The sequence below is a fragment of the Pseudovibrio sp. W74 genome (assembly GCF_001623085.1).
Taxonomy (GTDB): domain Bacteria; phylum Pseudomonadota; class Alphaproteobacteria; order Rhizobiales; family Stappiaceae; genus Pseudovibrio.
In genome coordinates this window covers 1,187-41,706 of record NZ_LMCJ01000055.1, presented here as the reverse complement: position 1 = coordinate 41,706, position 40,520 = coordinate 1,187, and the positions used below count along the sequence as shown (strand labels likewise).

Annotated in this window: 39 protein-coding genes; 11 read left to right on the top strand and 28 right to left on the bottom strand. The window is 51.9% G+C overall.

Annotated features, from left to right (window positions below; translation table 11 throughout):
* Window positions 1-132 precede the first annotated feature (132 nt).
* The 3 genes from PsW74_RS22860 to PsW74_RS22850 all read left to right on the top strand — a co-directional run bounded on the left by PsW74_RS22860 (window position 133) and on the right by PsW74_RS22850 (window position 4,007).
* Entirely contained in the window at window positions 133-1,512 is a 1,380-nt protein-coding gene (locus PsW74_RS22860; RefSeq protein WP_063290362.1) for an MATE family efflux transporter, read from the top strand.
* A gap of 201 nt (window positions 1,513-1,713) precedes the next feature.
* Window positions 1,714-2,193 carry a CesT family type III secretion system chaperone gene (locus tag PsW74_RS22855; protein WP_063290363.1) on the top strand — a complete coding sequence of 160 codons (480 nt, stop codon included), beginning with the start codon at window positions 1,714-1,716 and terminating at the stop codon, window positions 2,191-2,193.
* Window positions 2,190-4,007 (top strand): hypothetical protein, encoded by a 1,818-nt coding sequence (locus tag PsW74_RS22850; protein ID WP_063290364.1) that lies wholly within the window; start codon window positions 2,190-2,192, stop codon window positions 4,005-4,007. The genes PsW74_RS22855 and PsW74_RS22850 overlap by 4 nt, the downstream gene beginning before the upstream one ends.
* 47 nt (window positions 4,008-4,054) lie before the next feature.
* On the opposite strand, the gene PsW74_RS22845 is transcribed toward PsW74_RS22850, so the two are convergent.
* Window positions 4,055-4,945, bottom strand: coding sequence for a DMT family transporter (locus PsW74_RS22845; protein ID WP_063290365.1), 891 nt, complete (start codon window positions 4,943-4,945; stop codon window positions 4,055-4,057).
* Between the two features lie 82 nt (window positions 4,946-5,027).
* Here PsW74_RS22845 and PsW74_RS22840 point away from each other — a divergent pair, with 82 nt between their 5' ends.
* From PsW74_RS22840 to PsW74_RS22825, 4 genes are all read left to right on the top strand, one after another.
* Window positions 5,028-5,369 carry a helix-turn-helix domain-containing protein gene (locus PsW74_RS22840; RefSeq protein WP_063290366.1) on the top strand — a complete coding sequence of 114 codons (342 nt, stop codon included), beginning with the start codon at window positions 5,028-5,030 and terminating at the stop codon, window positions 5,367-5,369.
* A complete protein-coding gene (locus tag PsW74_RS22835; RefSeq protein WP_063290367.1) occupies window positions 5,366-5,701 on the top strand; it encodes a hypothetical protein in 336 nt (111 codons plus the stop codon). The genes PsW74_RS22840 and PsW74_RS22835 overlap by 4 nt, the downstream gene beginning before the upstream one ends.
* Before the next feature lie 119 nt (window positions 5,702-5,820).
* Entirely contained in the window at window positions 5,821-7,251 is a 1,431-nt protein-coding gene (locus PsW74_RS22830; protein WP_063290368.1) for an amino acid permease, read from the top strand.
* Complete coding sequence (locus tag PsW74_RS22825; RefSeq protein WP_063290369.1) at window positions 7,251-8,690, top strand: APC family permease; 1,440 nt, start codon at window positions 7,251-7,253, stop codon at window positions 8,688-8,690. Before PsW74_RS22830 ends, PsW74_RS22825 begins: the two co-directional genes overlap by 1 nt.
* A gap of 63 nt (window positions 8,691-8,753) precedes the next feature.
* Here PsW74_RS22825 and PsW74_RS22820 read toward each other — a convergent pair whose 3' ends face one another.
* From PsW74_RS22820 to PsW74_RS22810, 3 genes are all read right to left on the bottom strand, one after another.
* Complete coding sequence (locus PsW74_RS22820) at window positions 8,754-9,431, bottom strand: carbonic anhydrase (RefSeq protein ID WP_063290370.1); 678 nt, start codon at window positions 9,429-9,431, stop codon at window positions 8,754-8,756.
* A 149-nt stretch (window positions 9,432-9,580) separates the two neighbouring features.
* Complete coding sequence (locus tag PsW74_RS22815) at window positions 9,581-9,964, bottom strand: RidA family protein (RefSeq protein WP_063290371.1); 384 nt, start codon at window positions 9,962-9,964, stop codon at window positions 9,581-9,583.
* Between the two features lie 109 nt (window positions 9,965-10,073).
* Window positions 10,074-10,265: a hypothetical protein gene (locus PsW74_RS22810; RefSeq protein ID WP_063290372.1), complete on the bottom strand. Its 192-nt coding sequence runs from the start codon at window positions 10,263-10,265 to the stop codon at window positions 10,074-10,076.
* 532 nt (window positions 10,266-10,797) lie between these two features.
* Between PsW74_RS22810 and PsW74_RS22805 the strand changes: the two genes are divergently transcribed.
* A complete protein-coding gene (locus PsW74_RS22805; RefSeq protein ID WP_063290373.1) occupies window positions 10,798-11,880 on the top strand; it encodes a MaoC family dehydratase in 1,083 nt (360 codons plus the stop codon).
* Window positions 11,881-12,003: 123 nt separating this feature from the next.
* On the opposite strand, the gene PsW74_RS22800 is transcribed toward PsW74_RS22805, so the two are convergent.
* The 16 genes from PsW74_RS22800 to PsW74_RS22725 all read right to left on the bottom strand — a co-directional run bounded on the left by PsW74_RS22800 (window position 12,004) and on the right by PsW74_RS22725 (window position 30,703).
* The gene (locus tag PsW74_RS22800) at window positions 12,004-12,444 is read right to left on the bottom strand and encodes a hypothetical protein (RefSeq protein ID WP_063290374.1); all 441 of its coding nucleotides are present in this window, start codon (window positions 12,442-12,444) and stop codon (window positions 12,004-12,006) included.
* A gap of 1 nt (window position 12,445) precedes the next feature.
* Window positions 12,446-12,994 carry a hypothetical protein gene (locus tag PsW74_RS22795; protein WP_153040965.1) on the bottom strand — a complete coding sequence of 183 codons (549 nt, stop codon included), beginning with the start codon at window positions 12,992-12,994 and terminating at the stop codon, window positions 12,446-12,448.
* A gap of 484 nt (window positions 12,995-13,478) precedes the next feature.
* The gene (locus PsW74_RS22790) at window positions 13,479-14,858 is read right to left on the bottom strand and encodes a methyl-accepting chemotaxis protein (RefSeq protein WP_063290376.1); all 1,380 of its coding nucleotides are present in this window, start codon (window positions 14,856-14,858) and stop codon (window positions 13,479-13,481) included.
* 348 nt (window positions 14,859-15,206) lie between these two features.
* On the bottom strand, window positions 15,207-16,853 hold the full coding sequence (locus PsW74_RS22785; protein WP_057460812.1) for a U32 family peptidase C-terminal domain-containing protein: 1,647 nt from the start codon (window positions 16,851-16,853) through the stop codon (window positions 15,207-15,209).
* A gap of 331 nt (window positions 16,854-17,184) precedes the next feature.
* Window positions 17,185-18,117, bottom strand: coding sequence for a LysR substrate-binding domain-containing protein (locus PsW74_RS22780; protein ID WP_063290377.1), 933 nt, complete (start codon window positions 18,115-18,117; stop codon window positions 17,185-17,187).
* 346 nt (window positions 18,118-18,463) lie between these two features.
* The gene (locus PsW74_RS22775; protein WP_063290378.1) at window positions 18,464-19,648 is read right to left on the bottom strand and encodes a citrate synthase family protein; all 1,185 of its coding nucleotides are present in this window, start codon (window positions 19,646-19,648) and stop codon (window positions 18,464-18,466) included.
* Window positions 19,649-19,730: 82 nt separating this feature from the next.
* Window positions 19,731-20,744: a DctP family TRAP transporter solute-binding subunit gene (locus PsW74_RS22770; protein ID WP_063290379.1), complete on the bottom strand. Its 1,014-nt coding sequence runs from the start codon at window positions 20,742-20,744 to the stop codon at window positions 19,731-19,733.
* A 152-nt stretch (window positions 20,745-20,896) separates the two neighbouring features.
* A complete protein-coding gene (locus PsW74_RS22765) occupies window positions 20,897-22,297 on the bottom strand; it encodes a TRAP transporter large permease subunit (protein WP_057460816.1) in 1,401 nt (466 codons plus the stop codon).
* A 5-nt stretch (window positions 22,298-22,302) separates the two neighbouring features.
* Window positions 22,303-22,935, bottom strand: a complete 633-nt coding sequence (locus tag PsW74_RS22760; RefSeq protein ID WP_063290431.1) for a TRAP transporter small permease — start codon at window positions 22,933-22,935, stop codon at window positions 22,303-22,305.
* A gap of 121 nt (window positions 22,936-23,056) precedes the next feature.
* A complete protein-coding gene (locus tag PsW74_RS22755; protein ID WP_063290380.1) occupies window positions 23,057-24,058 on the bottom strand; it encodes a DctP family TRAP transporter solute-binding subunit in 1,002 nt (333 codons plus the stop codon).
* Window positions 24,059-24,237: 179 nt separating this feature from the next.
* Window positions 24,238-25,605, bottom strand: a complete 1,368-nt coding sequence (locus PsW74_RS22750; RefSeq protein WP_063290381.1) for a sigma-54 dependent transcriptional regulator — start codon at window positions 25,603-25,605, stop codon at window positions 24,238-24,240.
* Between the two features lies 1 nt (window position 25,606).
* Window positions 25,607-27,436: an ATP-binding protein gene (locus tag PsW74_RS22745; RefSeq protein ID WP_063290382.1), complete on the bottom strand. Its 1,830-nt coding sequence runs from the start codon at window positions 27,434-27,436 to the stop codon at window positions 25,607-25,609.
* 88 nt (window positions 27,437-27,524) lie between these two features.
* Window positions 27,525-28,592, bottom strand: a complete 1,068-nt coding sequence (gene modC, locus PsW74_RS22740; protein WP_063290383.1) for a molybdenum ABC transporter ATP-binding protein — start codon at window positions 28,590-28,592, stop codon at window positions 27,525-27,527.
* Window positions 28,585-29,289: a molybdate ABC transporter permease subunit gene (modB, locus tag PsW74_RS22735; RefSeq protein WP_063290384.1), complete on the bottom strand. Its 705-nt coding sequence runs from the start codon at window positions 29,287-29,289 to the stop codon at window positions 28,585-28,587. The genes modC and modB overlap by 8 nt, the downstream gene beginning before the upstream one ends.
* Window positions 29,286-30,071, bottom strand: coding sequence for a molybdate ABC transporter substrate-binding protein (gene modA, locus PsW74_RS22730; RefSeq protein WP_063290385.1), 786 nt, complete (start codon window positions 30,069-30,071; stop codon window positions 29,286-29,288). The genes modB and modA overlap by 4 nt, the downstream gene beginning before the upstream one ends.
* A gap of 167 nt (window positions 30,072-30,238) precedes the next feature.
* Window positions 30,239-30,703, bottom strand: coding sequence for an SRPBCC family protein (locus PsW74_RS22725; RefSeq protein WP_208988111.1), 465 nt, complete (start codon window positions 30,701-30,703; stop codon window positions 30,239-30,241).
* Window positions 30,704-30,807: 104 nt separating this feature from the next.
* On the opposite strand from PsW74_RS22725, the gene PsW74_RS22720 reads away from it, so the two are divergent.
* Entirely contained in the window at window positions 30,808-31,494 is a 687-nt protein-coding gene (locus tag PsW74_RS22720) for a YafY family protein (RefSeq protein ID WP_057460823.1), read from the top strand.
* Window positions 31,495-31,501: 7 nt separating this feature from the next.
* Here PsW74_RS22720 and PsW74_RS22715 read toward each other — a convergent pair whose 3' ends face one another.
* Window positions 31,502-32,398, bottom strand: a complete 897-nt coding sequence (locus tag PsW74_RS22715) for an NAD(P)/FAD-dependent oxidoreductase (RefSeq protein WP_063290387.1) — start codon at window positions 32,396-32,398, stop codon at window positions 31,502-31,504.
* 168 nt (window positions 32,399-32,566) lie between these two features.
* Window positions 32,567-33,055, bottom strand: coding sequence for a RidA family protein (locus tag PsW74_RS22710; RefSeq protein ID WP_063290432.1), 489 nt, complete (start codon window positions 33,053-33,055; stop codon window positions 32,567-32,569).
* Window positions 33,056-33,199: 144 nt separating this feature from the next.
* Between PsW74_RS22710 and PsW74_RS22705 the strand changes: the two genes are divergently transcribed.
* Window positions 33,200-33,886, top strand: a complete 687-nt coding sequence (locus PsW74_RS22705) for a YafY family protein (RefSeq protein WP_082830686.1) — start codon at window positions 33,200-33,202, stop codon at window positions 33,884-33,886.
* Window positions 33,887-34,014: 128 nt separating this feature from the next.
* Here the strand turns inward: PsW74_RS22705 and PsW74_RS22700 are convergent, their stop codons facing one another.
* The 5 genes from PsW74_RS22700 to PsW74_RS22680 all read right to left on the bottom strand — a co-directional run bounded on the left by PsW74_RS22700 (window position 34,015) and on the right by PsW74_RS22680 (window position 38,308).
* Window positions 34,015-34,653 carry a VOC family protein gene (locus PsW74_RS22700; protein ID WP_063290389.1) on the bottom strand — a complete coding sequence of 213 codons (639 nt, stop codon included), beginning with the start codon at window positions 34,651-34,653 and terminating at the stop codon, window positions 34,015-34,017.
* A gap of 29 nt (window positions 34,654-34,682) precedes the next feature.
* Entirely contained in the window at window positions 34,683-36,293 is a 1,611-nt protein-coding gene (locus tag PsW74_RS22695; protein ID WP_063290390.1) for a GMC family oxidoreductase N-terminal domain-containing protein, read from the bottom strand.
* A gap of 83 nt (window positions 36,294-36,376) precedes the next feature.
* A complete protein-coding gene (locus tag PsW74_RS22690) occupies window positions 36,377-36,844 on the bottom strand; it encodes a DUF1203 domain-containing protein (protein ID WP_063290391.1) in 468 nt (155 codons plus the stop codon).
* Between the two features lie 85 nt (window positions 36,845-36,929).
* A complete protein-coding gene (locus PsW74_RS22685; protein WP_063290392.1) occupies window positions 36,930-37,706 on the bottom strand; it encodes a tellurite resistance TerB family protein in 777 nt (258 codons plus the stop codon).
* Between the two features lie 134 nt (window positions 37,707-37,840).
* Entirely contained in the window at window positions 37,841-38,308 is a 468-nt protein-coding gene (locus PsW74_RS22680) for an Lrp/AsnC family transcriptional regulator (protein ID WP_008551672.1), read from the bottom strand.
* Between the two features lie 135 nt (window positions 38,309-38,443).
* On the opposite strand from PsW74_RS22680, the gene hppD reads away from it, so the two are divergent.
* Window positions 38,444-39,556 carry a 4-hydroxyphenylpyruvate dioxygenase gene (gene hppD, locus PsW74_RS22675; protein WP_063290393.1) on the top strand — a complete coding sequence of 371 codons (1,113 nt, stop codon included), beginning with the start codon at window positions 38,444-38,446 and terminating at the stop codon, window positions 39,554-39,556.
* Window positions 39,557-39,880: 324 nt separating this feature from the next.
* Here hppD and PsW74_RS22670 read toward each other — a convergent pair.
* Window positions 39,881-40,520, bottom strand: a 640-nt coding sequence (locus PsW74_RS22670; RefSeq protein WP_153042458.1) for an HlyD family type I secretion periplasmic adaptor subunit, incomplete at its 5' end; no start/stop codon positions are given.

Sequence of the window (40,520 nt, the reverse complement as noted above, 5' to 3'; positions counted from 1 at the left end):
GGACACCCGCCGCTCGCAAGCATACCGCTCTGGTGAAGCTCCATATTTTCTGCATCAAACCGCATAATTTCAGCGGTTTACTGGCAACGCGAGCTCCAGCATTTTCCCGCTTCTGAACTGAAAGCAGTTTTGATGTCTGACGTTTCTTCTTCCAAACCGGACAATATTTTTCTGTCCGGCTCCATACCTATTCTCTTTGCAAAAACCGCAATCCCCCTCAGCCTTGTCATGATGGTCAACGGCTTGCACACGGTCGTCGACGCCTATTTTCTGGGAACCTATGTGGGTACACAGGCCCTGACTGGCGTCACACTCATGTTCCCTCTCTTCATGATTCTGGTTTCCCTGTTCACGCTCGTGTCCAACGGTTTCGCCAGCATCTATGCAAGGGCCTTTGGCGCCAATAACCACCGCATCGCAAAGAAGATCATCGACAGCGCGATCGCCCTCGCACTGATCGTCTGCGGCAGCCTTATCGTGAGTTTTCTGGTCGCAGGATTTCAGCTCGCTCTGTTCCTGACCAACGGCTCCGACGAACTAGCCCGTATTGGCTATCAATACATGGCGATCCTCATTCTGGGTTCACCGCTGGGGTTCGTCCTATCCATCAACATCGACCGGCTCCGTTGTGAGGGACTACTGCCCCTCATGACAGTCATCACCCTGAGTTCTGCATTCCTGAACATCTTCTTTGATTGGCTCTATGTGGTTCAATTCGGCTGGGGCGTGGCCGGCTCTGCTTATGGAACATTGACTGCACAGTTGATTTCCCTAGTTGCGCTGGTCGTCTACTACACATCCAAACGCGGGAAACTTTCCTTCCTGAACTGGCGACCAGTGAGCTTCCAATGGAAGTCCCTCATCGCTCTTGGTGTCCCCCAAAGCCTTGGCTATACGGGTGTTTCTCTGGCTGCAGCCGTCACGCTGTTTGCAATTCAGCTTTGGGCCGGAAGCAACTATGAAGTCACCGCTGGAGCCTATGGCATCATCACCAGAATGATGACCTTCACGTTCCTCCCTCTGCTGGGTCTCAGCATGGCGCTGCAATCCATCTCAGGAAACAACTACGGCGCCCAAAAGCACGACAGAACCGCGCAAACCCTAAAGATCGCAATCATAATCTCGCTCATCTATTGCGGTGGAGTTCAGGCAATCTACTTCCTGTTCAGCTCCCAACTGGGCGCGATCTTTGTCGATGATGCAGCCACAATTGCAGACGTCGAACGCATCATACCGATCGTGTCTATGATGTTCTTCCTCTCTGGTCCGTTGATGATGGTGGGCACGTTCTTTCAGGCGATCGGCGATGCCGCCCGCGCAGGCATTCTGATGCTGGCCAAAACCTACCTGTTCGCAGTCCCGCTTACCCTCATCCTGCCCTATGCAATGGGAGAAGCCGGTATTTGGTACGCCAGTGTGTTCTCAGAAGTTCTGCTGCTGGGCCTCACCTTTGTCGTCGTGCTGGCTCATAAACGAGCTGCGACTCCAGCCACAGTTCTCGCGAACACATAACCACCACCCCCTCGCACACTCTTCACGGTATGCGAGGGGCACAAGTTTGTTTGCAACCTGTACCAAACAAGACAGCAGCCTCTCCTCACCCACGCTAAATCTAGTCTCATGGATGCATCCACTTGCAACAGACCAACCGTCTTTATTGCAAGAAACAGCATCAACGGCATACACGTTCTATGGTGAGGCGCGCGAGACTGCATGACTGATTTGGTAAACGCACTGCTGATCGAACTCGGCAACAGAATTGGCTTTGACAACTTCTCCCTGAACGAAGACCTCCAGATTTTCCTCGGTCTTGATCAGGACCTCGCCATGAGCATCGTCTGGCGAGATGAAAGCCAGACCCTCCTTTTCAATGCAGTTGTCAGCAAGCGCGACACCAACAACCCGCAAGTCCTTCAGGCTTTGATGCAGGCCAATTGCGTGTTTGCAGACAGTCATGCCATGGCGTTTAACATCAGCCCAAAAGCAAGCTGCATAAATCTCTCCATGGTGGTGACGATCTCCGACAGATCCTCCTTTGCCCTCCACAACAAGCTGGACATGTTCATCCGCACAGCTGCCTCCTGGCACGAGCGCCTCAAGAACCCGGAAGGCCTCAGCCCAAATTGGGATAACCCAAACCACACCAACCCTTGTCAGGCCGATAATTTCGCAGATTTTGGAGCAAGAGTATGAGCACCATTGAACTCTCCAGTTTTGTAGCTGCAGCCCAATTCGACAACGGTCTGGACAAACTGCACACCACGCAAGAGACCGTTACACAACGCACTTCTCATACATCGGTTGGCGGAAAAGTACTCTCCTGGGCCAAGCTCCATATCACTGGAGATGGCCAGAAATCTGCAGATCAGACCCGTTTTCAGGAAGCATTAAAAACAGAATTCGGCAAAGACGTCGGTGAAGCCGCTTACAAGGCTTTCGCGCCAGGTGATGGGAAAGCCCACAGCTTGACCAAAGCACAGGTACTGGACACAGTTGAGTTAGCACTCACAACTCAGGAAAATAAAGCCGAAGAGCTCAATGTAACTACACAAGCGGCTATCCTCACAAGCATCACCAATACGCATGGAGCAGAGGTCGCAGCCAATGTCACCAAATTGCTGGAAGGCTCAAGCGAGTTTGCAAATGTCGGAACCGATCCTGAGCAAATAAAAGCAATTGTCTCACAGATTGCAGAGGATGTTGCGAAGAATCTGGAAGTAATAGACGCCAGCATCACTCAGCACATCGAGAAACTGGGCGACCGTGAACACCTGGCAGCAGCCGCTTCAGAGGCTGGCATCCAGATCGACTGGGACAATGTCTCCCCTGAGCAGATCACAAAACTGCAGGAAAACGTTCAAGGCAAACTAGAAAATCAATCCAGACCAGACAAATCAAACTCTTCTATTCGCAGCAGCTTGAAGGATGAACACATTCAACAGGCCGTAAACAACCAGCTGCGCGCCATCGAAGCGCTTCAATCAGCAAGCGCAGGCGGCACTTTGCTTGTAAGCGTCTTCTCAGAGTTGGGCCTGCCTGCAGAGAAGGTGAGCGCAGCGGCATTTGGTGAAATCGCAACCGTATTGAATGGCGTCTTCAACACGGTTTCCGGTCCTGAAGGCACGAACGACATTACAGATCAAATCGATGATATTCTTCAGAAAAGCATCATCAACAGCGCTGTTCAGGACGTGTTGAAATCGACACTGAGAGAAGCAGCCCAAACAGATGAGTTCAGCTCCCAGATTGCCCCGTTTATTCCTGAAGGAACCCCAAAAGAAATAAAAGCCGCGCAGAAATGGTTGCCTGATCTGGCTGCCAAAGAAATTGTACGCTCAATAAAAGACGACAATGACTTTCAGGAGCAAGGCGGAATCGTCAATGCAGCAAAGGCTGAGCTCGGCAAGCAGATAGAGACAGCTCAAAGCACCAATGAAATCATCAAGGGCTTTGTAGAACACCTGACGGCTGATGAAATCAATGCAGAGCTGCTGACCGAGTTCATAGCAAAGCACTCCAACAACGCGGATGGTTTGGGCGGTGACGACAACAAGTTCGCCGCAGAGCGCCACTTCACGAAGATTTTTAAGGAGCATCCGGAGATCCAGCAACAGCTGAACGACGCTTTCCACTCCGAGAAACTTAAGGAAAATTCGCAAATTGTGAGTGAGGCTATCGAGCTCATCACGAAAAAGGTCGAGGATCAACTGGTCAACCGTCTTCAGCAGGCAGGCAAACACCCGACAGAAGCTTATGCAACCGCTTCAGTGATCTCATCCACACTGAAAGGCCCATTCGTTCAGTTGTTTGCACCTTTACTGGACTCGCTAGATTCCCCTGATGAAAACACAGTCTCCGAAGGCGAATTCCTTGAGCAAAAGCAGGCCGTAACAGATGCCTTTTTCTTCCCGAGTGATCCGTCGGAAGACGCAGCTGAAATTGCAAACGGTCTTGTAAAGAGCTTCCATAATCTCTTTGAGAAGCACAATCTTCAGCTCGACTTCTGATCTAGCAAAGCGTGCCAGCAAATATCCAACTGCTGGCACCAGTCCTGTTACAGCAAAATCACTGCTGTTCCGCCAAGCGAAAGCAGAGCACCACCCCAGGCCAGAGGTCTTGGCATGTTTCCTGTTCGCATCCAGAGCAATGGCAGAATAAAGACAGGCGACAGAGAGCCAAGAATGCTGGCAACTGCTGCATCATAATGAGCGTAGGCATAAAGCAGCAGCGAAACAGATATGCCATATCCAATAAACCCGGGCAGCACGACGCGAAACAACAACATCCAGCTCATCTCAGTTGAAGCCTGAACAGCAGAAACAGGCATCAATCCAACCAGCGCCACAATAAACGCAGCGCCGGTAACCCGCACAGCTGAAGCTGCCAGAGGCTCGGTCCCAGCAACAAGCAATGGTTTCAGGACAAGCATTCCAATCCCTTGCGAAGCAGCTGCAACAAGCGCCAGCAACACAATCACAACCAACCCGCCACTGCGGCGAGTAGCTTCTGTTTCCTGATCAGAACTTCCAAACAAAATCGCCAGGCAAATGCCGAACAGAGCGATTGCGATGCCAACAATTTCGGTAAAGCTCAGCTCCTCACCAAGAAACGCGAAGGCAAGCACAGCAACGATCGGCGTTTTGAGAGAGAGCAACAACTCTGTTTGCCGCGGCCCAGCTCGGCGCAAACACGCCATCAAAGCCAGGTTTCCAATAATCACGCTGACAACAACGCTCACCACGAAGGAAGGCCATTGGCTCCAATCAACTGTTTGCCAGTACCCCAACACAGAGCAAAGCACACACAGGATAGCGCCGGATGTTAGCAGTTGAATGCGCGTAAATTCAAAAACGCCAACACGTTGTAGCGGTCGGTGGGCCAACATTGATCCACATGCCCACCCTAATGATGCCGCCAGAGCAGACGACACCGCGAAAACAACCATAGCAAAACTCTCCAAACATGCTACAATATCTGTAGCAATACATCGCTATAACAAACCTAGCAAAAAGGAAAGCCCTATATCTGTGAAAATACCTAAGGCAGGAACCCCGGTTCGTGGCTCAAAATCCGGTAAGCCAATCATGGTTCTCTTTGATTTGCTTGGCAGACGATGGGCTCTTGGCATCATCTGGAACCTTTCAACCGGCCCGCAAACCTTCCGCGCCCTCCAGTCCAACTGCGACTCTGTTTCACCGACTGTGCTCAATACGCGCTTGAAAGAACTACGAGAATGCGGGATCGTCATAAATGGAGAAAGCGGCTACGAACTGACAGCAGAAGGCGAAGACCTGTTCACCTACCTGCAACCCTTAGGCCACTGGTCTCAAACATGGTCCCATGCAGCTATACTGAAAGATGACCAATGAAATTCAACCATATCGGCATTCCAACCAAGGGATACTTCGAGGAAGAGATTCCGCTGCCTCACCTGCACATGACCGTCAGCGATCACAAAAACAATCCCTTCGGCATCCAGTGGCAGCGCTATGACGAAGGTGCGCCCTATCCTGAGATCGTGAAGACAGTGGCACATGTGGCCTTTGAAGTTGACGATTTGGAAGAGGCGCTGAAAGACCAGAAGGTTATCATAGAACCCAACTCCCCCATCCTCGGACTAACCGTGGCCTTTATCGAGGTAAATGGAGCACCTGTTGAGCTGATGGAAATTGATCGCACCATCTGCAAGGAAGACATCTAGCCCAGCGCTCACACCTAACAGCAACTTAATGCCACCAAAGCGCTTCCCACCTGCACTCTCAGTCTTTTTTCAGGCCCTCAATTTAAAGTTTAGAGCATCAAAGACTATGCCGGTGGCCCATGCAGCAGGAAAAACCGCCCAGCGCTGAACACAAAATCGCATTCATCCCTTTGGTGCTGATCACCACAGCACTGTTTATGACCCTGCGAAACATGCCAATGATGGCAGAGACCGGTATGCAAATGGTCCTGCTCAACGCCATCACCGTGTTTGCTTTCCTCATTCCAACAGCATTGATCTCAGCAGAACTTGCAACAGGTTGGCCGCAAAATGGTGTGTTCCATTGGGTCGAAGCTGCTTTCGGCACGCCCGTCGGCTTCGTGGCAGTGTTTCTGCAATGGATACAGTCCATCTTCGGCGTCACATCAATCGTCGCCTATGCCACAGCCACACTCACATATGCCTTTGATCCGGAGTTGGGCTCAAATCGCTACTACATCACCTTCTCGGTGCTCGCCCTCTATTGGGCTGCAACACTAATCAATTTCAGAGGAACAGAAACTTCAGAGAAGATCTCAGGTTACGCTGTCTCCATCGGCGTCTTCTTTCCCTCAGCCCTGCTGATCCTTTTTGGCATCTACTATCTGTTTGTTGGCAAAACCATTGCACTCGACACCTCAGCAACACTCTCAAACTGGGTTCCATCACTCTCCGACACCACCAGCCTCGTCTTCTTCATGAGCTTCGTGTTCGGCTTTGTCGGCATAGAAGTTTCTGCATGCCATGCAAACGAAGTAGAAAACCCGCAAAAGAACTATCCGCGTGCAATTTTCACAGCAGCGATCGCAGGCTTTGTCATCACCCTTGCGGGTGGGCTTGCCGTCTCACTTATCCTCGAAAAAGGCAATATCTCCAACATCAACGGCGCCCTTCAGGCTTTCTCCGCTTATCTGAATGCCTACGGCCTTTCCATTCTAACACCCTTTATCGCACTGCTGGTCGCAGTCGGGGCAGCCGGTCAGGTCAGCACCTGGATTGTTGGTCCGGTAAAAGGCATGTGGGCAGCCAGCAGAAAGGGACTGCTGCCAGCACATTTCGCTAAAGCCAACAAAAACAACGTCCCCACAGCACTTCTGATCCTGCAGGCATCTCTCATTTCATTCATTGCTCTAAGCTTCATTCTCTTCGAGAACGTCAATCTGGTGTTCCTCGTCCTCACCTCAACAGCTGTACTGCTTTACTCATTGATGTACCTGCTGATGTTCGTAGCAGCCATTCGCCTGCGTTACACTCATCCGCATATCCCGCGCCCTTACAGAGTGCCCGGCGGCAATTGGGGCATCTGGCTGCTCGGTATCATCGGCATGTTGACTGCCATAAGCTGCTTTGCGATCGGCTTCATTCCCCCACCATCCCTGCCATTCTCAATAAAGAGCTTTGAAGGCCTCATGGTTGTGGCTGTTATTCTCGCCCTGCTGGTTCCACTCAGCATATGGTTCCTGCGCCGCAAGAAAATCTCGCACGCCTCGAAAAGTAGAGGACAAGAGTGATGGCCAAAACACCACGCAATCAGCCAAAGCACCACATAACCCTTTGGCACTTGGTGTTTATGACCACAGCGCTCTTCATGACCATGCTGAATATGCCGCTCATGGCACAAACCGGCATGAAGATCCTGTTCTTCAACACAGCAGTGATCCTCTGCTACATCCTGCCAGTCGCCCTCATTTCAGCAGAATTGGCAACAGGTTGGCCCAAGCATGGTGTCTACACCTGGGTGCAGGAAGCCTTCGGCGCCCCATTCGGGTTCATGGCAATCTTCCTGCAGTGGTTTCAGGCCATTTTCGCCATGGTCGCAACCGTTGCCTACACCACCGCAGCCCTCGCATTTGTGTTTGACCGTCCACTTGATGAAAACCCATGGCTCATGTTCACGGGTGTCATCATCATCTACTGGGGCGCAACCTTCGCAAACTTCAAAGGTACTCGCATCACAAAACGTATTGCTGGCATTTGCCTGCTGGCGGGAACCATCTTTCCATCCCTCACCATGATCACACTGGGCCTGCTCTTCGTGACTGGACCAGCACAACCCGCCATTGATATCAGCCTCACCACAGCCAATATCATCCCATCCCTCTCTCAAACCTCAACCTTGTTCCTCTTCCTCAGTTTCCTCTTTGGTTTTATTGGAATGGAAGTTTCAGCAGGCCACGCGACAGAAGTTCAGAACGTTCGGCGCACCTACCCAATCGCAATCCTCATCGCAGCATTCATCGGCTTTTCCATTTCTCTTCTGGGTGGTTTGACCATTGCTATGATCATCCCGGTAACAGAGATCTCGAACACCCTTGGCGTCCTGCAAACCTTCACAATACTGCTGGATCACTATGGTGTGCCAAACATCTTACCCATTGCGGCCATGTTCATCGCTGTTGGCGCAGCCGGACAAGTCAGCACTTGGATTGCAGGACCCGTGAAAAGTCTCGCAGTCGCCGGACGCGATGGCATGCTTCCCAAATTCCTACATAGCTCAAACACCCACGATATGCCTGTACCACTCATGTTGGTGCAGGCTACCATCGCCACACTCATAGCAACCGCTTTCCTACTTCACGTGAAGACCAACGAAGTGTTTTTGTACCTCACCTCAACAGCCGTCCTGCTTTACTCCGTCATGTATTTGCTGCTCTACAGCACTGCAATCCGGCTCCGATACAAATACCCCAATGTTCCGCGGACCTATAAGGTCCCGTTCGGCAACTGGGGCATCTGGGTGTTGGGCAGTATCGGCTTCAGCATCTCACTCATTGCCTTCATGATCGGCTTCCGACCTCCCGACGAACCCGACTTTCCGGCAACAACTTACCTGGCAATCATCATCCCCGGCGTGTTCCTCACACTCAGTATTCCGTTCATTCTCTGGAAGGTACGCCGCCCTAACTGGAAAGCCAGTAAACAAACAAAAAAGCCGCGCCCTACACCATAGAACGCGACCCTCCAAAACTCTATCAAACCAACACTCAGATTGGCTCTCTTACCCTACAAAGGCTTAGTCCTCTGTTTCCTGCTCTTTCAAACGCGCGCGCAGATCCTGTGCGTCTTCAAAGATTTCGGTTTCCTTATTCATAACCCGCAAAGAACCCGAGCCAATATCAAACCACGCACCGTGAATGTCCAGGTTCCCCTGTGTGACAAGCTTTTCAATAAACGGGAACGTCATCAGATTCTTCAGGCTCTGACGAATACCAGCATATTCCAGCGCAAGTTGCGGATCTTCATGTTTATCGACAGGAGTACAAGCCAGCGTGATCGCAGCTGGTTCCAACATCTTGATCCACGGTCCAACAAACTGACCAGTCTTACTGAGTTTGCCATTACTTTCGCGGAAAGCCTGAACACCACCACACTTGCAATGGCCCAGCACAACAAGATGCTTCACCTTCAGGCCAGTCACTGCATACTCAAGCGCTGCACTGGTACCGTGCGTGCCACCGCCTTGGATAAATGGAGGCACCAGGTTTGCCACGTTACGAACTACAAAAAGTTCACCCGGCTGCGCATGGAAGATACCTTCAGGTGTAACCCGGCTATCACAGCAGGAAATCACCATCACTTCAGGTTCTTGGCCATAGATGGCGAGGTTTTGATATTCCTCTTCAAACTGGCGATAAATCCGCTCTTTATAAAGGCCGTATCCAGTCAGCAGTTCTTTCGGAAAATCAGTCATGCGTCGCCATCTCGTTAGTGTCGGTATTGTCTGCCTATATAGCTAAGGCAAACGATCTTTCAACTGGCGAAAAGACCAGAAACTTAAAAGTCTCTCAGCATATACGCCCACAATGTACCTTGCCAGTTTCTCGAAAGCCAAAAGCCAGATTAGCTCCTTCGAGCCATAACTTCTATTTCGACCTTCATCTCCTCCTTGATGAGAGCGCAAATAACCATGGTTGCAGCAGGACGGATTTCACCAAAATACTCACCAAGTACAGCAAAAACCGCCTCAACGTTACTCCGGTCAGTCACATAATAACGTGCACGAACCACATCCTCGAGTGAACATCCGGCTTCACTAAGCGCACTTTTGATTGTTTCCAACGCATTAACGGCCTGTGCGCCCACATCCTCTGGCATTTTCATCGTCGAATAATCATATCCGGTTGTGCCAGAAACATGGACTAAGTCGCCATCTACAACTGCGCGAGAATATCCAGCGGCCTTTTCAAAGGGTGATCCTGAAGAAATTAGGCTTCTCTCCGACATAACAACCTCCCTCGACTACAACTCAACACGCTGTGGCAGAACCACCAACAGCATTTATTGTTTGTAGGATACAACCGGGACAGCTCAGATCAATTGAGAAGTTGGCGCCTTATTCCTGACGACTTGATGAGAAAAAGCAGCTCAGCCCAAGTGCGGTCCATAAAGCGATACCAATCCAGTACATCAGCGGGTCTTCTGTCCGGTAGATGACATCATAAAGAAGCGTGTATCCCGCATAGAGATCCCACGCGACCCACGACAGCAAAACAACACCTACAATCCGCCAGAAAAAGCTCACCATGGGCGAAAACCTCCTACCACCCATAGTAACGGTTTGATCTTGAAGAAAAACCTACGGTTTTAGGGGGCCAAACAGTGAACAACTCAGCACACTCATTCAAAGTGAATCAGTCGAGATTTGCTAACATTTTTACTGATTCGCTTGCACAATCCTACAATTTCAACGTCAGGATGTAGCTTTAGCTAAAAACAGGACACAATTACCTAATCATAATCTACATTTAATTTGCTCATTCCTACTGATTCTGAGATATAAAGGGTCTCAAACGGACAGAAAGCTTGCTTGTTTCTCTCGAGTATTTTTGTCGATCATCTGGAGCACGGATTGCGGAAACCACCACATTATCCGTCAACCTATTGAATTTGTTCAATTAAACAAGTCAATTGGACAACCAAGGAAAATACAAAGGCACGAGAAAAAAGATCAAAAGCGACACATACTATGCGAAGTGTCAACCTTCTAAGGTGTTGCTTGATAACTAAAAATACTTCTTATTCAATGCCTGCCGTGTTGTTGTTGGGGGACTACATACATGACGTTAACTGCGGTTAAGACAAAAACGTCTTGCGGTAACTTTTTTGAAGATTTTCACGTGGGCCAGGTCATAAGACATGGAACACCAAAGACAATAAACGAAGGAGATACAGCTCTTTATACTGCATTATACGGATCTCGATTTGCGGTACAGTCGGGAACTGCTTTTGCAGAAAACATTGGATACCCATATTACCCGTTGGACGACCTGCTAGTCTTCCACGTGGTCTTCGGTAAAACAGTGGGAGATATCTCACTGAACGCCGTCGCAAACCTGGGGTATTCCGACTGCCGTTTCCTGATGCCTGTCTATGCCGGAGATACAGTCTCCGCCACGTCAGAAGTCATCGGGCTGAAAGAAAATTCAAACGGCAAAACCGGTGTTGTTTACGTGCGCTCTACTGGCTATCGCCACAAAGAGCCAGAGAACCCTGAAAAGGTTCTGGAATACACCCGCTGGGTCATGGTGAAAAAGCGCGATGAAGATGCGTCTGCACCAGAAACCACCCTGCCGGATCTGCCAGACGGAATTTCCGAGGACTGCCTGGGGCAAGCCGTTCCAGAGCTTTCAATCGATAATTGGGACTTTGACCTGTCCGGTTCACCATTCCGCTTCGATGACTACGAAGTGGGTGAAAAGATCGACCATGTCGACGGTATGACCGTGGAAGAAGCTGAACACCAGCTCGCAACACGTCTTTACCAGAACACAGCGAAAGTCCACTTCAATCATCATAGCGAGAAAAACAGCCGCTTTGGCAAACGCCTGATCTACGGTGGCCATGTCATCTCGCTTGCGCGTGCTTTGTCTTTCAACGGACTAGGCAATGCTTTTCATATCACAGGCATCAATGCAGGACGACACGTTGCACCGCTCTTCGCGGGTGACACCGTTTATGCATGGTCTGAGGTTCTGGATAAAAAACGGATTGAAGGAAGAAGCGATATCGCAGCACTACGCCTGCGCCTCGTTGCAACAAAAGATCTTATTTGCGGAGATTTCCCATACAAGAATGAAGACGGGAAATACCAAGACGGCGTGATCCTTGATCTGGATTACTGGGTCGTCATTCCGGTTTGATCTTCATCGTATCCTTGAGAAGCCAAAACCTCTCAATAACGGATAGGGCCAAACGACAAAAATAAAACAACACAAAAAGAAAGCCCGGCGCATCACCTGCCCGGGCTTTTCTGACTAATCCTACTATCCCAGTTCCTGAGCAGGAAGCTTCAACTCTTGCTCTAGAACTTTAAAGTAATCAGTATAAGCAGCCTCTGAATCTACCGGTTCATTATTGTAGGATGCGTTCGCACGCACCAACATCTCACCATCCATCCTCGGAATGACACTCACCGTCATTCGCAATTGGTATCCATCCAATTTCATCCCACTTACAGTCCCCAGTTCCTTATCGGCGTTGCCAATAACAAACCCCATGTCCTGCATAGTTATCATAACCGATTGGATTGTATTCTCTTTATCCTTGGTTTTGAAAGTTCTGGACTGAACCTGTCGCAGTCCGCTCTGTTCTTCGACTGCAATGTCAAACACGTTGTCTTTTGAAGACGTTTGGCAGCCAGTAACACCAAATGTCAAAACCAGAACAGCAACGCTCACAAGGGCTTTAGATCGATCTAGCATCATATTAACCTCCTGTGACATCCCAAGGGATGGATGCGCCTAGTGTCTCGTAAAACTGGCTGTAAAGTTTCTCATCTTTAATTGTTTCTGCTTTGGAAATTTCACCCCTTTGGTCCAACACAATACGCTGGACACTGATCCGCAGGTCAGTCGCATTTTCCTCACTGCCAGCGGTGATAGAAGCGCGTACAAACTGCTCATCATCATACTTAAAACTGTTTGCCCCTGCTATCGGTCCAGCAAGTAATGTCGTCAATGCAGCACCAACAACGGCTAAAGCAACTTGCTCACCTTCTGTCGCATCACGTTGCTTCGAGCCAACAACAAGCCCTAACTCTGGATCTGTTTTGTCAATGGAAAAGCCCATATCCTGAAGAGCCGCGGCCCCAGCCAGAAGCACTTCTTTTTTCTTTGGTGTGGCGATGGTTCTGGACTGAGCCACTTTCATGGCTTTGTGCTGCTCTGTCACTTGCAAAACATCATCAGGCATTTGCGCGCAAGCGCCTGTCAGCAGTAAAGTACAGCCAGTTAATATATGAAATCCTGATTTCATGTGTGATCCCAAATCAGCACGAAACTTCGCTAGATTGAGATACACACCTCATTATTTTAGTATCTACTAAAAGAGATTAGCTGAATATGACGTAGCATTTCCACGTCCAAAAATAGAATTCAGAATTCATTCATTCATTCATTCAGCAATTGCTGCAGACGAGATAAGAAACACGATTTCACTGACTATCAATACACAGAGTGCATTTAAATTGAAGCATAACACATATTTCCGAACATTCACGCTCGAGAAAAAATAACGTTAAAAATCAGCATCTTACAATGTTATCGCATTCTTCCCTGAACACGAGTGGTGATTTAAGTTACTTTTTTTGATCCTGAGTTCATCGAAGCAAACACAAATAGAAATCACTGTAGCATTTGTCTGACACCACAGTGATTTTCATTATGTCAGTTAGCTCAACTCAGCAACGAAGGCAGTCACATTACGCAATCGCACTCGTTTCTGGATTGACCGGCGCCAATCACCGCTCGGTCAACAACTCGTCCAGATAGCGCAGTACCTCAGCAGAAGCGTCTTCCATGCGTTTGTAAGCAGCGTCTGCGCCTGCATGATCTGCTATTCCCAGCAGGCGTGCGCATTCCTTGCCTTGTTCGTGAACTTCAGCATGAACAGGCAACAGTTTCTTAAACGCCAGACTATCGCGAACGCGAGCATCATCTACCTTGTCATACCACTTACCAAGACGGCACTGATGATGATCCGAAAGCTCACTCACCTGCAAATGACTGAGGCCAACTGACATTTCGGCAAGGTGCTTCTTCCAGATTATGTGATCAGCCTTAGCACGATGCAGAATAAAGTTCGGTACGCCGCGCTTATCAAATTCAGTAAACTGCTCTTCCACAATGGATTCAGACTGAGCAACCGTTTGGATCACATGTTCAATCCGCTCATTCACATCGCGTGCATGCCCTGCAATGGCATGGACACCGCGATTGATTTCGCTGGTTGCCTCTTCCTGCTGCGTCAGCTGGTGTGCAATTTCACGCATCTGCGTACTCGCAACTCCTACATCGCGCATCACTTCGGAAATCAAACTCTCGGCATTCTGTGAATTATCAATACTCTTGCCAACCAGAGACTGTGCATCGCTCACAGCTGAGTTCACATCGTTCACGTGAGCCTGCAAGGTCTCAATCCGGCAACGAATATCATCGGTTGCCTGCTGTGTTTGACCGGATAGATCCTTCACCTCGGAAGCCACGACAGCAAAGCCCTTGCCCGCCTCGCCAGCACGCGCGGCTTCAATCGTCGCATTCAGTGCCAACAGATTTGTTTGCTTGGCCAGTCCTTCAATCGTACCAACAAAGGTCCCAATCTGAACAGCGGCAGCGGTCAACTCATTTGCAGCAGCAGTCATACTTTCAAAGAACCGACCAATATGCTGGCTGGCATCTGCAGATTCTCGAGTTGCTGTTTCTCCCTGCTGCATGGCCTCATTTGCAGATTCCACCGCATCCGCAGCTCCTTGAGCGCTGGAGGCAATCTCAGAGAAGGAAACGTTCAGCTCTTCAACACCAGTCGCAATTGTCTGCGCACCTTCATCCGTTTTGCGGATATGCCATGTGATTTGGGAGATCGCGGCCATCGATTCACTGGCTTGCAGGGAGTACTCTACCGTTTGACCAAGGGTACGCTCGTCTTGATCATCAAGCTTCTGCTTCAGCGATTCAAAGCGCTCATAAAGATCTACAGGAACTCCTTCCACTTCGGGAAGTGGACGATCTTCCATCAAAGCCGACAGAAGTGCATCAATTCCTTCACGATTGATGTCGCCCACATCTGCTTGATGTGATCCCTCAGCCTTAGGTGCGCTCTTCAACATTCCGGACCAGTTCATCTTGAATTACCTTCCAAACTGCACATTCAGTGCAGATAATTCCCTAGCCGCCAATCTCTCACCACCACAACCCAGCCAAGTCACGAGAGACTGAGCAAGTAAGATCAGCGTATTTACGTACCCCACAACAGGTCATTCAAGACAACAAGCGCAACTATCCCAACGTCAAACTCATGAGCTTGAAAGACTCATGCTTAAAACATACATAAATTATTACTAATAATAGCTTATTCGCTTAATAAGCATGGTTTTAGCTTTGAGATTCAATGGGTTCTCATAAGGGTCAGACAAAATAAAAGCCCCGACCTTTCGGGCCGGGGCTTCAAATACATCAATCTAACTAAGCTATCAGCTCACTTCGTGCTTCAACGCATTCCGCGCCAACATCACACCCTGCTTTTTGGTCTTCAGGATCTCGCGAGCTTTCTCAAACTTCGGATCTTCCCAGAAGATCATGCAACCGTTACAGCCACGACCACAACAACCTTCCAAGCCAAGACGAGGAGACTTCGGTTTACGATCCTGACTGCCTTCAGCAATCGCATCAATCAATCGGTCGCGCTGGCTTTCATACTTGTTCTGCTGCGCATTCGTCGCTTCACCACGCGCTTCAATACGCTCTGCTGTCCGGTCCAGCTTCAGGCGACTCCACTGCTCAGGTGTCAACGGACGCTCTTTACGCACCACAGTGTTCACCGGGAAGCGATCTTTAAAGTCAGCTGCATCGTCTTTGTCGAACAGCGAAAACGGGATACGCACCAGCGGCTGCTTGCCAGCGTGCACTTCCTCTGTAATCTCACCAGACTTAGCGTTTTCAAACTCATAGATGCGCAGCAAGACGCTGTCGTCGGACAGAGGTTGCAGAAACTCCAGCACTTCCCCGGCAACAATCTTGTTCTTCACTTTCATGTAGAACGCTTCGTCAGTCACCTTCTCAACAATGCCGGCAAACTCCCACTCACCGATAGAGTGTGTGTCCTCATAATTGTGGGCGTAGTTGTTCAAACGACCTTCATGGAACGCAGTTGTGTAGCCACGGTTGGCAACACTGTACATCTCATCCATGTACTTTTGCGGGTTCCAGTTCTCAGGATCACGGTAGTAATCATCAATCGCCATGCGGTAAGCGCGTGCAACAACCGCCACGTAGTACATGGACTTGCCACGGCCTTCGATCTTCAGCGAATCCACACCGATGCGCAGGAAGTCATTCAGCTTCGGCATCAGGCACAGGTCTTTGGAGTTCAGAATATAAGAACCACGACCATCTTCCAGAATTGGCATCAACTCGCCGGGGCGGCATCCCTCTTCCAGCAAGAACTCAAACATGTCCATGTTGTCTTCATTCAGCTCAAGCTCGTTGATCGTGCCGTCTTTCATGCGCATACGCACTTTGTAGTTCCAACGACAGGAGTTTGCGCAGTTCCCCTGGTTCGCGCCACGCTCTGCCATAAAGTTGGAAAGCAGGCAGCGGCCGGAATAGGTCATGCACATCGCGCCATGAACAAATGCTTCCAGACGAATGTCCGGGCACTTCTCACGGATTTCAGAAAGCTCAGGAAACGACACTTCGCGGGCCAGCACAACCAGATCCGCGCCCTGCTCTTTCCAGAAATCAACGGAAAGCCAGGAGCAAACGTTCGCCTGCGTGGAAATATGCAGCGGCACGTTCGGCAGCTCTTTGCGCATAAACTGGAACACACCCGGATCAGCAATGATCAAACCATCCGGATTAATATCGCGAATAGTCTCGGCATATTCCTTCAGCTTTGGAACGTCCTTATTATGAGAAAACAGGTTCAGCGTCAGATAAACACGCTTGCCATGCTTATGCGCAAATTCAATCCCCTCAACAACCTGCTCAAGCGTAAACTCTGCCTTCGTACGCAAGGACATATCCGGCGTACCAAGGTAGATCGCATCTGCTCCATAAAGCACAGCAATCTTTAGCTTCTGAAGGTTGCCCGCAGGCATCAGGAGTTCTGAAGTTCTCATAGTGGCGACCAAATTCTCTGGTGTTTTCTAAAGCTCTGTTGTCGAGCTATTGACCAGCGCCTCGGCAGTGTCTTTGGGAAACAGCAAAAGGGCGCGTATTTAGGGGTGCTTCTAAGGGATTTCATCAAGGATGAACAGAACAATTTTGTCTCACCCAGTTTGATGGGCTCCTGCAATTCCATCGCTCAGCAACACACCACTCCAACAAATCCGAATAACTACGCTTACAAAGAAATGGGCGGATACCGAAGTACCCACCCAAATCATAAGAACACTCATGTAAGCTGACGGTTAATTGCCCCCGCCGTCAGCTGCAAACAGCAAGGCTCGTTTAATCGACGAGCGCTGCAACTGGTTCGTAAGTTTCTTCATCTACAAAATCGTAGCGCAACTGATTTTCAAACCAATCACGGAAGCTGCGAATTTTTGGCTCAGCTCCACGCTTCTCACGCCACATCAGTTTATGTTCACGACCGTCCCGCTGATATTCAGGGAAGATCGGCACAAGACGTCCGGCGGTCTCAGCTTCGGCACTTAAAAGATTGGACTCAAGAACAATGCCGAACCCCTTTTCGGCAGCGTCAAGAGAAAGCGCTGCATTCTCAAACACCATCATCTCATTGACGATCGGGTTTGGAACACCAGCTTCAGACAGCCATGTCTCCCAGGAAACCGTGGCACCTTCACTGCGAATAATCGGCAGTTTCAGCAGCTCATTCGGCTTCTTAGGGTAGCCAAGATTATCCAGCAGTTCAGGTGAAATCAGCGGGCGAAACTTCTCGCGCCCTAAGGAGATTTCCTGAAACTCTTCTGGAGTATTGGACTGACGTGTGAAGACAAGGTCATACAGCCCGCCTTCAATATTCTGATCAGAGCCACTGCTGGAAACAGTCACGGTGATCTCTGAGTTATGCGCAGTAAACGAACGAAGACGGCGCAGCAACCAATTGCTGGCGAAGCTTGAAGAACAATGGATACTCAAAGTATCCCTGTTCCCGACGGCTTCGATAGTGCGCGTCGCAGTTGAGATTCTGTCAAATGCCTCGGCAATCTCCGAGGCATATCGATAGGCCGCTGCAGTCGGGAAAACCGCTCTGGAACGGCGCTCAAACAGCTCCAGTCCCAGGTGATCCTCCAGCGCTTTGAGCCGGTGACTGACCGCACTAGCGGTAATTGCTAGCTTTTGGGCCGCCGAAACCAAACTCCCAGTTTCCATAACTGCACGAAACGCGACCAAAGCATTCAAAGGGGGCAAACGATTCATGAAATGCCTTATTCTTGATAGAGTGAGAGATACAACCAATATTCCGATTAATGATGTAGACGTAACATAGCGCCTCCCCAATTTGAACACCCTCAAATCAACTAGGTCACGTCAAAAGTTATGTAAAAGAGCACATTTCCACAATAGATAACACCACACACGAACTACTCAATTATTGATAATCTATGAAATACTTCATGATATTTAGTATATATAATCGATATAAAATTCATTACAGAGAAAGAACATAACAATATCAATTTTACGCTAGGAGATCATAGAATAGGGTCGGGATACACGCCTAGGTTAAAGATCAAAAAAATTAACTATTCAACTGACGCCTGCTTTAGGTCGGACGAATACCAACATATGCAGCACGCGGACGTATTTGTTCTTGCATTTGATATTGTTCGAGCGCCTGAGCGATCCAGCCGCTAATTCTTGAAATACAAAACAAAATTCCGGCAGAATTTTTTGGTAAGCCCAAAATCTGCTCCAAAAGTGCTAGTGGAAAATCCACATTCATGTGCTTTCCGAAAAGCTCCCGAGATCTTTCCAGTAATGGTGGAATCAGTGCAACAAGCGGGTGATCCAGCTCACTTTGCATGAGTTTGCCTAATAGAAATTCGCCCCTTGGATCAGGCCCGCCGTATACGGAATGCCCAAGTCCCGGCAGATATTCTCCGTTCATACATCGCTCTTGCAACACGTTCTCTATATCGTCAGCTACATGAATATGCTTCAGCCAACTCAGCACGCGCTCTGCGTTTGTTCCATGTCTGGGGCCCATAAACGCTCCAAGCCCCGAAACAAGAACAGCATGCAGCGGAGCCCGAGTCGAAGCCGCACATCTCACCGCATATGCGCTGGTATTAAGCTCATGGTCAGCACACAAAACAAGCGTCGCACGGATCAGATCGATAGCCTTTTCATTCTTCACGCCCCAGGCTTGAGCAATCTGTCGGTGCATCGGGTCAGTGCTCGGTGCTTGCATCAGTAGCGCACTGGCTGCAAGGCGAATGAGGCACGCCCCTTTTCGCTTGAGCAGCTCCTGAGACAGCGTGTAGGCCGCGCTGTCTTGTTCCGGCCAGGAACAGAGCGCCACAATCGCCCGCTCAGCGGGTCTCTGGTGCCCGCTCATCACCTCAACGGCATGAGGCGCAGGCTGGGCAAACGGATCATTCTCACAATCCCACAGCAGCGTGGCGACACTTTCAAGCGTACCAGCCTTTGCAAGTTCCAGTGCAGACTGACCGCGGTAGTAATGCCCCTCATCTGTCAAAAGCGTCAGCTTGGTCTCAAGCACGCCCGTTGCAGCAGCACTCCGGGACTGCCCATCCCGTTCCTCAGAGCCTTCTCCAGCCCGTCGACTTCGCAGGAAGCGGATATCTGAAGCATCATAGAGCCGCGTCCTTCCCGGCCCTTGAACCGAGCGAACCAACCCACGGCTCACATAGGCATACAACGTGGCCGGCCGCACCCCCAACTCATTGGCAGCTTCTTTAGCGGAAAGATAAATAACTTCAGACATGGCGCACCTATTACATGATCAACGTTGATCATACGAATAAGGCAGGCACACGCAATACTATAGATGTTCAATCAGAAGACTGTCAGTTGCCCTTGGTCGCATTTGAGGCTTCAGCAGCAGCAATCAGATCCTTGCCGATCTCATCTTCAAACTCCCCCCAAACAGGTCGCATCACATCCGCCCATTGCTGGCGCTGTTCTGGCGTCAACTCACGCACAGTATAACCAGCATCGACAATCCGTTGCCGGTTCTCGTCGCTCGTCTGCGCAGCTTGCGCATTGGCCTTGGCCAGCGTTTCTTGGAAGATCGTCAGAAACTGCTCCCGCACATCAGGCTTCAGGCTTTCCAACCACTCCTTAGGCGCAAACACAACATAAGCCAGCAATTGATGGTTGGTCTCAGTAATCCCGTCCTGAACCTCAAAGAACCGCGAGGTGAAGATGTTGGACCAGCTGTTTTCCTGACCATCAACAACCCCCAACTGCAAAGCCCCGTAGACCTCTTTGAACGCCAATTTCTGCGCACTCGCTCCCATCGCCTCAATCATCGCAACAGCCACATCAGAGTTCTGCACCCGAAACTTCAGCCCTGCCCCGTCAGAAGGTACGAGCAACGGCTTATCGGCAGAAAAGTGCTTTAACCCATCATAGAGATACCCAAGTCCCACAACCCCGAAATCAGACATGACATCAAGCAGTTCCTGCCCCTTCTCGCTGGCAGTAAAACGCTGTACTGCATCCATATCCTCAAACAGGAAAGGCAGATCAAAGAGTCGGAACTTGTTGGTGTAAACTTCCAGTTTTGAAAGAGAAGGCGCCGCCAGCTGCACATCACCCAGTATCAGGGCCTCCATCACCTTCTCATCATCATAAAGCTGGGAGAAGGGAAACACCTGCATGCAGGCCACACCGTTCATCTCGATGTTCACCCGCTCGGCCAGCATGCGCGCGAAATCCCCTTTGGGATGGCCTCTCGGCGGCACAACATGGCTAAACTTGATAACAACTTCGCCAGGCTTACAATCAATCTGGGCGAACGCAGGTGTGGCGAAAGCAACGCCCAAAGCAAGAGTTACAGCAGTGATCGCTCTCCTCATCAGCTCCTCACGGCAACATTATGGGACCTGCCTATTATCGCAGTTTCTCCCCAAAATCCGCCTAAGCTATTGCTCTGCATTTGCCTCGAATAAGCCGCAACAAAAAGGCCGGAGCAAATGCCCCGGCCTTTCAAAACATATCTTGGTGCCAGCTACCTGACGATAACCTCTGGCCCCATCATATAGGTCGGCAGCGCCGTGGAGAGCCATGGCAAGTACGTAACCAATACGAGGAACACCAGCAGAACCATCACAAACGGTGCAGCGGCACGCACCACCTGCACCAGACTCATACCCGTTATGCCCGAGGTCACAAACAGATTGAGCCCGATAGGCGGTGTGATCATGCCAATCTCCATGTTCACCACCATGATGATACCTAGGTGAATTGGATCAACGCCCAGCTCCACAGCAATCGGGAACACCACAGGCGCCACAATCAGCAGCAAACCGGATGGTTCCATGAACTGACCACCAATCAGCAGGATAATATTGACGGCAATCAGGAAGGTGAACCAGTTGAAACCTGCACCTAACATCCAGTCGGTAATGACCTGCGGGATACGCTCAGCAGTGAGTGTGTGAGCAAAGAGCAGCGCATTCACGATGATGAACATCAACATAATCGTGGTCTTACTACTCTCAACCAGCACCTTGCGGGTATCCCGGTGGAAGAAGGCAGGGAAGAAGTAAAGAACACTCAATCCAATGTTACGGACAATTGCCTCAAGCAGTCCTTCACCAGACTTACGCCATTTCTTGTCCTTCAGCGGCCCCATATCACGATAGATGAACAGAGCAATCAGGCACGCATACACAGCTGCCACAGCCGCTGCTTCTGTTGGCGTAAACACACCTGCGTAAATACCGCCAAGGATGATCACAATCAGGAACATACCAAACGCAGCTTCAGCAAACGTGGACCACAGCACCCTGATACTTGGGAACGGTTGCGCAGGCAGGTTTTTCTTACGCGCGATGATGTAGATCGTCACCATCAGCATCAGACCAGCAACAATGCCCGGAATAACACCCGCCAGGAACATACGCCCAACAGAAACGTTGGTTGCAGCCGCATAAACAACCATCACAATGGAAGGCGGGATCAGAATTCCCAGCGTACCAGCATTGGCGATAATGCCTGCAGCAAATTCCTTGGAGTAACCAGCCTGACGCATCGCAGCAATCGCAATGGTACCAATCGCAACCACGGTCGCTGGAGACGAACCAGAAAGCGCAGCAAAGATCATACAGGCCAGCACGCCAGCCATAGCCAGACCACCACGCACCCAGCCAACAGTAGCGACAGCAAAGTTCACGATACGACGGGCAACGCCGCCAGTGGACATGAAGCTGGAAGCCAGAATGAAGAACGGGATCGCAAGCAGTGTAAAGTTCTGCGACGCATTGAACATCTGAATGGTCACAGAGCTCATGGAGTCATGAGAGAACAATGCGATGTAGAGAACGGAAGACAAACCAAGCGCAATCGCGATTGGTGCCCCGATAAGAAGCAGCCCAAAGAGCAGCAAAAAGAGAACAGCGGTTTCCATTGGGCTTAGTCCTTCAGCACGTCTTTGTTTTCTTCAACGAGCTCTTCAGCTTCGTGCGCGGCAATCATCGTGTCGCGTTGGCCAGTCAGAATGAACCAGCACATTTGCAGCGACCGGAAAGCCAGAAGGGCAAGACCGATTGGCAGGATGACATAGCCCCACCACCGTGGAACACGCTCTTTCACGCCAAACATCTCCTGATACCACTCAGGAAACTTCAGATCTTCCATGCCGATTGGAAGCTTGTAGTATTTCGCCACGTAGTCGAATGCACCGCCGGAAGACCCGCGGTTATCAAGCCCAAGCAACCAGCCAAACCAGTCTGCATCAAACAGCAGCGCCGCATACAGCAACGTCACCAGCGCACCAATCAGCCCGAAGGTGCGGAAGACCGGTTTCGGAAACAGGCGGATGAAAGCATCAACGCCAAGGTGCGAGCCAATTTTCAGGCCGTAGCTCATGCCGAAAAGAATAAGCCATGCAAACAGCACGCGGGTGAACTGTAGCGCGCCACCCCAACCCGAGTTAAAGCCGTACCGCATGACGACCTGCCAGAAGGTGACCAGCGTCATCACCGCAAGGATGGTGGCGATAAAGCCTTCTTCGAAAGCATCTATTATTTTATTTAGTCGAGACAAAGCGCCCTCCCCCAACAGCACTCTCATTTCTCAGTGTGTTGCGGCACGGAGAAAGAAACCATTGTGGTTTTTCAGGGTCTGCCCGACCAATAGCCGGACAGACCTATCAAGATGTATTGGATTAGTTGTTTGCTGCGACGGCAGCGTCGATCACATCCTGACCGATGTCATCAGCAAACTTGCCCCATACAGGCTTCATCACATCAACCCACTGCTGACGCTGCTCAGGTGTCAAACTGCGAACTTCTACACCAGATTCAATGATCTTCTGCTTGTTCGCTTCGTTGATAGCGGAAGAGCGAGCGTTCGCATCGTTGGTCACTTCGGTGAAGATAGTGATGAACTGGTCGCGAACTTCTGGATCAAGGCTATCAAGCCATTCCTGAGAGGTCACAGCAAGGTAAGACAGCAGCTGGTGGCTGGTTTCTGTAATACCGTCCTGAACTTCAAAGAACTTCTTGGTGTAGATGTTGGACCAGGTGTTTTCCTGACCATCAACAACACCGGTCTGCAGTGCGCCGTATACTTCTTTAAACGCAAGCTTCTGCGCGTTTGCTTCCATTGCTTCAATCATCGCAACAGCAACATCAGAGGTCTGAACGCGGAACTTCAGGCCAGCAGCATCAGCAGGTGTCTGCAAAGGCTTATTGGCGGAGAAGTGCTTGATGCCGTTGTAAACGTAGCCGAGACCAACAAAGCCGATGTCAGACATCGCGCCCAGCAGTTCCTGACCTTTTTCACCCTGTGTGAAGTTGTTCACTGCATCCATGTCGGAGAACAGGAACGGAAGGTCAAACACACGGTACTTGAGTGTGTAAGCTTCGAACTTAGCAAGAGAAGGCGCAGCGATCTGAACATCGCCGAGCAGCAGAGCTTCCATCACTTTGTCATCATCAAACAGCTGGGAGCTTGGGAAAACCTGCATACAGGCCTTACCATTCATCTCAGTGTTGATACGCTCTGCCAATGCAGTCGCAAAGTCACCCTTTGGGTGGCCGGTCGCAGACACAACGTGACTGAACTTGATAACAACTTCACCCGGATCACACGCTTCAGCAGCAACGGCTTGAGTAGCGGTGAACATGCCAGCTGCAACTGTGGCAGCAGTAACCAATTTCTTCATAGTATCCTCCCAGATGGAACGGAGCGAAGCTCCTCACGACACCAAAAGCAATCTGCGTGCCAGTTTTAATACTAATAGTATTTTCAGCTACTTACGGATATTTACCTAATTATTCGATTTACATTTGTTACGAATAAGTAACATTGACTACTCAAAGATGTGTCGAATTCGACACATCTCTATTCACCAATCTCATCCTTCCCTAAGCCATACTTCTTCATCTTCTCATAAAGCGCCTTGCGGGAGACGGACAGCGCTTCATACGTCGGCTTAATCTTGCCGTCGTTCTTCTCAAGCTCAGCAGCAATAATATCGCGCTCATAGGTACTCACGCGCTCAGCAAGCGTACCACTCTGCGGGCCCGCAACAGCCGCCACCGCACCAGCGGCCTTCGGCTGCCCTTCCAGCCCCAGCACAAACCGGTCTGCCACGTTGCGCAATTCACGCACATTGCCTGGCCACTCCCGCTGCATAAGTTCACCGAGAAACTCCCTCGAAATCTCCGGCACTTCTTTCCGGTAACGCGCCCGCGCGCCACGGGTGAGGTAATGGAACAGCACCGGAATATCCTCCAGCCGTTCTCGCAGCGGCGGAATAGCCAGTGTGATCACGTTAAGGCGGTAAAACAAATCCTTCCGGAACCGCCCTTGGTTGGAGGCCGCCTCCAGATCTTCCTTGGTTGCAGCCACAAAGCGCAGATCCAGCGGAATAGACTTGTTTGACCCGAGCCGCTCAATCGTTCGCGTCTCGAACACCCGCAGCAGCTTTACCTGCAAGTCCAGTGGCATGGACTCAATCTCATCCAGAAACACCGTCCCGCCATGCGCATGCTCCAGCTTGCCAATCCGCAAGCTACTTGCACCGGTAAAGGCGCCTTTCTCATGCCCAAAAAGCTCACTCTCGATGATATCAGCAGGTAGCGCTCCGCAGTTCAACGCCACAAACGGTCCATCTTTGCGCAGGCCTTCTTCATGCAACGCACGAGCAACGACCTCTTTACCAGAACCTGTCTCACCAAGAATAAGCACATCCGCATCCGTGCCAGACAGCGCGGTAATAGTACTCCGCAGCTCTTCCATGGACGGGGATTTGCCAACAATGCGCTCTTCCAGACCTGAGAGCTTGCCCAGCTCCTCACGCAGCACGCGGTTTTCCAGCGTCAAACGGCGCTTTTCCAGCCCACGCTCAACAACGGCAACCAGCCCGCTAACCGGAAACGGCTTCTCTTTAAAATCATAGGCCCCGGCCCGCATGGCTTCCACCGCCAGCGGTACATCACCATGGCCCGTAATCAGCACCACAGGCAACGCACTGTCGATCTCGAAGGCAGCTTTCATCAGATCAAAGCCGCCCATCTTGGGCATACGGATATCGCTGACCAGAACGCCATAGAACTCATGCGTGATGTGCTCCAACGCTTCTTCAGCGCGAGAAAACGACACCACGTGATAGTCGGCCAGTTCCAGCCCCTCCACCAGCGCTTCACGCATATCTTCGTCGTCATCGACCAGAAGAATGGTGGCTTTATCGATCGCCCATACGTCCATACTAAACTTCTTCTTCCTCAAGATCGCCGGAAGTCTCCGAGGCATCCTTCAGCACAATCACAAAGCATGCGCCGCCAAGCTCAGACTGCTCATAGCGCAACTGCCCTTCCAGATCCTCGATTATCTTATAGGCAATGGAAAGGCCAAGCCCCAATCCTTCACCCACATCCTTAGTCGTGAAAAACGGATCAAAAATACTCGCAACAACATCCTCTGGCACGCCGGGTCCGTTGTCCTCAAAGCGAATGACCACCTGTTGCTCATGATGAGTAACCGAAATCCGGATGCATGGTTCAGCCTGCGCTTTCATGGCATCCAGCGCATTGCTCATCAGGTTCATCAGCACCTGCGCAAGCCGAACCTGCCCAGCCAGAACCTCAATGGATTTGTCGTCCTGCACCACCTCAGTGTGCACGCCCATCTGCTTGCAGCGTGGCCCCGTCAGCATCAACACTTCACCAACAACGGCAGAAACCTTCACCGGAACAAGGTCACGTCCCGCTTTACGGGTGAACCCTTTCAGGATCTGACTGATCGCCGCCATCCGCTCCACCATGGCAACAATCTTGCCCAGGCTCTTCAGTGCGCGATCTGACTTACCTGTCTCAATCAACACCTGAGCGTTTTCGGAGTGCGTGCGGATCGCACCCAGCGGCTGGTTGAACTCATGAGAAAGCGCAGCAGACATTTCGCCCAGTGTTGCCAGTTTGGCAGACTGCACCAGACTGGCCTGCGCCTGTTGCAAGCCTTTTTCTGCAGCCTCACGTTCTTTCACTTCCTGTGCCAGCAAAGCGTTCATGGTGGAAAGCTCACGGGTACGTTCATGCACGCGCTCTTCCAGCCGCGCTGCATAAACCTTGTCCTGCCGGATACGTTCCAGCAACCGGCGTCGCCGCTCACCCGCCATCCAGAACAGACCACCACTCACAACACACAGCAGCAAAGCCACCAGCGCCGCCCAGATGGACTGCTGTCGAACCTGAGAGGTATCGGCAAACAACACCACCTTCCAGTTCAGCACAGGCAGCTCCTGCTCAATCATCTGGAAGTTGGGTTTGTTGAAAGGCGGGCTTAATCGCACAAGCTGGAAATCCAGATCATACCAGCGCTGCTCAATCACCCCATTGAGAGTAGCAGACACACGTCCGCGTCGCGTTGTACGCTGCGCAAACAACCGCTCTCCGCGCCAACTGGATTGGTTGGTGGCAACCACAATACCGTTTTGATCAACAGCAACAAGGCGATCCTTTGAAAGCGCCCAGGATTGCTCAACCCCTTCAAGGCTTACACGAACCGCAATAAAGCCGTAGTCCTGCTCCCCTTGCCGAACCGGAGCGATGAACACATAGCTGGCTGGTCCGCCACTGCGGGAAAGAACCAATTGCCGCCCAAGACGCCCCTGCCGCGCAGCTTGCAACGCATCCGCATAAGAGGACATGCCCTGTTCCGCCATACTGGCGTTGTCGATCAGGTTGGACGCAACAATCTGGCCGTCAGGCTTTTGAAACCAGACCTCCTGCGCGCCAGACATCCCTGCAATTACCTTGGCAACATTCTGCCCGCGCTCATGTTCATCATTGGCAAGGATCTGCACAATATCAGAGCGCCGCGCCAACAACGGTGGCAGCAAGCGATACTTATCGAGGTACTTCTCAAGCCCTGCCGCCTGCACAGACAACGTCGCCTGCCCACGCGTTTGCAAGTCAGCCAGATAAAACTGGCTGCTCAACTGCATCGCGACCCAGGCAACCACAAGCGCAAACACAGCAAATGTCACCAGTGCAACACTGGAGACCCGCTGCCATCGCTCAGATCTGCTTGTCCTGTTCACGTCGCTTATCCGGTTTTGAATATCGTCGTGATGCCTCCCGAGACATCACCAAATGCGCCTAATCACTTACGGTGTAACCCGTGTTCGTTCACTGGTCTAGCGCAACACTTTTGATCAAAGCAAATACCTGTTGTCCGGCAGCCAACTGCAACTCATGCACAGAATGGCGTGTCAGCCGCGCCCGCAAATGCTGCTCTCCAACACGGCAGTCCACCTCGGCATATGGGCCGGAGGTCTCCGTAATGCCTTCAATCACGACAGAAAGTACATTGCGGATGGAAGCTTCATCTGGCGCTTTACGCGCAAGAGCAACGTCCTTGGCCTTGATACGAACACGCACATCCTGCCCCACGTTCCCCAACTGCCCCGGAAGCTGCAATGTCTGCCCTTCCAAACCAAACTCGGTGATCTGCCATTGCTCATCGTAATGGTTCAGCGTGGCAAACAGCAGCGAGCCCGCGTCCGGCCCACTCGCCAACTGCGGCAGTTCCAGATTGCTCAGCATCTGCGCAATCGGCCCATGCGCAACCACATTGCCAGCGTCCAGCAGCACCAGCGTATCCGCCAGTTGCTCAATCTCACCAAGGCTATGGCTCACATACAGCATAGGAATGCCGAACTCGTTCTTCAGCTTAAGAAGATACGGCAGGATCTCCGCTTTACGCGAAGCATCCAGCGAGGCCAGCGGCTCATCCAGCACAAGCAGCTGCGGATTGGAAAGCAACGCCCGCCCAATCGCCACCCGCTGCTTTTCGCCGCCGGAAAGCCCATGAGGCCGGCGCTTCAGCAAGTGAGAGATCCCCAGCAGCTCTGCAATCTCATCCAGACCAACGGCAGACTTACGCCCCGCCGCCCACTGGCTGTAAAGCAGGTTCCGCTCCACATTCATATGCGGAAACAAACGGGAATCCTGAAACACCATGCCCACACCGCGCTGCTGGATTGGCACACTGATGGAAGCCGCGCGATCAAACACAACCCGTTCGCCCAGCGCAATGCGTCCGCTATCTGGAGCAGACAGCCCTGCGATCATACGGATCAGCGAGGATTTACCAGCACCAGACTTGCCGAAGATCGCCGTGATCCCGCTGTTCACCGCAAACTTGGCAGAAAGTGAGAAGTCACCCAGCCGGCTGGAAACATCAACCTCAATCATGCTGACCTCCCAACTTGCGGGAAAGCCGCCGCGAGATCACCTCGGAGAACACCAAAGCACCGATGGAAACCACAACCGCAATCACCGTCAGACGGATCGCTCCCGCATCACCGGAAAGGCTCTGCATCTCCGTATAAAGCGCCAGCGACAGTGTGCGCGTCTCACCGGGAATGTTGGAAACAAACGTGATCGTCGCCCCAAATTCACCCATAGCCTTGGCAAATCCAAGGATCGCTCCACTCAAAATTCCCGGCAACGCCAATGGCAGCGTAATCAGCAAAAAGGTTTTAAGTCGAGACGTGCCCAGCGAATGCGCCGCTTCTTCCAGCTGTCCATCAGACGACTCAAAGGATAGCTTTACAGGCCGAATGATCAGCGGAAACGCCATAATCCCCGCCGCCAGCGCCGCTCCTGTCCAGCGGAAGGCAAACACAATGCCGAATACATCCGCGAAAAAGCTGCCCAACATGCCTTGCCGCCCAAACAGCACCAGCAGCACATAACCTGTCACCACAGGCGGCAGCACAATCGGCAAATGCACGAGGGCATTCACCAGCGTGTATCCGGGAAACTTCCAGCGGGCGAGAGCATAGCCGAGCAGAACCGCAGGCGGCAGCGCAATCGCAATTGCGAGGCTCGCAACCTGCAGCGACAGCTGGATAGCTGCCCATTCTGCATCCGTCAGATAAAAGCTCAATCGCCGCTCACTTTGAAACCATGAGCCTGAAAGATCTTGCGCCCCTCAGCACTCTTCAAAAACGCCATGAACTCTCCGCTACTCTTGGAGTGCGTTAAGGTCAAGGCTCCCGGAATCACAATAGCACGATGACTGTCCTGCGGTATTTCCGCAAGCACCCGCACACCATGTTCCACTTTTGCGTCAGAAGAGTAGACCAGTGCCAAAGGCACTTCCCCCCGTGCAGCAGCGGCCAGAGCAATGCGTACATTCTCCATCGGTGCCACACGCTGAGCAACACTCTCCCACAAACCGAGATTAATCAGCGCCTCTTTGCCATAGCGCCCGGCAGGCACTGTCTCCGGCTCCCCCATCGCCAAACGCCCATCCGCCAATGCAGCTTGCAACGCTTGCGGCTTCAGCTCAACCGCCTCAGCGCCCATCGCTTCAGAACCAACCAGCACAAGCCCGTTGGAGGCCAACTCCACAACACTGCCCTCCACCAGCACACCATTCTTCACCGCATACGCCATCCACGCATCATCCGCTGTCACCAGCAAATCAGCAGGCGCACCGGCAACAACATGGCGTGTTATGGTCTGCGAACCACCAAAGGAAAATTCGGTCTTGGTGTTGTGGGTCTGATCAAACTGCGCACCGGCATCTTCCAACACATCTTTCAGGCTGGAAGCTGCAAACACCAGAATACGCTCCGGCTCCTGCGCAAACGATGCAGCCCCACCGCCAACAACCAGCGCGAGGCTTACAACAGCAGCAGAAAGAAAACGCCAGAAACCAGTCACAGCCAGAATACTCCATTTCGCGAGTCCGGCTTGAACTATAAGGACCTAACCCACCCGAACCACTGACTCATATCAAGGCCCACGTGGGTTTCGTCAAGCATCTTTCTTTCTGGAGCGTATCCCGAGAAACTGGAATCCGGTTTCCAAAATAAGATACGCTCGATGCTTTACGCTGCGATTGCACGGGGGGATTTCACCTTCTCGGCAAGTCCTTTCAGGTTGCCATCAATAACCTTACCCGTCCCGCTTTTCACGAGCGTTTGGCCCAACAACCACCCTAACGGCCCGTACTTCATACGATACTCCAGATACCAGATGATCTGGGATTTCCCACCGGCATAAGACTTGATGCAAATCTCTGCTTGCGCTTCCTTCAGCGGTAAAGCCTCCATAGAAGAGAGACGCACCCGCATTCTGTGATTAGGCTCCCATTCCATCACTTCCTCATCGATGAAGGTGCCATTCTCAAAGTGGCAACGCCGCACAGAACCAACGCCATCAGCCCCTTCGGTCAACGCCTCAACAGACTTCACAAGGGGGGCAAACTCATCAAGGTCCATGTACCGGCCAATCACATTCCAAATTGCTTCCGGACTGGCATCAATCACCATCGTTCTTTCGCAGCGTATCATCGGTTTCTCCTCAGTCATCTCAAACATCTTGCTTGGTACTGAACCATTGATACAGTGGCGCTGCTGACACCGTTATGGCAGCAGCATGACAGCAGGAGCTCACAATGCGTCGTACGGACCGCCTTTTCCACATCATCCAGATTTTGCGGTCAAGCCGGTCTCCTGTGACAGGACGTGCTCTTGCAGACGAACTCGAAATCTCTCTACGCACGTTGTACCGTGACATGGCAGAGCTCATGGCCCAGCGGGTGCCTATCACCGGAGAAGCCGGAACCGGCTATGTTCTGGATGATGGCTACGACATGCCACCATTAATGCTGACCGCAGATGAGTTGGAAGCAGCCGCTCTTGGGGCCGCATGGGTCGCAACACAAGCAGACCCAGCCCTTGCGCGCTCTGCAAGAGATTTAGTGGCCAAATTGTCTGCTGCCGTACCACCAGAGCTGCGCCCGATAATTTTGGATGCTGGCCTCAAACCCATCGCAACAACACCAGTCGCCATTGAGCGGTTCGATGGTGTCATTCTGCGGCGCGCTATTCGAGACCACACCAAGCTGCAACTCACCTATAAGGACGGCAGCGATAAACCAACCACGCGCATCATCTGGCCTCTGCTCATCGCCTACCTGAACAAAGCCCGTTACATCGTCGCCTGGTGCGAAACCAGAGAGGATTACCGGCATTTTCGAACAGACAGGGTTCACTCCATGGAAGTTCAGCCCGATAAATACCCCGGACGTCGCAAAGCGCTCATCAAGGGCTGGGAAGACGCAATGGCGTCAAAACATTAAGCTTCACTCAGACGCCCGACATCTGCGGATCGATCAATGACCGGTGCACCTGCATTCCGGCCCAAACACCATCTCCAACAGCAAATGAGACGGAGTGCGGCACACGGGCAACGTCACCACAGGCAAAAACACCGCGCACAGTCGTCTCCTTGAACTCAGAGGTCACAAGCTGTTGCCCCATGGAATGGTCCTCCAACGCACAACCAGCAGATTGAGCAAGTGAGTTAGACGGATATGTGTTGGAAACAACGAAGATAGCGGAGAACTCAAGTTTACGACCATCCTCAAGCACAATATCGGCAGTGCCCTCAATACGGCTGATCTCAATATCGTTGAGAGTAACGCCTCTACGAAGCAGATGTGCGCGTTGCTCATCTTCCAGTGAAGACGCACCATTCGTGAAGAAGGTCGTCGCCCCCCATTCCGGCATAATCTCAGCTTGATGCAGTGAGACGGGATTAAAGGCAATCACAGCGATTGGCTCATTGTTCAACTCATAACCATGGCAATACGGGCAATGCAAAACCGACTTGCCCCAACGCTCTGCCAAACCCGGAATATCGGGCAGTTCATCACGAACTCCCGTTGCAAGCAAAATACGATGCGCAGCGAAAGCCTCGCCTTTGTCCGTACGCACGCAAAACGCACCAATCTCACCAGAGAACTCCTGAACCGTTCCGTGATGCCAGCCCAGATTAGGATAAGCCTCAAGCTGCCGCTGCGCCTGCCTCCAAATCTCATAAGGTGGCACACCATCCTGCCCCAGAAAGCCATAGGCATGCTCGGCAAATCGATTTCGCCTCTCACCAGCATCAATCACCAGAACAGACCTGCGAGTCCGCACCAGCTGCAAAGCAGCCGCCATTCCGGCATAACTCCCCCCAACCACAATCACATCATGCATGCTCAGAGACCTTTACTGCTGGCGTTCGGTTCCTCGGCTCCGGCAATGATGCCTCAACTTCTGCAAAGGCATCATTAAACGCTTCAGTTAGGGACTGCTCTGAGAGGAATAAGAGAGCTTCATCGCAGCTGCTCGCGCATCCCAGAGGAAACGCGTGCCTGGCAAAAACTATGGAAGAATAACAACCGCTTCCACTTCAAACAGCATCGGGTCAATTGCCAGCTTAGGAACAGGAACCAGCGTTTGTGCCGGCAGCGTTTCTCCAAACATCTCCATGACATTCTGTGTCAGCACGCCAAGCTTTGACGGATCATGGTCCACCACATAAACGGTGAGCTTGGCAACCTGAGCTGGTGTGGCATCAAGCGCATCAAGCACCTTTTTCAAATTGGCATAAGCCTGTTTAACCTGTACCGAAAACTCTGGCGAATAAGCGCCTTTATCGTCGGCCCCACCTTGCCCGGAAACATAAGCAACCCGTGCACCAGCTGGCGCAACCACGGATACGCTGTAGCCATGAGCAGATGGATCATAAAGGCTCTGGGGATTGACGATACTAAGTTTATCCGCAGTTTCAGCGGCTGAAGTGCTGGTTGAAAAACTAGTAGACATTGCGAGGAGTCCTCCAATTACAAAAATATTCTTTAGGTGCGACATGCCCGTCTCCATGGCCAGTTTCCTGGAACTTGATGTGTTAGCTCTGTGCTGCACCTAAATACGAAAGAGCTCCTGACAATTCTTGTCAGCATGGTTATACTTAAACTCAATCATGCGTAGACATGTTGAATCTGGAGACTGTTCGTGAGCCGCTCTGACCGCTTAATTCGCCTGATGCAAGTCTTACGGCGATTGCCCTCACCAGTGACGGCATCAAGGCTGGCTTTGGAAATGGAAGTCTCCCAGCGCAGCATCTACCGAGACATTCAAAGCCTTCGGTCCTCCGGCGCAATCATCGATGGAGAAGCAGGCTTTGGCTTTACGCTGACAGAAGACCCCTCCTTGCCGCCTATGCATTTTGAAGCTGATGAGGTGGAAGCGCTGGCTCTTGGCCTGCATACCGTCGCCAAACTCGGCAACATAGAATTCACGTATGCAGCACAAAATGCTTTGGTGAAGTTGGAAGCAAGCCTTCCGCAAAGCATGCGCCAGCGATTGCGGCATGCAACCGTCGGCAGCCACATTTTGCGCAACACGCCCACATCTGAGGCAGACTTCCCCGGCCTTCGCGAAGCAATCTGGAATGAACAGGTGGTGTCTCTGAACTATCTGGACCTGAAAGACCGCCTGTCAAAACGCAAAGTCTGGCCGCTCACCATCTACTTCTTCAGCGAAGTGCAGGCTCTGATCTCCTGGTGTTGTTTACGAGAAGATTTCCGCATGTTCCGGCTGGACCGGATCCAGTCAGTCGATTTCCTGGAAGAATCCTTCCGCCCCAAACGAGTAGGCTTGCTGCGCGATTACTTCGAGCGCGAAAAAGAATGCAAGTAACCACAGGGCCCAATCAGACCACATCTAAGCCGCCGCCACATTCTTCTGGTCCTTACACCTTGGGGCTGATCTCTCCCACTGCACAAAACCAATGGAGACCAAAACACCGGCAGCTTCTCCTTTGTTTGCTAACTCAGCTCTTTAACACCAGTAGACGTCTCGATTTGCGCCCGATAACGCACTTTTGGCCCTTCAGTGACCAACGGTGGACGGTCTAAGGCAAATTCGTTGTAGAGCCTTTCGATCTTAGTTGGATCAGAATGCTCTACTGTCAGACTATGCAGTCGTGCACCCATATCTGGGATTTTCGACATGGAAGTTGGCACGCCTCGGTGGTCAATCAGCGAAGGCAAAGCCCCATCTAGCGGCAGGGAACCATCCTTGGGGATCGAAAATGCAAATTCAGGATCGACAAAAGGAAGCGAAACTTCATCACCAAAGATCCCAGTGTATTTGGATGAAATTCCGCCGATATCTTCCGAACTTGCGACCCAGCCCCGAAGACGTCGGCCTTCCTCCCAGTCCGCTCGCACTTTTTCCTGATCATCAAGGCCAAACCATCGTGCACGAGGCGGCTTAACTCCATTCGGATCAAGCGCGACTATCTCCAGATAAACACTCTCTCCAAGCTGGAGCCTGTGATTATGCGTCCCCATATAGGTGTGGCGCGTCCCAAACGGTACATCCAGATCAAGACAACTCCGAACATGGGACACACCCTCATTCAAGGTTGGTGCAATGACGGTTATGTGGTCAAGTTTCAACAAATCCAGACCTCTCCATTCCAGTGAACTCTCTAACAGGCAACCACCGCGTTCTTCCGGTCCTCACGGATCATATCCGATGCCTTCTCCGCAATCATAATTGTCGGAGAATTGGTGTTGCCGGAGACGATGCGAGGCATGATGGAAGCGTCAACAACGCGCAGGCCCTCAACGCCTTTCACCTTAAGTCGCTCATCAACCACCGCCCCCATGGAACACGTCCCCACAGGATGGAAGATGGTGGTGCCGATGTCCCCCGCTGCAATGGCAAGGTCTTCATCACTGACGACATGCGCACCTGGTAGGTACTCCTCCGGCGAAAACTCGGCCATCGCCTTGGTTTCCATGATTGTCCGTGTCAGGCGCAAACTGTCTGCCGCCACGCGGCGATCACTCTCGGCAGAAAGATAGTTCGGCTGGATCTTCGGATGTGCAATTGCATTGCCGGACCCTATATGAACACTGCCGCGAGACTCTGGCCGTAAATTACAAACACTCGCCGTAATCGCTGGAAACTCATGCAGCGGATCGCCAAACTTATCCAGCGACAACGGCTGAATGTGATACTCGATATTCGGCGTTTCATAAGAGCTGTCAGAGCGCGTAAACACCCCAAGCTGACTGGGCGCCATGGACATTGGACCAGACCGGCTCAGCGCATACTCAGCCGCTATCTTCGCTTTGCCAATCAACGAGTTGGCTCGCTGGTTCAGCGTAACAGTGTTTTGAACCTTATAGATGCTGCGGATCTGCAGATGGTCCTGCAGGTTCTCGCCTACCTGAGGCTGATCGAGCACCATATCGATTCCATGCTGGGTCAATCGCTCACCAGACCCAATGCCGGACAATTCCAGAATTTGCGGCGATCCAATGGCCCCTGCACTCAGGATAATCTCTCCTGTACAGGCAGCAGAAGTCATTTCGCCGTTCACCATCATGCAAACACCAGTCGCGCGGCGCCCGCCAAACACGAGCGCAGTCGCCTGTGCATTCGTCAGAACCTTCAGGTTTCCTCTGTTCTCAGCAGGCTTCAAAAACCCCTTGGACGTACTCCAACGCACGCCCTTACGCTGGTTCACCTGAAAATAGGAGGAGCCGAAGTTGTCACCGCCGTTGAAGTCGTCAATTTTCGGAATGCCCACTTCCTCGCAAGCATCACGGAAACGGTCAAGGATCGGCCACGACAAACGCTGCTCTTCAACGCGCCATTCACCACCTTCCCCATGCACCTTGGAAGATCCGGCATAATGATCCTCTGACTTCAGGAAGTACGGCAGCACATCATCCCAGCCCCAGCCAGTCAGACCCAGCTGGCGCCAGTTGTCATAATCCTGCGCCTGTCCGCGCAGATACAGCATGCCGTTGATGGAAGAGCACCCGCCCAACAGTTTGCCGCGCGGATAGTTCAGCTTGCGGCCATTCAACCCCGGCTCGGCCTCGGTCTGGAAACCCCAGTCCATACGCGGATTGCCCATGCAGTACAGATAGCCGACAGGGATATGCACCCAGGGATGTTTATCGTTCCCACCAGCTTCCAGCAGCAGCACCTTCACATCCGGGTCCTGAGAAAGTCGGTTTGCAACAACACAGCCCGCTGAGCCAGCCCCAACCACGATGTAATCCCAGGTTCCCAATGCGCGCATGCCGGCCCTCCCAAGCCCTAAGTCTCGATGCTGCCTAGGATAGAAACTGAGCGGGAGGTTTGCACTAGTAAGATATGTTTAGATCACCCACGATGAGCCACCGCCGCAAAACACCCGCGCCGCGCATAATGCATTTGAATATAAGAGACATCCGGGTTCTCAAAGAAGCTCTCCAGCATCGGTTTGATGTCAGACCCTTGCGCGATATCCGCTTCAATCATCATGTGGTTTGCATCAAACCCGCGCAGTGACAACAACCGCGAGGACAGCGACACCGGAACCTCATTCTCATAGGGCATTGCATCCGCTGCATTCTCGCGCACAAAAATCGCATGGGACGCTTTGTAGGGCGTGTCATTGGGCTGGTAGGCATAGTTCAGTAAAAACACCCGCTCCCCAACCTCGGCATCATCCAGTGTGACACGGCACGGAAAGCCCGGCTTCTCATCAGCCACATAAACAACCACATTACGCTCTGCCAGTTGTTCTTCGCTCAGGCCGTTCAGCGCGTCAAACTCGTTGGATTTCAATCCGGAAATAAAAAAAGCCATAGGTCACTCCTCAAGTTGGGAGCAACCTATGGCCTTCCGCAAACCGTAACCACCCGATTTGCGAGCAATTCAAATATCAGCGCATTCAGGCCTGCGCTTGAGCCGCCGCAATCGCCTTGTCCAACTCCGTAACCAAACCGCTATCCAGCTCCAGCCGTGCGGCAAGCATCATCAGATAGGCCTGCTCGGCAGGTAGGTTCGGATCAATGGCAAGGCGTGATGCGGTGTAAATCTCAGCAGCCGTTTCCGGACAGGTCGCAAACGCCACCACACGGTCAATGTCCAACGGCGCGCGCATCTCATCCAAAACGAACGCTTTTTCTTCAGCGCCCAGACCCAGCTCATCCAGCTTTTCAAAGATGCGCTGCATCTCATCACCGTCCACAGTGCCATCTGCCTTGGCTGCCTGGATCATCGCAACGATCAGCGCCATAGCAAACTCTTTGGCATCACCATTCCCTGCATCCGGGTCAAACGCAGTGCCAGTCGGGTCCGGCAGGGCGAGCGGTTCCGGCACAGGCACAACAGTTGCGGGAGCCGCCTGAGCTTGCGTCTGCGCAGAACCATGAGGCGCAGCTGCACCGCCGCCGCCATTGTTCTTACCGTCTTGCCATGTCTGGAATGCTTTGTAGGCAAGGCCACCAACCAGCGCCATGCCACCGTATTTCACGGCCTTTTTGCCAAGCTTCTTGCCCTTCTTGCTGCCAAGAAGGTATCCGGCCAATCCACCAGCAACGGCACCGCCAGCAAGTCCGCCGGCATTGTTTTTGATGTACGACTGCCCTTTGTCCAAAGCACCACGGGCCTGATTGCCACCGTTGGAACCCAAGAACTGATCAAGAAGTGCCTTGCTGTCGAACATCTGTAAACCTATCCCTTTGCTTTTGGACGTTACCCGTCAAATCTCTATGGAGATGGGAACCCAAAGTTTTCACTTCAAGATGCCCAATCCCGCAAAAACACAACCTGACAAAATTGTAATGTTTGAGAGCCTGTCTACTGCCCAAGCGGCAAATGATTGTCGTCCCTCAGCGTATCCATCGCGATCGAGCTGCGTACGTTCTGCACCGCCTCATGAGGCAGCAGATCATTGTTGATCACCTCACTCAAGGCCTTCAAATCTTTCACCCGGATCTTGAGCATGTAATCCATGTCCCCCGTCATAGCGTAGGCTTCCTGCACGCTGGGGATAGTGCGCACCAGATCACGAAACAACCTGGCGTTCTCCTTGTTGTGCGTGGCCAGCGCCACCCCAACAAACGCCATCACATCCAGCCCCAGATACTCCGGCGAAAGATCAGCCTTGTATCGGCGGATCACCCGCTCCTGCTCCAACCGTGTCCGCCGACGCGAGACCTGAGAGGCAGAAAGGTGAATCACCTCCCCCAACTCCTGATTGGTCTGGCTGGCGTCTTCCTGCAGCGCTGCAAGTAACTTAAGGTCAAACTGGTCTAGCTCAATCATCATTCGCACCAAATCAATATATGACGCACAATTTGTGCATATACTGCGTGATTTTACGTAAGAATGCAAACCTGTCGCGCCACAGATATTTCAGAATAGTTCCAAATTGCAATTGCCTTGTTTGAGGAGGAACAAATGGGCCCATTTCCGCATGATGCAGGACCAGCTGAGATTACAGCAGAAAACCCTGCTGGCACCGACGGCTTCGAGTTCGTTGAATTTGCCCACCCAGAGCCGGAAAAGCTGGACGTCCTCTTCCGCCGCATGGGCTTTGCACCTGTTGCAAAGCACAAGAGCAAGAACATCACGCTCTACCGTCAGGGCGATGTGAACTACATCCTCAACGCCGAGCCAAACAGCTTCGCCTCCCGCTTCATTGACGAGCACGGCCCATGCGCCCCGTCCATGGCATGGCGCGTTGTTGATGCACAGCAGACCTTTGAGCATGCAGTCAGTCGCGGCGCAGAGCCTTACACCGGCTCCGACAAAACCCTTGATGCACCCGCAATCAAAGGCATCGGCGGCTCCCTGCTCTACTTCATCGATAAGTACGGTGACAAAGGCTCTGCGTACTCACAAGAGTTCGACTGGCTGGGCAAAGCAGACCCCAAACCAACGGGCAAGAGCTTCTATTACCTCGACCACCTGACCCACAACGTCTATCGCGGCAACATGGACAAGTGGTGGACGTTTTACCGCGAGCTCTTCAACTTCAAGCAGATCCACTTCTTCGACATTGATGGCCGTATCACCGGCCTCGTCAGCCGCGCGATCACATCCCCATGTGGCAAAATTCGCATTCCGCTGAACGAGTCAAAGGACGATACCAGCCAGATCGAAGAGTACCTGAAGAAGTACAAAGGCGAAGGCATCCAGCACATCGCTGTGGGCACCGACGACATCTATGAAGCCACCGACAAACTGGCAGATGATGGCCTCAAATTCATGCCCGGCCCACCACAGACCTATTACGACCGCAGCGCCGAACGTGTGCACGGCCACACCGAGCCACTCAACCGCATGGCCAAACACGGCATCCTCATTGATGGCGAAGGTGTCATTGGCGGCGGCATGACAAAGATCCTGCTACAGATCTTCTCCAAAACCGTCATCGGCCCAATCTTCTTCGAGTTCATCCAACGCAAAGGCGACGAAGGCTTCGGCGAAGGCAACTTCCGCGCCCTCTTTGAGAGCATAGAAGAAGACCAAATCCAACGCGGCGTCATAAAACACGACGCAGCAGAGTAACCAGCGGTACCCACGACTGAAAAAGACCGAAGGCTCGGGGCTTTCGGTCTTTTTGTGTTTGGGAGAACCCAAGGCAGCCAATGAACAGAGCGTAGAGGTTTGCGGATGCAGTATGGCGCTTAGTGACCAATACCTGACATTCAACGTAGCGTCGGAGCCGCACCGTTCTTTTACTCCTACTATTTCTGATTGCGGGTATTTTCATCAGGCTTAGAGTATGAGCGGAACCCCATTTAAGCCAAGAAAGACGGCCATCACCTGCAATGGCTGGGACACTAGCTGGAGTAGGCAATGGCTAATTTAACTATTCAATGCCGTCTCTCCTCACTTCTCTTTGAGCGCGTGCGCGATTTGGTCTTGCATTGGTTTTATGAAGTAGGAGAGGACGGTGCGTTCGCCGGTTTGGATGAAGCCTTCGACGGGCATGCCGGGGACGAGGGTCTGGCCATTCAGCTTTGGCATTTCGCTCTCCAGGATCTTCAGACGTGCCAGATAGAACGGCTCGCCGGTGACCTCATCGCGGGTCAGATCTGGGGAGACGTTGAGCACAGCTGCACCCAGCTCTGGTGTGGTACGCTGGTCGAAGGCGGCAAGGCGTACATAGGCGTCCTGTCCCACTTGCAGCTGGTCCACATCAACCGGTTGAACACGGCTTTCAATCACCAGGTCACTGTCTTCCGGCACCACCAGCATAAGGGTATCACCCGGTGCGATTACGCCGCCAACGGTATGAACGTTGAGCTGGTGCACATACCCGGATTGCGGGGCGCGGATATCGATGCGCTTCAGGCGATCTTGCGCAGCCACTTCCTGCTCTTCCAGCTCGGCAATCTGTGAGCGGATGTTTTGCAGGTCGGATAGGACCTTTTCCAAAAACTCTTCGTCCAGCTGTAGGATCTGCACACGTTTTTCGCTGATGGCTTCCTTGGTCTGAGCGACCTGAGAGATCAACCCGCCACGATCA

Coding starts and splice junctions, on each gene's coding strand:
- PsW74_RS22690 (WP_063290391.1), bottom strand. CDS start 36,844: ATGGCTTTTTTTATTTCCGGATTGAAATCCAACGAGTTTGACGCGCTG.
- PsW74_RS22800 (WP_063290374.1), bottom strand. CDS start 12,444: ATGATGCTAGATCGATCTAAAGCCCTTGTGAGCGTTGCTGTTCTGGTT.
- PsW74_RS22860 (WP_063290362.1), top strand. CDS start 133: ATGTCTGACGTTTCTTCTTCCAAACCGGACAATATTTTTCTGTCCGGC.
- PsW74_RS22725 (WP_208988111.1), bottom strand. CDS start 30,703: ATGATACGCTGCGAAAGAACGATGGTGATTGATGCCAGTCCGGAAGCA.
- PsW74_RS22825 (WP_063290369.1), top strand. CDS start 7,251: ATGGCCAAAACACCACGCAATCAGCCAAAGCACCACATAACCCTTTGG.
- PsW74_RS22810 (WP_063290372.1), bottom strand. CDS start 10,265: ATGGTGAGCTTTTTCTGGCGGATTGTAGGTGTTGTTTTGCTGTCGTGG.
- PsW74_RS22775 (WP_063290378.1), bottom strand. CDS start 19,648: ATGTCTGAAGTTATTTATCTTTCCGCTAAAGAAGCTGCCAATGAGTTG.
- PsW74_RS22720 (WP_057460823.1), top strand. CDS start 30,808: ATGCGTCGTACGGACCGCCTTTTCCACATCATCCAGATTTTGCGGTCA.
- PsW74_RS22695 (WP_063290390.1), bottom strand. CDS start 36,293: ATGCGCGCATTGGGAACCTGGGATTACATCGTGGTTGGGGCTGGCTCA.
- PsW74_RS22805 (WP_063290373.1), top strand. CDS start 10,798: ATGACGTTAACTGCGGTTAAGACAAAAACGTCTTGCGGTAACTTTTTT.
- PsW74_RS22835 (WP_063290367.1), top strand. CDS start 5,366: ATGAAATTCAACCATATCGGCATTCCAACCAAGGGATACTTCGAGGAA.
- PsW74_RS22845 (WP_063290365.1), bottom strand. CDS start 4,945: ATGGTTGTTTTCGCGGTGTCGTCTGCTCTGGCGGCATCATTAGGGTGG.
- PsW74_RS22685 (WP_063290392.1), bottom strand. CDS start 37,706: ATGTTCGACAGCAAGGCACTTCTTGATCAGTTCTTGGGTTCCAACGGT.
- PsW74_RS22750 (WP_063290381.1), bottom strand. CDS start 25,605: ATGGACGTATGGGCGATCGATAAAGCCACCATTCTTCTGGTCGATGAC.
- PsW74_RS22785 (WP_057460812.1), bottom strand. CDS start 16,853: ATGAGAACTTCAGAACTCCTGATGCCTGCGGGCAACCTTCAGAAGCTA.
- PsW74_RS22815 (WP_063290371.1), bottom strand. CDS start 9,964: ATGTCGGAGAGAAGCCTAATTTCTTCAGGATCACCCTTTGAAAAGGCC.
- PsW74_RS22770 (WP_063290379.1), bottom strand. CDS start 20,744: ATGAGGAGAGCGATCACTGCTGTAACTCTTGCTTTGGGCGTTGCTTTC.
- PsW74_RS22755 (WP_063290380.1), bottom strand. CDS start 24,058: ATGAAGAAATTGGTTACTGCTGCCACAGTTGCAGCTGGCATGTTCACC.
- PsW74_RS22855 (WP_063290363.1), top strand. CDS start 1,714: ATGACTGATTTGGTAAACGCACTGCTGATCGAACTCGGCAACAGAATT.
- modC (WP_063290383.1), bottom strand. CDS start 28,592: ATGATTGAGGTTGATGTTTCCAGCCGGCTGGGTGACTTCTCACTTTCT.
- PsW74_RS22795 (WP_153040965.1), bottom strand. CDS start 12,994: ATGAAATCAGGATTTCATATATTAACTGGCTGTACTTTACTGCTGACA.
- PsW74_RS22830 (WP_063290368.1), top strand. CDS start 5,821: ATGCAGCAGGAAAAACCGCCCAGCGCTGAACACAAAATCGCATTCATC.
- PsW74_RS22820 (WP_063290370.1), bottom strand. CDS start 9,431: ATGACTGATTTTCCGAAAGAACTGCTGACTGGATACGGCCTTTATAAA.
- PsW74_RS22680 (WP_008551672.1), bottom strand. CDS start 38,308: ATGATTGAGCTAGACCAGTTTGACCTTAAGTTACTTGCAGCGCTGCAG.
- PsW74_RS22850 (WP_063290364.1), top strand. CDS start 2,190: ATGAGCACCATTGAACTCTCCAGTTTTGTAGCTGCAGCCCAATTCGAC.
- PsW74_RS22715 (WP_063290387.1), bottom strand. CDS start 32,398: ATGCATGATGTGATTGTGGTTGGGGGGAGTTATGCCGGAATGGCGGCT.
- hppD (WP_063290393.1), top strand. CDS start 38,444: ATGGGCCCATTTCCGCATGATGCAGGACCAGCTGAGATTACAGCAGAA.
- PsW74_RS22710 (WP_063290432.1), bottom strand. CDS start 33,055: ATGTCGCACCTAAAGAATATTTTTGTAATTGGAGGACTCCTCGCAATG.
- PsW74_RS22780 (WP_063290377.1), bottom strand. CDS start 18,117: ATGAATCGTTTGCCCCCTTTGAATGCTTTGGTCGCGTTTCGTGCAGTT.
- PsW74_RS22765 (WP_057460816.1), bottom strand. CDS start 22,297: ATGGAAACCGCTGTTCTCTTTTTGCTGCTCTTTGGGCTGCTTCTTATC.
- PsW74_RS22790 (WP_063290376.1), bottom strand. CDS start 14,858: ATGAACTGGTCCGGAATGTTGAAGAGCGCACCTAAGGCTGAGGGATCA.